The organism is Mesorhizobium sp. B2-4-17 (assembly GCF_006441275.1).
In the GTDB taxonomy this organism is placed as follows: Bacteria; Pseudomonadota; Alphaproteobacteria; order Rhizobiales; family Rhizobiaceae; genus Mesorhizobium.
The window spans coordinates 1-57091 of sequence record NZ_VFUX01000039.1; the positions used below are offsets into that span (position 1 = coordinate 1).

General features: G+C 63.9%; 51 protein-coding genes and 1 pseudogene (1 of these 52 cut by a window edge). 27 read left to right on the forward strand and 25 right to left on the reverse strand.

Annotation, left to right across the window (positions count from 1 at the left end; genetic code table 11):
• Window positions 1-182 precede the first annotated feature (182 nt).
• The gene (locus FJ548_RS25500) at window positions 183-1559 is read left to right on the forward strand and encodes an MFS transporter (protein ID WP_140697847.1); all 1377 of its coding nucleotides are present in this window, start codon (window positions 183-185) and stop codon (window positions 1557-1559) included.
• Between the two features lie 138 nt (window positions 1560-1697).
• On the opposite strand, the gene purH is transcribed toward FJ548_RS25500, so the two are convergent.
• The 4 genes from purH to htpX form a co-directional block, all read right to left on the reverse strand.
• The gene (gene purH / locus FJ548_RS25505; RefSeq protein WP_140779324.1) at window positions 1698-3314 is read right to left on the reverse strand and encodes a bifunctional phosphoribosylaminoimidazolecarboxamide formyltransferase/IMP cyclohydrolase; all 1617 of its coding nucleotides are present in this window, start codon (window positions 3312-3314) and stop codon (window positions 1698-1700) included.
• Window positions 3315-3406: 92 nt separating this feature from the next.
• Window positions 3407-5131, reverse strand: a complete 1725-nt coding sequence (locus FJ548_RS25510) for a heparinase II/III family protein (protein ID WP_140779325.1) — start codon at window positions 5129-5131, stop codon at window positions 3407-3409.
• Window positions 5132-5265: 134 nt separating this feature from the next.
• A complete protein-coding gene (locus tag FJ548_RS25515; protein ID WP_140779326.1) occupies window positions 5266-6690 on the reverse strand; it encodes an RsmB/NOP family class I SAM-dependent RNA methyltransferase in 1425 nt (474 codons plus the stop codon).
• Window positions 6648-7664, reverse strand: coding sequence for a zinc metalloprotease HtpX (htpX, locus tag FJ548_RS25520; RefSeq protein WP_140697859.1), 1017 nt, complete (start codon window positions 7662-7664; stop codon window positions 6648-6650). Before htpX ends, FJ548_RS25515 begins: the two co-directional genes overlap by 43 nt.
• A 105-nt stretch (window positions 7665-7769) precedes the next feature.
• Between htpX and FJ548_RS25525 the strand changes: the two genes are divergently transcribed.
• The gene (locus FJ548_RS25525; RefSeq protein WP_140612188.1) at window positions 7770-7994 is read left to right on the forward strand and encodes a DUF1674 domain-containing protein; all 225 of its coding nucleotides are present in this window, start codon (window positions 7770-7772) and stop codon (window positions 7992-7994) included.
• An 8-nt stretch (window positions 7995-8002) separates the two neighbouring features.
• Here the strand turns inward: FJ548_RS25525 and FJ548_RS25530 are convergent, their stop codons facing one another.
• A complete protein-coding gene (locus FJ548_RS25530) occupies window positions 8003-8668 on the reverse strand; it encodes an HAD-IA family hydrolase (protein ID WP_140697862.1) in 666 nt (221 codons plus the stop codon).
• A gap of 167 nt (window positions 8669-8835) precedes the next feature.
• Here FJ548_RS25530 and FJ548_RS25535 point away from each other — a divergent pair, with 167 nt between their 5' ends.
• Together FJ548_RS25535 and FJ548_RS25540 are read left to right on the forward strand one after the other, a co-directional pair.
• Entirely contained in the window at window positions 8836-9705 is an 870-nt protein-coding gene (locus FJ548_RS25535; protein WP_140779327.1) for a transglutaminase family protein, read from the forward strand.
• Between the two features lie 583 nt (window positions 9706-10288).
• Window positions 10289-11557 (forward strand): cyclopropane-fatty-acyl-phospholipid synthase family protein, encoded by a 1269-nt coding sequence (locus tag FJ548_RS25540; RefSeq protein ID WP_140779328.1) that lies wholly within the window; start codon window positions 10289-10291, stop codon window positions 11555-11557.
• Window positions 11558-11585: 28 nt separating this feature from the next.
• Here the strand turns inward: FJ548_RS25540 and FJ548_RS25545 are convergent, their stop codons facing one another.
• The 3 genes from FJ548_RS25545 to acs all read right to left on the reverse strand — a co-directional run bounded on the left by FJ548_RS25545 (window position 11586) and on the right by acs (window position 15259).
• A complete protein-coding gene (locus tag FJ548_RS25545; protein WP_140697871.1) occupies window positions 11586-12404 on the reverse strand; it encodes a sugar phosphate isomerase/epimerase family protein in 819 nt (272 codons plus the stop codon).
• Between the two features lie 150 nt (window positions 12405-12554).
• Window positions 12555-13295: an MOSC domain-containing protein gene (locus FJ548_RS25550; RefSeq protein ID WP_140779329.1), complete on the reverse strand. Its 741-nt coding sequence runs from the start codon at window positions 13293-13295 to the stop codon at window positions 12555-12557.
• Window positions 13296-13303: 8 nt separating this feature from the next.
• Window positions 13304-15259 carry an acetate--CoA ligase gene (acs, locus tag FJ548_RS25555; RefSeq protein ID WP_140779330.1) on the reverse strand — a complete coding sequence of 652 codons (1956 nt, stop codon included), beginning with the start codon at window positions 15257-15259 and terminating at the stop codon, window positions 13304-13306.
• A gap of 304 nt (window positions 15260-15563) precedes the next feature.
• On the opposite strand from acs, the gene FJ548_RS25560 reads away from it, so the two are divergent.
• On the forward strand, window positions 15564-15836 hold the full coding sequence (locus FJ548_RS25560) for an usg protein (RefSeq protein ID WP_140697878.1): 273 nt from the start codon (window positions 15564-15566) through the stop codon (window positions 15834-15836).
• Window positions 15837-16029: 193 nt separating this feature from the next.
• Here the strand turns inward: FJ548_RS25560 and FJ548_RS25565 are convergent, their stop codons facing one another.
• Together FJ548_RS25565 and FJ548_RS25570 are read right to left on the reverse strand one after the other, a co-directional pair.
• Window positions 16030-17064, reverse strand: a complete 1035-nt coding sequence (locus tag FJ548_RS25565) for an aldo/keto reductase (RefSeq protein WP_140779331.1) — start codon at window positions 17062-17064, stop codon at window positions 16030-16032.
• 57 nt (window positions 17065-17121) lie between these two features.
• A complete protein-coding gene (locus FJ548_RS25570) occupies window positions 17122-18300 on the reverse strand; it encodes an MFS transporter (RefSeq protein ID WP_140779332.1) in 1179 nt (392 codons plus the stop codon).
• 125 nt (window positions 18301-18425) lie between these two features.
• On the opposite strand from FJ548_RS25570, the gene FJ548_RS25575 reads away from it, so the two are divergent.
• Window positions 18426-19334, forward strand: coding sequence for a LysR family transcriptional regulator (locus tag FJ548_RS25575; protein WP_140779333.1), 909 nt, complete (start codon window positions 18426-18428; stop codon window positions 19332-19334).
• Between the two features lie 48 nt (window positions 19335-19382).
• Here the strand turns inward: FJ548_RS25575 and FJ548_RS25580 are convergent, their stop codons facing one another.
• The 3 genes from FJ548_RS25580 to FJ548_RS25590 form a co-directional block, all read right to left on the reverse strand.
• Complete coding sequence (locus FJ548_RS25580; protein ID WP_140779334.1) at window positions 19383-20432, reverse strand: aldo/keto reductase; 1050 nt, start codon at window positions 20430-20432, stop codon at window positions 19383-19385.
• A gap of 156 nt (window positions 20433-20588) precedes the next feature.
• The gene (locus FJ548_RS25585; protein WP_140779335.1) at window positions 20589-20843 is read right to left on the reverse strand and encodes a type II toxin-antitoxin system Phd/YefM family antitoxin; all 255 of its coding nucleotides are present in this window, start codon (window positions 20841-20843) and stop codon (window positions 20589-20591) included.
• A gap of 88 nt (window positions 20844-20931) precedes the next feature.
• On the reverse strand, window positions 20932-21594 hold the full coding sequence (locus FJ548_RS25590; protein ID WP_140779336.1) for a YggS family pyridoxal phosphate-dependent enzyme: 663 nt from the start codon (window positions 21592-21594) through the stop codon (window positions 20932-20934).
• Window positions 21595-21743: 149 nt separating this feature from the next.
• Here FJ548_RS25590 and leuS point away from each other — a divergent pair, with 149 nt between their 5' ends.
• The 3 genes from leuS (at window position 21744) to FJ548_RS25605 (ending at window position 27880) form a co-directional block, all read left to right on the forward strand.
• Window positions 21744-24368, forward strand: coding sequence for a leucine--tRNA ligase (leuS, locus tag FJ548_RS25595; RefSeq protein ID WP_140779337.1), 2625 nt, complete (start codon window positions 21744-21746; stop codon window positions 24366-24368).
• Window positions 24355-24933, forward strand: coding sequence for an LPS assembly lipoprotein LptE (lptE, locus tag FJ548_RS25600; protein ID WP_140779338.1), 579 nt, complete (start codon window positions 24355-24357; stop codon window positions 24931-24933). Before leuS ends, lptE begins: the two co-directional genes overlap by 14 nt.
• Before the next feature lie 334 nt (window positions 24934-25267).
• Window positions 25268-27880 (forward strand): DNA translocase FtsK, encoded by a 2613-nt coding sequence (locus FJ548_RS25605; protein ID WP_140779353.1) that lies wholly within the window; start codon window positions 25268-25270, stop codon window positions 27878-27880.
• Between the two features lie 178 nt (window positions 27881-28058).
• Here FJ548_RS25605 and fsa read toward each other — a convergent pair whose 3' ends face one another.
• Window positions 28059-28715, reverse strand: a complete 657-nt coding sequence (gene fsa, locus FJ548_RS25610; RefSeq protein WP_140697902.1) for a fructose-6-phosphate aldolase — start codon at window positions 28713-28715, stop codon at window positions 28059-28061.
• A gap of 91 nt (window positions 28716-28806) precedes the next feature.
• On the opposite strand from fsa, the gene FJ548_RS25615 reads away from it, so the two are divergent.
• Window positions 28807-30990 carry a primosomal protein N' gene (locus FJ548_RS25615; protein ID WP_140779339.1) on the forward strand — a complete coding sequence of 728 codons (2184 nt, stop codon included), beginning with the start codon at window positions 28807-28809 and terminating at the stop codon, window positions 30988-30990.
• A 7-nt stretch (window positions 30991-30997) separates the two neighbouring features.
• On the opposite strand, the gene FJ548_RS25620 is transcribed toward FJ548_RS25615, so the two are convergent.
• Together FJ548_RS25620 and FJ548_RS25625 are read right to left on the reverse strand one after the other, a co-directional pair.
• Entirely contained in the window at window positions 30998-31453 is a 456-nt protein-coding gene (locus FJ548_RS25620; protein WP_140779340.1) for a type II toxin-antitoxin system VapC family toxin, read from the reverse strand.
• Window positions 31450-31692: a type II toxin-antitoxin system Phd/YefM family antitoxin gene (locus FJ548_RS25625; protein ID WP_140697911.1), complete on the reverse strand. Its 243-nt coding sequence runs from the start codon at window positions 31690-31692 to the stop codon at window positions 31450-31452. Before FJ548_RS25625 ends, FJ548_RS25620 begins: the two co-directional genes overlap by 4 nt.
• Window positions 31693-31757: 65 nt before the next feature.
• On the opposite strand from FJ548_RS25625, the gene FJ548_RS25630 reads away from it, so the two are divergent.
• The 7 genes from FJ548_RS25630 (at window position 31758) to FJ548_RS25660 (ending at window position 38379) form a co-directional block, all read left to right on the forward strand.
• Window positions 31758-32453, forward strand: coding sequence for an aspartate/glutamate racemase family protein (locus tag FJ548_RS25630; protein WP_140779341.1), 696 nt, complete (start codon window positions 31758-31760; stop codon window positions 32451-32453).
• Window positions 32454-32547: 94 nt separating this feature from the next.
• Complete coding sequence (locus FJ548_RS25635; protein ID WP_140612232.1) at window positions 32548-32943, forward strand: DUF4345 family protein; 396 nt, start codon at window positions 32548-32550, stop codon at window positions 32941-32943.
• A gap of 246 nt (window positions 32944-33189) precedes the next feature.
• Entirely contained in the window at window positions 33190-33750 is a 561-nt protein-coding gene (locus tag FJ548_RS25640; RefSeq protein WP_140779342.1) for a F0F1 ATP synthase subunit delta, read from the forward strand.
• Window positions 33750-35279 (forward strand): F0F1 ATP synthase subunit alpha, encoded by a 1530-nt coding sequence (atpA, locus tag FJ548_RS25645; RefSeq protein ID WP_140697920.1) that lies wholly within the window; start codon window positions 33750-33752, stop codon window positions 35277-35279. The genes FJ548_RS25640 and atpA overlap by 1 nt, the downstream gene beginning before the upstream one ends.
• 46 nt (window positions 35280-35325) lie before the next feature.
• On the forward strand, window positions 35326-36213 hold the full coding sequence (locus FJ548_RS25650) for a F0F1 ATP synthase subunit gamma (protein WP_140779343.1): 888 nt from the start codon (window positions 35326-35328) through the stop codon (window positions 36211-36213).
• Window positions 36214-36283: 70 nt separating this feature from the next.
• Entirely contained in the window at window positions 36284-37861 is a 1578-nt protein-coding gene (atpD, locus tag FJ548_RS25655; RefSeq protein WP_181168908.1) for a F0F1 ATP synthase subunit beta, read from the forward strand.
• 110 nt (window positions 37862-37971) lie between these two features.
• Window positions 37972-38379 carry a F0F1 ATP synthase subunit epsilon gene (locus FJ548_RS25660; RefSeq protein ID WP_140612239.1) on the forward strand — a complete coding sequence of 136 codons (408 nt, stop codon included), beginning with the start codon at window positions 37972-37974 and terminating at the stop codon, window positions 38377-38379.
• A gap of 52 nt (window positions 38380-38431) precedes the next feature.
• Here the strand turns inward: FJ548_RS25660 and FJ548_RS25665 are convergent, their stop codons facing one another.
• The gene (locus FJ548_RS25665; protein ID WP_140779344.1) at window positions 38432-39952 is read right to left on the reverse strand and encodes a mannitol dehydrogenase family protein; all 1521 of its coding nucleotides are present in this window, start codon (window positions 39950-39952) and stop codon (window positions 38432-38434) included.
• A gap of 140 nt (window positions 39953-40092) precedes the next feature.
• On the opposite strand from FJ548_RS25665, the gene uxaC reads away from it, so the two are divergent.
• From uxaC to FJ548_RS25705, 8 genes are all read left to right on the forward strand, one after another.
• On the forward strand, window positions 40093-41505 hold the full coding sequence (gene uxaC / locus FJ548_RS25670; RefSeq protein WP_140779345.1) for a glucuronate isomerase: 1413 nt from the start codon (window positions 40093-40095) through the stop codon (window positions 41503-41505).
• A 32-nt stretch (window positions 41506-41537) separates the two neighbouring features.
• A complete protein-coding gene (locus FJ548_RS25675; RefSeq protein ID WP_140612245.1) occupies window positions 41538-42515 on the forward strand; it encodes a TRAP transporter substrate-binding protein in 978 nt (325 codons plus the stop codon).
• 2 nt (window positions 42516-42517) lie between these two features.
• A complete protein-coding gene (locus FJ548_RS25680) occupies window positions 42518-43102 on the forward strand; it encodes a TRAP transporter small permease (RefSeq protein ID WP_181165712.1) in 585 nt (194 codons plus the stop codon).
• Between the two features lie 3 nt (window positions 43103-43105).
• On the forward strand, window positions 43106-44386 hold the full coding sequence (locus FJ548_RS25685; RefSeq protein WP_140697932.1) for a TRAP transporter large permease: 1281 nt from the start codon (window positions 43106-43108) through the stop codon (window positions 44384-44386).
• A gap of 113 nt (window positions 44387-44499) precedes the next feature.
• Window positions 44500-45273, forward strand: a complete 774-nt coding sequence (locus FJ548_RS25690) for a FadR/GntR family transcriptional regulator (protein ID WP_140697934.1) — start codon at window positions 44500-44502, stop codon at window positions 45271-45273.
• 21 nt (window positions 45274-45294) lie between these two features.
• Entirely contained in the window at window positions 45295-46146 is an 852-nt protein-coding gene (gene kduI / locus FJ548_RS25695) for a 5-dehydro-4-deoxy-D-glucuronate isomerase (protein ID WP_140697936.1), read from the forward strand.
• Window positions 46143-46907 (forward strand): 2-dehydro-3-deoxy-D-gluconate 5-dehydrogenase KduD, encoded by a 765-nt coding sequence (gene kduD / locus FJ548_RS25700; RefSeq protein WP_140697938.1) that lies wholly within the window; start codon window positions 46143-46145, stop codon window positions 46905-46907. The genes kduI and kduD overlap by 4 nt, the downstream gene beginning before the upstream one ends.
• A gap of 10 nt (window positions 46908-46917) precedes the next feature.
• Window positions 46918-47256: a cupin domain-containing protein gene (locus FJ548_RS25705; RefSeq protein WP_140697941.1), complete on the forward strand. Its 339-nt coding sequence runs from the start codon at window positions 46918-46920 to the stop codon at window positions 47254-47256.
• A gap of 183 nt (window positions 47257-47439) precedes the next feature.
• On the opposite strand, the gene FJ548_RS25710 is transcribed toward FJ548_RS25705, so the two are convergent.
• Both FJ548_RS25710 and FJ548_RS25715 read right to left on the reverse strand, forming a co-directional pair.
• On the reverse strand, window positions 47440-48156 hold the full coding sequence (locus tag FJ548_RS25710; RefSeq protein ID WP_140779346.1) for a glycosyltransferase family 9 protein: 717 nt from the start codon (window positions 48154-48156) through the stop codon (window positions 47440-47442).
• A 477-nt stretch (window positions 48157-48633) separates the two neighbouring features.
• Window positions 48634-50048: pseudogene (locus tag FJ548_RS25715) on the reverse strand (aldehyde dehydrogenase family protein).
• A gap of 302 nt (window positions 50049-50350) precedes the next feature.
• Here FJ548_RS25715 and recQ point away from each other — a divergent pair.
• A complete protein-coding gene (recQ, locus tag FJ548_RS25720) occupies window positions 50351-52180 on the forward strand; it encodes a DNA helicase RecQ (RefSeq protein ID WP_140779347.1) in 1830 nt (609 codons plus the stop codon).
• Window positions 52181-52201: 21 nt separating this feature from the next.
• Window positions 52202-52378, forward strand: a complete 177-nt coding sequence (locus tag FJ548_RS30045; RefSeq protein WP_181168909.1) for a hypothetical protein — start codon at window positions 52202-52204, stop codon at window positions 52376-52378.
• A 49-nt stretch (window positions 52379-52427) separates the two neighbouring features.
• Here the strand turns inward: FJ548_RS30045 and FJ548_RS25725 are convergent, their stop codons facing one another.
• The 6 genes from FJ548_RS25725 to FJ548_RS25750 all read right to left on the reverse strand — a co-directional run.
• Window positions 52428-52682 carry an exopolysaccharide production repressor protein gene (locus tag FJ548_RS25725; protein ID WP_140779348.1) on the reverse strand — a complete coding sequence of 85 codons (255 nt, stop codon included), beginning with the start codon at window positions 52680-52682 and terminating at the stop codon, window positions 52428-52430.
• 150 nt (window positions 52683-52832) lie between these two features.
• Window positions 52833-53579: a GGDEF domain-containing protein gene (locus FJ548_RS25730; RefSeq protein ID WP_226890437.1), complete on the reverse strand. Its 747-nt coding sequence runs from the start codon at window positions 53577-53579 to the stop codon at window positions 52833-52835.
• 151 nt (window positions 53580-53730) lie between these two features.
• A complete protein-coding gene (locus tag FJ548_RS25735) occupies window positions 53731-54420 on the reverse strand; it encodes a thermonuclease family protein (RefSeq protein WP_140779349.1) in 690 nt (229 codons plus the stop codon).
• A 15-nt stretch (window positions 54421-54435) separates the two neighbouring features.
• Window positions 54436-55635 (reverse strand): ABC transporter substrate-binding protein, encoded by a 1200-nt coding sequence (locus FJ548_RS25740; RefSeq protein ID WP_140779350.1) that lies wholly within the window; start codon window positions 55633-55635, stop codon window positions 54436-54438.
• A gap of 324 nt (window positions 55636-55959) precedes the next feature.
• Window positions 55960-56331 (reverse strand): hypothetical protein, encoded by a 372-nt coding sequence (locus tag FJ548_RS25745; protein ID WP_140779351.1) that lies wholly within the window; start codon window positions 56329-56331, stop codon window positions 55960-55962.
• Between the two features lie 257 nt (window positions 56332-56588).
• Window positions 56589-57091: part of a type I secretion C-terminal target domain-containing protein coding region (locus FJ548_RS25750; RefSeq protein WP_140779352.1), annotated on the reverse strand (this coding region is incomplete at its 5' end). 834 nt of the annotated region lie beyond the right edge of the window; the window shows 503 of its 1337 annotated nt.

Here is a 57091-nt window from a genome sequence, read left to right on the forward strand (position 1 = left end):
GCGGCGAACCCATCATGAGGGAGAAAACTGTTACCTATCTATCCGGTTCAAAGTGTTACCCATCTATCGGCTGGACATGGCAGGGCGATGAGGGGCAGCGCGACGCTTGTCATTTGCATGAGCATCGGAAACATGCAGACATGGCGCCCGACACGGGCCGAGCGGGTGCCAGGGGAGTCAGGATGGCGGTAGAGACAATGCAGCGGGCGTCCGGGCGCGGCATCTGGGGATGGATGTTCTTCGACTGGGCGGCGCAGCCGTTCTTCACGGTCGTCACCACCTTCATCTTCGGTCCCTATTTCGTCTCGCGCATGGCTGCCGACCCCAACACCGGCCAGGCGGTCTGGGGCTACGGCATCGCCGCGGCCGGGCTGGTGATCGCGGTTCTATCGCCCATTCTTGGTTCTATCGCCGACCAGACAGGGCCGCGTAAACCGTGGATCGCGTTCTTCGCCGCCGTCAAGATCACCAGCCTTAGCTTGCTCTGGTTCGCCGCGCCCGGCTCGAACCTGTTCCTGATCGTGGCACTGTTCTCGCTGGCGTCGGTCGCGGCGGAATTCTCCACCGTGTTCAATGATTCGATGATGCCGCGGCTGGTGCCGAAGAGCGAGATCGGCCGCATCTCCAACACGGCCTGGGGCCTCGGCTATCTGGGCGGCATGATCGCGCTGATCTTCGTGGTGACATGCCTGGCTGGTTCGCCCGAGACCGGCAAGACCATCATCGGCCTCACCCCGCTGTTCGGGCTCGATCCGCATCTGGGCGAAGATGCCCGCGCCACCGGGCCGCTGTCGGCCGGCTGGTATTTCCTGTTCATCCTGCCGATGTTCTTCTTCACGCCGGACGCCATCAAGGGCATCCCCATCGGGCCGGCGGTGCGCGAGGGCCTGTCGGAGCTGAAATCGACGCTGGCCGAGGTGCGCCGGCGCGGCGGCATCTTCCGTTTTCTCGTCGCACGGATGATCTATCAGGACGGCGTCAATGCGCTGCTGGCGCTCGGCGGCACGTTCGCTGCGGGCATGTTCCACTGGTCGATCACCGAGATCGGCATGTTCGGCATCATCCTCAATATCGTCGCCATTTTCGGCTGCTGGATCGCGGCGCGGCTGGACACCGCGCTCGGCTCCAAGGCGGTGGTGATGATCGCGCTGGTGATGCTGTCGGTCGCCACCATCGGTATCATCTCGACGGGGCCGGGCTTCACCCTGCTCGGCCTGATACCGCTCTCGACAACCGATTCAGGCGGCCTGTTCGGCACGGCGGCTGAAAAAGCCTATATCCTGTACGGCCTGTTGATCGGCCTGGCTTTCGGACCGGTGCAGGCGTCGTCGCGTTCCTACATGGCGCGCAGCGTCACGGCGGCGGAATCCGGCCGCTATTTCGGCATTTACGCGCTGGCCGGCCGGGCGACCAGTTTCCTGGCGCCGTTTCTGGTGGCGACCATCACCGCGCTCAGCGGTTCGGCGCGGCTCGGCATGGCGGTGATCATCCTGTTCCTCGGCATCGGAATGGCGATCCTGGTGAGGACGCCGTATCCGGCGGACCGGCCGGCGGGGTGAGTTTACCCTCCCCCTTGTGGGGAGGGTCGATCCGCGAAGCGGAGCGGGATGGGGGTCGGCGCTGCCCCACCCCGTCTCACGAGTTTTGCTTCGCAAAATCGTTCGCCGACCCTCCCCACAAGGGGAAGGGCAAGGCGCTCAATGCCTGAAATGCCGCACGCCCGTAAACACCATGGCGATGCCGTGTTCGTCGGCGGCGGCGATGACGTCATCATCGCGCATCGAGCCGCCGGGCTGGATGACGGCGGTGGCGCCGGCTTCGATCGCCGACAGCAAGCCGTCGGCGAAGGGAAAGAACGCGTCCGAAGCGACGACCGAGCCCCTGGTCAGCGGCTCCGAAAGACCAGCCGTTTCCGCCGCGTCGAGCGCCTTGCGGGCGGCGATGCGTGAAGAATCGACCCGGCTCATCTGGCCGGCGCCGATGCCGACGGTGGCGCCGTCCCTGGCATAGACAATGGCGTTCGACTTGACGTGCTTGGCGACGCGGAAGGCGAATTTGAGGTCGGCCATTTCGGCCGGGGTCGGCGCGCGCCTAGTCACCACCTTCAGCTCGAGGTCGTCGACCACGGCATTGTCGCGGCCCTGGACGAGCAGTCCGCCGGCTACGGATTTGACCATCGTGCCCGCCGTGCGCGGATCCGGCAGGCCGCCGGTGACCAGCAGGCGCAGGTTCTTCTTCGCCGCGACGATCGCCGCCGCCTCGTCGGTCGCATCGGGCGCTATGATCACCTCGGTGAAGGTTTTCACGATCTCCTCGGCGGCTTCGGCATCGAGGGTGCGATTCATGGCGACGATGCCGCCAAAGGCGGAGACCGGATCGCAGGCCAGCGCCTTGGCATAGGCTGCCCTCAGCGACGCGCTCTCCGCGACACCGCAGGGGTTGGCATGCTTGATGATCGCCACCGCGGCGGACCGTGCCGGGTCGAATTCGCCGGCCAGTTCGAAGGCCGCGTCGGTGTCGTTGATGTTGTTGTAGGAGAGCTGCTTGCCCTGCAGCTGGCGCGCCGTGGCGACGCCCGGCCGCTTGTCGCCATTGAGATAGAAGCCGGCGACCTGGTGCGGGTTCTCGCCGTAGCGCATCACCTCGGCCAGCCTGCCGCCGAAGGCGCGCCATGTCGGATGCTCGATGACCAGTGCCTCGGCGAACCAGCCGGAGATCGCCGCGTCATAGCTGGCGGTGCGGGCAAAGGCCTTGGCCGCCAGCTTCTTGCGGAAATCCAGCGACAGCGAGCCGATGTTCATCTCCAGCGCGTTCAGCACCGAGGCATAATCGCTGGGATCAGTGACGATAGCGACATAGGCGTGGTTCTTGGCCGAGGCGCGGATCATCGCCGGGCCGCCAATGTCGACGTTCTCGACGATCGCGGCATAGTCGGCACCCGAGCGGCGGACCTCCTCGAACGGATAGAGATTGGAGACGACGAGGTCGATCGGCTCGATGCCGTATTTGCGCATCGCCGCGGCATGTTCGGGATCGTCGCGCACGCCGAGCAGCGCGCCGTGCACGGAAGGATGCAGCGTCTTGACACGGCCGTCCATGATCTCGGGAAAGCCGGTGAGTTCGGAGACGTCGCGCACCGTCATGCCGGCCTCGGCGATCGCCTTGGCGGTGCCGCCGGTCGAGACCAGCTCGACACCGGCCGCCGCCAATGCCCTGGCGAAATCGATCAGGCCGGTCTTGTCGAAAACGGAGAGCAAAGCGCGCCGGACGGGAACGAGGTCCGGCGCGGGGATGTTCTTGGCGGCGATGGCCATGGGCGCGGCCTTTCACGGCTGGAGGGGCAAGCCCGCGCCGTAGCATATGACATCAGGAAATCAAGCGCCAAGCTCAGTGGCGGCCAGCCCGGTCAGTTGTTTTCGGCGTAGCCGGCGATGCGGGTGCGCGTCAGCTGCCAGTGGATCTCGGACACATCCGAGGCCTTGAAGGCGAGCACGATCTGCCGGCTTCGGCGCGGCCCGCCAAGGCCGGCGAAATAGATCGATTCCTCGACTTCGGGCACCACCTCGCTTGACGTGAACACCCAAGTGTCGGCCTGGTCGGCGGCCAGCACCAGGCGGTCGTGCTCGTCCTGCAGCAGGTTGATGTCGGGATGGACATGGAAGCGCACGGTGATGAAGTCACGGCCATTGTTGCGGATCGCGGCATTGCCGGGCCGCTGGAACCGATCCCTGCCAGACAGCACATCGCCGTTCGACGACAGCTTCAGCTCGCGCTCATGCAGGAAGCCGAAACGCTGGACATAGCCGTCATGGCGGGCGATGAAGCCATGAACGCCCTTCTGGTCGGTGCGCTTGCATTGCACAAGCTGCGGGCCGCCAATCAGCGGCGAACCGAGCAGGTCGTTCACCCGCAGCGAATGGCTGAAGCGAGCCGACGAGGTGTCGTTGATGGTGGCGGTGGAGTGCGCGGCGGTGGCGCGCGCCAAAGGCCGGAACTCGGCGGCGCCATAGGTATCGATGCCGGCATTGACGATGAAGTGCTGGCGGCCGGACGACAATTCGAAGGCAAGACAGCCGGCGTGTGCCGCGTTGGACACGTCGACCGGCGGCGGCAGGCCAGTGTCGGCAATGACGGTGGTGCCGCCCATCGACAGGCGCTCATAGCCCGAATGCGGTGCATGCAGCAGCGGCGCGCCGGCGGTGTCGTCGTGACGAAGGATGGTGGCGATGCGGTCGTGGATGGTGGCGCCCATGCCGTTGAAGCGGGCGAGGCTGCCATCCTGATGGCGGAAGAAGCGCAGCGCCGGCAGCATGCGGTCGATGGCACCGATCAGCGCCTGCGGCGGCGCTTCCGCCTGGTTGGCGTAGGTCTGGCGCAGCGGCAAGAGATCGGCGAGGATTTCCAGCACCGTCATCGGATTGCGTGAGATATGGCCGCCATCGGCGAGAATCTGACGGTTGAGTTCCTCGGCCAGGTTGCGGGTGGCGCCGCGCAGCGCCGAGGCCGGCGCCGGCAGCGAGAGTGCCGCGAAGGCCAATGCGATGCGGGCACGCAGCCGATCCTTGCCGTCGGGCATTTCGCGCGCCATCGACCTGAGATAGCGGATCTGCATGGCCAGCGATTTCAGGAAGGCGCGATAGAAGGGAAACTCGGCACCCTGCAGCACGACGGAAGAATGTTGCAGCCAGGCGATGATGCGCTTGGCCGCCGTCCCGGGCTCCCAGGCAACGCCGGCAATATGGCTGCCATGCATGGCGATCCAGTCGGAAACCAGGGCGCGGGCATTGGCGGCGGCAAGCTCGGTGCCGGCGGCCCGCATGTGGCGCAGCCAGCGAAAGCCATGCAAAGTCTTCTGCCAGCCGTGGTTGGGCACGTTGATCTGGAACGGCGACTTGCCGCTGGTCTCGACCAGATGCCCGGACAAGGGATAGCGGCCGTAATATATCTCGAGCGCGATCTGCGGGTCGGCGAGGCGCAGGTCCGGTGGCGCGATCAGAACACGTTCCGGCGTGCGGCCGGAATAGCGCCAGCGATAGACCGGCCCGGCGCGCAGGCGTCGACGCGTCTTGCGCCAGAACTCCTTCGCGACCAGCGTCCACAGACGCGTCGTGTTGCCGGCAGCAAGTGCCAAAAGCCCTCCTGGTCGTCCTCAACCCCAAGCACGAGTTTACATGATTGAACGAGACGTGCGAAGGCGAATTCCCGGGAACGGCTGCGGTTCACCCGGTTTTACCCAGGCTCTCCCTAAAAAGTCAGCAAAATGCATTAGCCGGCTCTACGCATGCGCGCGGCGAAGAAACCATCCAGGCCCGAGCGCTCCGGCGCGCCGAGGTCGAGATCGGCGGGCGTTGTGCGCAACGTGCCTTGCGCCGTCAGGAACGAATCGATGCCGGCGATCTCGCCCTGCCGCAGCGGATCGTCGACGACCGTCGGCGTCTCTCTGAGGAAAGCGCGATAGAGCTCCTCGCCTTCGAGCGGGTCGAGCGAACAGTTGGAAAAGACGATCCTGCCGCCCGGTTTCACCAAGGTGACGGCGCGGGCGAGCAGCCTGCGCTGCAGGTCGGCGAGCTTTTCGACGTCGGCCGTGGTCTTGGTCCAGGGCACGTCGGGATGCCGGCGTACCGTACCGGTCGAGGAGCATGGCGCGTCGAGCAGCACGGCGTCGAACAATTCCCTTGGCTCGTAGTTGAGCAGGTCAGCCTGGACAAGTTCCGCGGTGAGCCCGAGACGATCGAGATTCTGCGCCAGCCGCGCCAGCCGGTTCTTCGAGGTGTCGACAGCGGTGACCCTGGCGCCGGCCAGGATCAACTGCGCGGTCTTGCCGCCGGGCGCGGCGCAGAGGTCGGCGACGCTGAGGCCGGTGACATCACCGAACAGCCGCGCGGGCAGGCTGGCGGCGGCATCCTGAACCCACCATGCGCCTGCTTCAAAGCCGGGCAGTTCGGTGACGGATGCGCTGAGTTTTTCCACCCGCACCGTGCCGGTCGGCAGGACGATACCGCCGAGCTTTTCGGCCCAGGGTTCGGGCTCGGCCTTGACCGTGAAATCGACGGGCGCCTCGTAGCGGTGGGCCGCGAGGATCTGCCTGGCCTTGTCCACGCCATAGGCGGCCTTCAGACGGTCGGAAAACCATTTCGGTGCTTCGTCGGTGGCGGCGAGAGCGGCCGGCAATTCGGTTTCCTTGGCGCGCGCCAGGGTACGCAGAACGCCATTCACCAGGCCGGAAAAGCGCTGTGTGCGCGGATCGGACTTGGCGTGCGTCACCGCGAGGTCGACGGCTGCGCTGTCGGGAATATCGAGGAACAGGATCTGCGCCGCCGCCACATGCAGTATGTGCGATAGCACCGTTGCGTTTGGCGGCAGCGGCTTCTCCAGGCGGCGCGCCAGCAGTCCTGATATGGTCATGCGATAGCGCAGCGCCGTGACAAGGATAGCGCGCACCAGGCCCCGGTCACGCAAATCGAGCGCCTTGTATTGCGGGTGGCCGTTCTCGTGATCGGTCAGCCCGTCAAGCGGCGTCCTGGCGTCGATGACGGCGGCAAGCAGCCGCGCCGCCGCCTTGCGCGCGGCGAGGCCGGCAACGAATTCGCCGCCGGCATTGTGTTCCTGATCGCCTGAAACGGTGCGTCGAGGTCTGCCGGCCACGCTCACGACCACCGGCCCTTGGGCCCGGTCGGATTGCGACCCCATGGATTGGATTTCCCCGGGCTTGGCTCCGTAGCCGGTTCTGGCGTGGCCCGCTTGCCCCACGGTCCGGCTTGCTGCTGCTCGTCGGCCTGCGCCGGCGCCTGGCGCTCTGTGGCCTGGGATGCGCCGTCGCCCATTTCGCGCGCCATGGCCTGCAAGGCGGCGATGCGGTTCTCGGTGCTCGGGTGGGTGGAGAACAGACTGTCCATGCGCTCGCCATGCAGGGGGTTGATGATGAAGAGATGCGCCATCGCCGGGTTGCGCTCGGCATCGGAGTTGGGAATGCGCTCGGCCCCGCGGGCGATCTTGTCAAGCGCGGAGGCCAGCCACAGCGGGTGTCCACAGATTTCGGCGCCGCGCCGGTCGGCTTCGTATTCGCGGGTGCGGCTCACCGCCATCTGCACGATCATGGCCGCGAAGGGCGCCACGATCATCGCCGCCAGGACGCCGACAAAGCCGAAAGGATTGTTGTTGTCGCGATTGCCGCCGAGGAAGAAGGCGAAATTGCCCAGCATCGAGATGGCGCCTGCAAACGTCGCTACGATGGTCATGGTCAGCGTGTCGCGATGCTGGACATGGGCGAGTTCGTGCGCCATCACGGCGGCGATCTCTTCGTGGGTCAGCCGCTCCAGCAGGCCGGTGGAGGCCGCGACCGCCGCGTTCTGCGGGTTGCGGCCGGTGGCAAACGCATTCGGCTGCGGGCTATCGATCAGATAGGTCCTGGGCATCGGCAGGCCGGCCTGCTTGGCCAGGGCCTGGACAATGGCGTAATATTCCGGCGCGTTCTTCTCGTCGACCTCGACGGCATGGTTCATCGACAGCACCATCTTGTCGGCATTCCAATAGCTGAACAGATTGGTGCCGGCGGCGATCAGCAAAGCGATCATCATGCCGCCCGAACCGCCGATCAGGAAGCCGACTCCCATGAACAGGGCCGTCATGGCGGCCAGAAGCATCGCGGTGCGCAAAGTGTTCATCGTCTGCTCCTGTCTGGCTGGTGATGAAAGGGGGTCGATAGTCCTAGGCTCATCGCTATATGATGGGAAACGCCTGCCCCTGTTTCAATCCGCTTGGAAATATCCATGAACGACGAGACCAGTAAAACGCCGGCCGCCGGCTCGGATGACGGCGCGCTGCCAAAGGAGTTGACGCCCGCCGCCCGCCGCGCGCTGGCCGAAGCCGAGGCGCGGCGTCAGGATTATCGCAAGAAGGAAGCCGCCATGCCGAAGGAGATCGGCGGCCGCGGCGGCAAGGAACCTGGCCGCTACGGCGACTGGGAGGTCAAGGGCCTGACCAGCGACTTCTAGAAACCGGCCTAGGCGGCGCTGCGCTGCGCCTCAAGTGCGATCCAGCCGCGTTCGTCGATGGTGATGCCGATCGTGTCGTAGCCTGCGATCGACGCGTGCCGCGTTGCCATGGGATGCCGGTGCGTGGCGTTGATCACCATGACCGCGGCATCCGCAGCCTCGGCCGCCGCGATGCCGGCCGGAGCATCCTCGAACACAAGGCAGTCGCGCGCATCGACGCCGAGCCGTTCGGCACCCAGCAGGAAGCAGTCCGGCGCCGGCTTGCCACGCGAAACATTTTCCGCGGCGACGAGGATGGCGGGAACCGGAATGCCGGCGGCCTTCATCCGCAGCAGCGCCAGTTCGCGTGGCGCGGAGGTCACGATCGCCCAGCTTTCGCGCGGTAGCAAATTGAGGAACGCCACTGCGCCGGCGATCGGGACAATGCCGTCCAGATCGGCGGCCTCGGCCTTCAGCAGCAGATCCGCCTCATGCGCCGGATCAATGCCTGGGAGGGCAAGGCCGGTGATGGTCTCGATCGCCCGCACGCCATGGATCGTCGGCAGGAAGGCGGTGACGTCGAGGCCCTGTCGGCGCGCCCAATCGCTCCACACCCGCTCCGCCGACGCAATGGAATTGATGAGTGTGCCGTCCATGTCGAAGAGGAAGGCGGCGAATTTTCTGCCAGCAAACATGATTTTCCTTGAAATCCGGGGGGCGTCGAGGGGAGGGCGCAACCGTAACGTCCAGGCGCGGACATGGAAAGGCGCACAGGCATATTTCGCGGCAATGCGGGGAACCACCGCCACCGTCCGACGTTGCAATCCCACATCCCCACCATGCGACCCAAGGGACGACGCCCATGCTGATCCGCCTCGGCTACGAGATCGCCATTGAATGCGCCGAGGCCACTCCCGTGATTTCATTGCTCGAGATCCACAAGGACAGGCAGGCCGACATCAAGCGGCAAACGCGCGTGCTGACCTCGCCCTCGGTGCCGACCAGGCTCTACCAGGATTTGCACGGCAATAACTGCCGCCGCTTCACCGCGCCTGCCGGTACTTTTCGCATCCTCTATGACGCCGTGATCGAGGACAACGGCGAGACGGACGAGGTCAACACGCTGGCCAGGGAAATGCCGGTGGCCGAATTGCCCGACGAGGTGCTCGGTTATCTCCTCGGCAGCCGCTACTGCGAGACCGATCATTTGAGCGATCTCGCCTGGCAACGGTTTGGCCATCTTCCACCCGGCTGGGCGCGGGTGCAGGCGATCGTCGACTATGTCCACAACCGTCTGTCGTTCGGCTATGGCTACGCGCGGTCGACCCGCACGGCGGCGCAGGCGCATGAGGAACGGGTCGGGGTGTGCCGCGACTTCGCCCATTTGGCTATCACGCTCTGCCGCTGCATGAATATTCCGGCGCGCTATGTGAACGGCTATCTCGGCGATATCGGCGTGCCAGCCGATCCGGCGCCGATGGACTTCTCGGCCTGGATGGAAGTGTTCCTCGACGGCAAGTGGTACACGTTCGATCCGCGCCACAATCGGCCCAGGATCGGCCGCGTCGTCATCGCGCGCGGGCGCGACGCCACGGACGTGCCTCTGCTGCACAGCTTCGGCCCGCACCGGCTGACCCTGTTCAAGGTCTGGACCTATGAACAGGAAGGCAGGCTGTTCAATCCGCCCAATCACCGCATCGACAGGACGGTCAGCGCGCAGATGCTGGCCTAAGGGGCGTCGATATTCAGGTGATGCCGGCCTGCAAACGGCAGCTTCCTGCGCCTCCGGTGCTCACGTACTTTAAGTACGCTCCGCTCCGGCGCGCTGACCAGATAGGACCAGGCGCGTCATCGAGACAAATGCCGGCGACAGGGCCCTTGCCATGCGAGTGTGCCGAACCGGGCAGCTTGTAACAGGCCCCAAAAGGAAAAGGCCGCCGCTTCGTGCGAAGCCGACGGCCTTCCGTGTTTCCGTCCGTGGCGCGGCCTGTGGCGGCAACCCATTCGGGTCACCCGCCGCGCATCTCGCGCCTTAACGGGAAGACTGCTTCCCGAAAGTGCAATCCGCTGAGGCCACGTTCTGGAAAACGAAATCACTCGACATCGGATCACCTCCTTTCGATTTGTTGAACACGCCCTAATGATGGGGTGCGTCGCAGCAAATGGCAAGGTGCCGCAACGGAATGGCCGAACCCCGCCCGGGAAATCGTCTGGCGCGATGTTTTTGCGCAACAGATAGGGATTGCAGTCCGCGGACCGATTGGACGACAGTGCAATTCGGGATCAGGGCGATATTCGATGCATGGGAGCTGGAGATGGACGCTGCCGACAGAGCCGCACGGATCGTGCGAAGTGTCGTCGAGACGCTGAAGCCTGGTTTCGCGGTCAGGCTGTGGACCGGTGAGCGGATCGGCCCGGCGACGGGGCCCGTGCTTGCCATCAACGACCAGGATATTGTCTGGCAGATGGTCCGGCGCCCCAGCTTTTCGACGCTGGTGGAGATGTGGATATCCAAGGCGGTCGACGTCGAGGATGGCTCGCTGTTCGACTTCTACGCCCTGCCTTCGCAAGGCAAGTTGAAGACAAAGCTCAGATCACTGCCGAAGCTGGCGATTCTGCGGGACCTGCCGGCCGTGCTGTTTTCGCGAAAGCAGATGACGGCGCGGACCGATTTGTCCGGTCGCAACCCTTATGTCAGCGGGTCGAACAAGGAGGCGATACAGCATCATTACGATATATCGAATGCTTTCTACCGGCTCTTCCTCGACGAGCGCATGGTCTACAGCTGCGGCTACTTCACGGATTTTGCCAACAGCATAGACCAGGCGCAGATCGACAAGCTCGATCATATCTGCCGCAAGCTCCGGCTGAAGCCGGGCGAAAGCCTGCTCGACATCGGTTGCGGCTGGGGGGCGATGCTGATCCACGCCGCAAAGCATTACGGCGTCATCGGCCATGGCGTGTCGCTGTCCGAAGAGCAGACGAAGCTGGCGCGCGAGCGCATCCGCGCCGAGGGGCTTGAGGACCGCATCACCATCGAGATCAAATCCTATGCCGAGCTCTCCGGCACTTTCGACAAGATATCGTCGATCGGCATGTTCGAGCATCTGGGCCTCGCCAACCATGCCGCCTATTTCTCGACCGTCCACCGCTTGTTGAAGCCGGGCGGTATCTACCTGCACCACGCCATCACGCGGCGCAGCAAGGGCAACCTGAAGAAGACCTTGCGCAAAGGGCCGGAATACAAGGCGCTGATCAAGTACATCTTCCCGGGCGGCGAGCTCGACACGATTGGCATGACGCTCGGCAATCTCGAAGCGCATAGCTTCCTCGTCTACGACGTCGAGAATCTGCGTGAGCACTACGCCCGCACCTGCAGGCTATGGGCCGAGCGCCTGCATGCGCGGTTCGATGAGGCCATTGCCGAGGTGGGGGAGGCCAGGGCAAGGCTTTGGCTGCTCTATCTCACCGGATGCTCCATCACCTTCGAGCGTGCCTCGGCGCAGATTTTCCAGACCGTCGCCACCAAGCGTGTACGCGGGCCGAGCGGCCTGCCGCCGACGCGGGCGGATCTTTATCGGTAACGGCGCCGCCTGGGCGCCCGCCGCCCTCTCACTCGGCGATGCCGAGCGAAGCGATATAGGCCGCCGACGCCGGGATCTTGGCCTTGTCCTTGATCTCGATGATGAGACGCGGATTGCTTTCGAGTTTCGCGAGCGCGGCGAACACCGAACGCCACTGGATCGTGCCCTCACCGAGGCTCCAGTGACGATCGGCGTAGCCGTCGGCGTCCTGCAGATGGACATGCTGCAGGCGGTTGCCGGCGGCGTGCACATAGTAGTCGACCGGCGGCGCACCTGTCGAACCATGGGCATAATAGGCGTGGCCGGTGTCGATCGACACGGCGACGGCAGGGGACTTGTAGCTTTCGGCCAAAGCAACCCGGATATGCGGATCCCTGTCCTCGATGTTCTCGAGAACCATGGTGCAGCCGATCTCTTCGGCCCGCCTGACGGCTTCGCTCAGCGTCAGGTGGCAATATTCGACGATCTTCTCGCGCTCGCCGGGATTGTTGTCGAGATTGTTGTAGGACCATGTCGTGTAGGGGCTGTGGACGACCATCTGCGTCGCGCCGATTTGGGCGCAGACATCAAGACCTTGCATCAGACGTTTGCTGACCACGGCGCGAATATCGGGATCCTGCGAGGCGATGACGAAGCCCCAGAAAGGCCCGTGAATCCCGAGCCGTCCCTGGTGGCCGTCGAGGAGCTTTTTGGCGCGGGCGGCGAGCGGTGCCCAGTCGCCGTTGAGAACATCGGCGTTGGTGAAGCTCTGCAATTCCAGGTCGCGCTGCTTTTCGAGAAGCCAGGCGCGATGGATTTCGAGGTCGTCCAGGGTCATGGCGGCGCCAAGGATGGGCAGGGAAGTCATCGGTACTCCGATCGGTGGGATTTGAAATTGGCGAAAGCGACAAGGTGGGGTCGCGCCGGGCCCTGTATGGCGCCGTTTTCTGTCACGCGTATTACAGGCTGCGCGACGAGATTTTCGACGGCGCAACGCCTGCGGAGACCATGCCGCCAGCTAGACGAACCGCATCGTCGCGCCGATCTCGACGCTGGCCGGCTGGTCGACCGTGCAGTAGACGCCCAGATTGTGGGCGTTGTGGCGGACCAGGTTGCGCAGGATGCCGGGATCGTTGTCGAAGCCATCCTGGGCAATGATGGTGAAGCCGCAACGGCGGCAGGGCTCGGAGATGGTCAAGAGCAGATCGCCGATCGCAAGCTTGCGGCCGATCCACTCCGTCTCCGGAAATGAGCCTTCGACCGCCGCCATGTCGACGACGATGTTGGGGCGGAAGCGGCGCGCATCTGGTGTTCCTTCCGGATGCAGCGCCTTCAGGCGCGCCAGCGAAGCCGTGGTCAAAAGATGGATGGGCGCCTTGTTGTAGCGCGCTTGCGTGAGCGGACCGGCGTAGGCGGGCGGCGCGTTCTGCGGGCCGAATGGCCGGATCGAGGCCGCGAAGCCGAGATAGGCCGAAACGGCAGCATCGCTTTCCGTGCCCGGTGCCGCCAGCCAGTCGCCGCCGGGAATCGCGATCTCGAGCTTGCGGTCACCCGTCAGCCGGGTGCGGATGCGCGGCACCTTGTGCCATTTCGCCTCGCGATCGGGCCGGGCGATCTCATTGTCGGCGGCGTCGACCAGACCGAACATGCGGTCGCCGTCGATGCTGTCGGTGCCGACCGCGATCGCTTGCAGGCGTTCGCCGGCGAGCGAACTCGCCGGATAGCGCCAGAGTTCGGCAACCCTGCCGATCGCGGCCATGGCTCGTCTCAGCCTTTCCTGTTCTGCCGGTTGGCGACGAGATCGTCGACGACGGCCGGATCGGCGAGCGTCGAGGTGTCGCCAAGGGCGGCAAAATCGTCCTCGGCGATCTTGCGCAGGATGCGGCGCATGATCTTGCCCGAGCGTGTCTTGGGCAAGCCCGGCGCGAACTGGATCTTGTCGGGCGAGGCGATGGCGCCGATCTCCTTGCGGACATGGGCGATGAGATCCTTGCGCAACTCTTCGGTAGGCTCAATGCCCTTCATCAAGGTGACGTAGCTGTAGATGCCCTGGCCCTTGATGTCGTGCGGGTAGCCGACGACGGCGGCCTCCGAGACCTTCTCATGGCTGACCAGCGCCGATTCGACCTCGGCGGTGCCCATGCGGTGACCGGAGACGTTGATGACGTCGTCGACGCGGCCGGTGATCCAGTAATAGCCGTCGGCGTCGCGGCGACAGCCGTCACCGGTGAAGTATTTTCCCTTGTAGGTGGAAAAATAGGTCTGCACGAAGCGGTCGTGGTCGCCGTAGACGGTGCGCATCTGGCCGGGCCAGGAATCGGTGATGCAGAGGTTGCCGTCGGCGGCTCCTTCCAGCACCTTGCCTTCGCCGTCGACCAGCTGCGGCTTGACGCCGAAGAAGGGCCGGGTCGCCGAGCCTGCCTTGAGGTCGGTGGCGCCGGGCAGCGGCGTGATCAGGATGCCGCCGGTCTCGGTCTGCCACCATGTATCGACGATCGGCACCTTGCCGTTGCCGACGACGTTGAAATACCACTCCCAGGCTTCCGGATTGATCGGCTCGCCGACCGAGCCAAGCACGCGCAGCGACTTGCGCGAGGTCTTCTTCACCGGGTCGTCGCCGGCGCCCATCAGCGCGCGCAATGCCGTCGGCGCGGTGTAGAAGATGTTGACCTTGTGCTTGTCGATGACTTCCCAGAAGCGCGACTGCGACGGATAGTTGGGCACGCCCTCGAACATCAGCGTGGTGGCGCCGTTGGCGAGCGGTCCATAGACGATGTAGCTGTGGCCGGTGACCCAACCGACATCGGCGGTGCACCAGTAGACATCGCCGTCATGGTAGTCGAAGACATATTGGTGCGTCATCGAGGCATAGACGAGATAGCCGGCGGTGGTGTGCAGCACGCCCTTCGGCTTGCCGGTCGAGCCGGAGGTGTAGAGGATGAACAGCGGATCCTCCGCCTTCATCTTTTCCGGCTTGCAGTCGGGCTTAACCGTCGCGATCTCGTCGTGATACCAGCGGTCGCGGCCCGGCGCCCAGCCGATCTTGCCGCCGGTGCGGCGCACGACGATTACGTTCTTCACCGTCACGTCGTGCTTGGCAGCGATGTCGATCGCCTTGTCGGTGTTCTCCTTCAACGGGATCGGCTTGCCGCCGCGCAGGCCCTCGTCGGCGGTGATGACGAAGGTCGATTCGCAGTCGACGATGCGGCCGGCCAGCGCGTCCGGCGAAAAGCCGCCGAAGACGATCGAATGGATGGCGCCCAGCCGGGTGCAGGCCAGCATCGCATAGGCCGCTTCCGGGATCATCGGCATGTAGATGGTGACGCGGTCGCCCTTCTTGACGCCGTGCTTCTTCATCACGTTGGCGAGCCGGCACACATGCTCGTAAAGCTCGTTGTAGGTGATCTTCTTGTCGTCGTAAGGGTTGTCGCCTTCCCAGATGATGGCGGTCTGATTGCCGCGCTTCTTCAGGTGGCGGTCGATGCAATTGTAGGAGACGTTGATCAACCCGTCCTCGAACCACTTGATCGAGACCTTGCCGTCGAAGGAGGTGTTCTTGACCTTGGTGAAGGGCTTGAACCAATCGATGCGCTTGCCGTGCTTGCCCCAGAACTTGTCCGGGTTCTTGACGCTGTCGGCATACCATTTGAGGTAGGTGTCGTTGTCGATCAGCGCGTTCTTCTTCCACGCCGGCTGCACGCGATGGATCTTTGCCTCGGACATGTCTTCGCTTTCCTCCCGAAACCAAACCGCTGGCTTGGCGGCCAGCGGGATCGCGGCGAAGCGGCCGCGAATTCGCGCGCATTATTAACAGTTCCGCGAAGACGGCAACATTAGACGTTGGATTCGCGTGGCGCGATGCCGCAGCGGCTGCGCAAAACGCTGTCAGCACTCCCGGAGCATCGCTGCTAAGCACATGCTTTCGTGGAGGAAAAGGCCGTCATGGTCTACGAAAATCAATAGACAGTTAAGCAACCACGCGCACAATTCAGCGTTGGGAGGAAGGAGAATCAACCTGAGGACCGCAATGCGCGACCATGGCGAAATGGACCTGATGCTCAAGGGCTACGGCCTGACCACGGCCAAGATTCTCTATCACTTCCCCGACCATCCGCATCTGTTGCAGAGCTTCATCTGGCAGGACTACGATATCGCTCCGCAGTTTCCGGTACTGATCAAGTTCATCGAGTTCTGGAGAGCGAGGCTCGACGGGCCGCTGCATTCGGTGGTCTACACGCACCAGAAGCTGATCGCGCCGAACGAATGGCGCAAGCTGGATGGTGAGTTCGTGCTGCATTGAGCGGCGGCACAGCTGATCTCCCCCCTTGCGGGGGAGATGCCCGGCAGGGCAAAGGGGGGTGCTGTCCCGCCAACATGCCATGAAGCCGCCCGCAGTTGGCGGTTCTGGTCATCGTCGCGTTTCTTCACACCCCCCTCTGGCCTGCCGGCCATCTCCCCCGCAAGGGTGGAGATTGGCAGTTCCGGCGCCGGCTTCACACCGTCGGCGGATTGAGCCGGGCAAATCCTTCCTGACGCCGGTAAGGGAAATACGGATAGGGTGCGGTGACCTCACTTGCCGCATCAAGCTTCTTCATCTGCTCCGGCGTCAGCGTCCAGCCGATGGCACCGAGGTTCTGGCGCAATTGCTCCTCGTTGCGGGCGCCGATGATGACGGATGACACGGTCGGGCGCTGCAGCAGCCAGTTGATGGCGATCTGCGGCACGGTCTTGCCGGTCTCCGCGGCAACGGCATCGAGCGCGTCGACCACTTTATACAGATGTTCATCCTCGACAGGCGGGCCGAAGCTCGCCGTATCGTGCAGCCGGCTCTTTTCCGGCAGAGGTTGGCCACGGCGGATCTTGCCTGTCAGGCGGCCCCAGCCGAGCGGGCTCCACACCAGTGCGCCGACGCCCTGGTCGAGGCCGAGCGGCATCAGTTCCCATTCATAGTCGCGGCCAAGCAGCGAATAATAGACCTGATGCGCGACGTAGCGCGGGTAGCCGTGCCTGTCGGCGAGCCCAACCGACTTCATCACTTGCCAGCCGGAGAAATTGGAGACGCCGACATAGCGCAGTTTGCCGGCGCGCACGAGGTCGTCGAGCGTCGACAGCACCTCCTCGATCGGCGTGCCTGCATCGAAAGCGTGCAGTTGCAACAGGTCGATGTAGTCGGTGGCGAGGCGCCTCAGCGCGGCGTCGACCGATCTGACCAGCCGCGAGCGCGAGGAGCCATAATCGGCCGGGCCGTCGCCCATCGGCAGCGAGGTCTTGGTCGAGATCAGCACCGCATCACGGCGGCCCTTGATGGCTTCGCCGAGCACTTGCTCCGACGCGCCGTTCGAATAGACGTCGGCGCTGTCGAACAGGTTGACGCCGGCGTCCAAGCAGATGTCGATAAGCCGCCGCGCTTCCCTGGCATCGCTGTTGCCCCAGGCGCCGAACAATGGCCCGGAGCCGCCAAAGGTTCCCGCGCCGAACGAAAGCGCGGGGACCTTCAGGCCCGATGCGCCAAGACGTCGATAGTCCATTTTCCTGCTCCTGGTGTTTTGTGAAAGGGTCGAAAGCGATTCGGGTGTCGGCGAGCGTCACGACCGGACTGTGGCCGGTGCGCCAAGCGTGGCGCGATCAAGACGTAGTGCCAATGCGGCCACGGCGAGGGCGCCAAGCGGCAGTAGCGCGGCCACCCAGGTGAGGGCACCGAGGCCAAGGCCGTGGGCGATGACCGCGCCGCCCAGCCAGGCGCCCAAGGCATTGCCGAGATTGAAGGCTGCGATGTTGAAGGAGGAGGCGAGGCTCTGGCCGGCGCCTTGCGCCTTCTCCAGCACCCACATTTGCAGCGGCGCCACGGTGGCGAAGGCGGCCGCACCGAGCAGGCCGACATAGATCACGGCCATGACCTGGCTGTGAATGGCGAAGCTCATTGTCGCCAGCACCAGCGCCAGCACCACAAGGCTGCCCAGCACGGCCGGCACCAGCAAACGGTCGGCGACTTTGCCGCCGACGAGATTTCCGGCGATGAGGCCGCCGCCGAAGACGAGCAGGATCGGCGACACCGCCGCTTCCTTGAAGCCGCTGATCTGCGTCAACAGCGGTGCGATGTAGGTGAAGACGGCGAAGACACCGGCATAGCCGAGCACCGTGGTGGCGAGGCCGAGCAGCACGGGCGTGCGCCGCAGCACGGCGAGGTCGGCACGAAGCTCGCTCTTTTCAGGTGCCTCCTGGCTGCGCGGCACCAGAGCCAAGATGACGGCGAAGGCGGCGAGGCCGACCGCGGTTACCGCCCAGAAGGTCGCACGCCAGCCAAAGGCCTGGCCGAGCCAGGTGCCGACGGGCACGCCGAGAATATTGGCGATGGTCAGGCCGGTGAACATCAGCGCGATCGCCGAGGCCTTCTTGTTGGGCGCGACGAGGCTGGTGGCGACCACCGAGCCGACGCCGAAGAAGGTGCCATGGGCAAAGGCGGTGATGATACGGGCGCCCATCAGCGTCCAGTAATCGGGCGCCAGCGCGCAGGCGAGATTGCCAAGCGTGAAGATGGCCATTAGCGCCAGGAGCACCGTCTTGCGGGGCCAGTTGCCGGTGGCGATGGTCAGCAAGGGCGCGCCGATGACGACGCCCAGCGCGTAGCCCGAAATGAGCTGGCCGGCGGCCGAGATCGAGACGCCAAGGTCTTTGCTGACGTCGATAAGCAGGCCCATGATGACGAATTCCGTGACGCCGATGCCGAAGGCACCGGCGGCGAGGGCGTAAAGAGCAAGAGGCATGGTGGTTTCCACTTCCAAGACGACGAGCGCCCTGTCCAATCCGCGCCCCTACCGGGAAGATCGTATCGGCCCGCACTGTGAACCAGACTTGCCCAAGACATGTTTTCTGTGAAATAGATTCACAGATGGCGAGACCCGACATCAACCGCTCCGGCGAGATCGAAGTGTTTGTGCGCGTCGTCGAGGCCGGCAGCTTCTCGGCGGCCGCCCGCGCATTGCGCATGACGCCATCGGCGGTCAGCAAGCTGATCGCGCGGCTGGAGGCCCGGCTAGGGGCCAGGCTGATCAGCCGCTCGACGCGCAAGCTGCTGCTGACGCCGGAAGGAGCGGCATTCCACGAGAGCGGGCAGCGCATCCTGGCCGACATGGCGGCGGCCGAGCGGGAGGCGGCGGCCGGTGCCGCGCCGCGCGGGCGGCTCCGCGTCAACACCTACGTGCCCTTCGGGGTGCACCGGCTGGTCCCGCTGCTGCCGCGCTTCCTTGAACGCTACCCCGAAATCTCGATCGATCTGGTGCTGACCGATAGCGTCATCGACCTGATGGCGGAGCGCGCCGACGTCGCCATCCGGGCCGGCCCGCTCGGCGAATCACGGCTGGTGGCGCGCAAGCTTGGGCAGAGCCCGGGGGTCGTCGTTGCGGCCCCATCCTATCTCGATGCGCACGGTACGCCGCTGACTCCAATCGATCTCGACAGCCACAATCGCATGGGCTTCGGCTTCGTCAGGCATATCGATGGCTGGCCATTCCTCGACGCCGCCGGCAACGCAGTCATGATCCCGATCACCGGCAACACGCTGGTCAGCGATGGCGAGGCGATGCGGCTGATGACGCTGGCCGGGGCGGGGATCTCTAGGCTGGCACGCTGGCATGTGGCGGCCGATATCGCCGCCGGCCGGGTGGTGCCGCTGCTGGAGGATTTCAATCCCGGAGACCAGGAGGCCACCCACGCCGTCTATGTCGGCCAGGGCCGGCACCTGCCGGCACGGGTGCGGGCTTTTCTCGATTTTCTCGGGGAGAGCGTCAGGTTGACCTGAAGCGATCTCGGAAGCCGATCGGCTCCCGAGACGTCTGCCCCAACTGCTTCATGCTTTCGGCGTGAACGGCGCCGGATGGCGGCCGACGCCTTGGCGCTCGAGCATCCAGCCGGGATATTCGGCGGGCAGCGCGCTGACTTCGTCAAGACGGGCGAGATCGTCGGCGTCAAGCTTCACCTCGGTCGCCGCAAGGTTTTGTTCGAGCTGGTCCATGCGGCTGGCGCCGATGATGACGCTCATCACGAAGGGCTTGGCCAGGACATAACCGAGCGCCACCGTGGCGACGCTGACGTCGTGCTTTTTGGCGATCTCGCGCATGACGGCGACCGCCGCCCAGGCGCGGTCCTCATTGACCGGCGGGAAATTGAACGAGGCGCGACGGCCCTCGCCATTGCCGGGCGCGCCGGGACCGTATTTGCCGGAGAGCAGGCCACCGGCCAACGGCGACCATACCATCAGACCGAGCTTCTCCTCATTGATGAGCGGTACGATCTCGCGCTCGAGATCGCGGCCGGCGATCGAGTAGTAGGACTGGATGGTCTCGAAGCGGGCAAAGCCCTTGCGGTCGGCGATGCCCAGCGCCTTGGCGATGCGCCACGCTGCCCAGTTGGAGACGCCGACATAGCGGACCTTGCCGCTGGAGACGAGATCGTCCAGTGCCCGCAGCGTCTCGTCGATCGGCGTCACCGCGTCGGTGCCATGCAATTGATAGAGATCGATATGGTCGAGCTGCAGCCGTTCGAGGCTGGCGTCGACCGAGTCCATGATGTGGCCGCGCGAGGAGCCGCGCTGGTTCGGGCCGTCGCCCATGGGGCCATGCACCTTGGTGGCGATGACCACGTTCTGCCTGGCGACGCCGAGATCGCGGAGGGACTGGCCGAGCAATTTTTCGGACTCGCCGAAGGAATAGACGTCGGCCGTGTCGAAGAAGTTGACGCCGGCGGCGAGCGAGCGGCCGACGATCTCGTTGACGCCCTTTTGGTCGAGACTGGCGATCAGGCCCCATTGGGCGTTGTGGCCGGCGGCGCCGAAGGTCATGGTGCCGAGGCACAATTCGGAGACGAATAGCCCGGTATTTCCAAGCTGGTTGTAGCGCATGGTGAAGGCTCCAGAGGAATCGAGGTGACGGAAAGCAAATAGGAACGGCACGTTTCGTTTCCAGTCTTGGTGTAATGGACCTCTCTGACTGGCCTAACGGGCTCAGATGCGTCGTCTGCCGTCTCGCTTTGTGCTACGCAGTTGCCCGGCAGAGCGTCAGATCTCTATATCCCGAACGGGATCCTTGGGGCGGCGATTGACCTCTTCGGCAAAGTCGTCGTCCCAGACGGGCCCAGAAAGAAGATGCTCAGTAAGCGAACGCCTCTTGCCCACCAGTCTCTCGTAATCCTCGACTGAGAGTACGACGACGGCAGGCCTACCCTGCAAAGAGATGGTTTGCGGTCCCTTTTTCCGCGCCAGTCCGATCAGTTTTGAAAGATTGTCCCGTGCGTCTTGGAGCTGCCAGCTCATAGGAACAACTCCTAACCAGCGTAGTCGGTCAGCGAGAATACCATGGCATAATCCCATTTGGACACCGGTCGGGTTTTGTTCCCGAGGCTTATCTACTGCCGAAGATGGCCGAACCCACACGAACGCTGGTGGCACCGAAGGCGATTGCCGTCTCGTAGTCGCCTGACATGCCCATCGACAGTTTGGCAACGCCTGCCTCCCGTGCCAGCTTTTCCAGCAAAGCAAAATGCGGGCCCGGGTTCTCGTCGGCCGGCGGGATGCACATCAGGCCTTCGATGGCGAGGACGTGCACATCGCGGCAGCGGGTCACAAAGGCGACAGCATCGCGCGGTTCGATGCCGGTCTTCTGCGGTTCGGAGCCGGTGTTGACCTGGACGTAGAGCCTTGGCGCGCGGCCTTGCCTGGCGATCTCCTTGGCGAGTTCGGCGGCGATCTTTTCGCGGTCGACCGTCTCGATGACGTCGAACAGGGCCACCGCCTCCTTCGCCTTGTTCGACTGCAACGGACCGATCAGGTGCAGTTCGATATCCGGGAAAGCCGCTTTCAGGTCAGGCCATTTGCCTTGCGCTTCCTGCACGCGGTTCTCACCGAACACGCGCTGGCCGGTCTCGAGAACGGGCTTTATATCGGCGGCGTCGAAGGTCTTCGAAACAGCCACCAGCGTCACCGCGCCGGCTTCGCGACCGGCTTCCTGCTCGGCGGCGGCGATCTTCGCCTTGACCGCGAAAAACTGCTGAACGGTGTCGCCCATATGCAAATCCCGCTGTTTTGACCCGCGTTTTTGTCAGCCGCGATGCCCATATGGTTGACGGGTTTGCCAAACCATGGTGAACACCCGGACCACATTCCATGAACCGCCGGGCTTCGGCGGTCCGCATGCTTTTAAGTGAAAAACGTCCCATGGCAACCGAACGATACAATCCGCGCGCGTCAGAACCCAAATGGCAGAAGGCCTGGGCCGAAAAGAAGCTGTTCGAAGCGCACAATGACGATCCGCGTCCGAAATATTATGTGCTGGAGATGTTCCCCTATCCGTCGGGGCGCATCCATATCGGCCATACCCGCAATTATACGATGGGCGACGTGGTGGCGCGCTACAAGCGGGCCAAGGGTTTCAACGTGCTGCACCCGATGGGCTGGGACGCTTTCGGGATGCCGGCCGAGAACGCGGCGATGCAGAACAAGGTCCACCCCAAGGAATGGACCTACCAGAACATCGCCACCATGCGTGAGCAGCTCAAGGTCATGGGCCTGTCGCTGGACTGGGCGCGCGAGTTCGCCACCTGCGATGTCGACTATTACCACCGCCAGCAGATGCTGTTCCTCGACTTCGTCGAGAAGGGGCTGGTGACGCGCAAATCGTCCAAGGTCAACTGGGATCCGGAGGACATGACCGTGCTCGCCAACGAGCAGGTCATCGACGGGCGCGGCTGGCGCTCGGGCGCGCTGGTCGAGCAGCGCGAGCTGACGCAGTGGTTCTTCAAGATCACCGACTTTGCGCAGGATCTGCTGGATTCGCTCGACGGCCTCGACGAATGGCCCGAAAAAGTGAAGCTGATGCAGCAGAACTGGATCGGCCGTTCGGAAGGCCTGCTAATCCGCTGGCCGCTGGCCTCGGACGCTGCGGGCGAGCATGAGCTGGAAGTCTACACGACAAGGCCCGACACCATTTTCGGCGCCTCCTTCATGGCGATCGCCGCCGATCATCCGCTGGCTAGGAAGGCCGCCGAGACCAATCCGGCGCTGGCCAAGTTCATCGAGGAAGTGCGCCATATGGGCACTTCGGTGGCGGCGCTGGAGACGGCGGAGAAGAAGGGCTTCGACACCGGCATCCGCGTCGTTCATCCGTTCGACGACAGTTGGACGCTGCCCGTCTATGTCGCCAATTTCGTGCTGATGGAATATGGCACCGGCGCCATTTTCGGCTGCCCCGCGCATGATCAGCGCGATCTCGACTTCGCCAACAAATACGGCCTGCCGGTGGTGCCGGTGGTGATGCCGGAGGGCGAGAACCCGTCCGCGTTCCAAATTATCGACGTTGCCTATGTCGATGACGGCGCGATGATCAATTCACGCTTCCTCGATGGGATGAAGCCGAGCCAGGCCTTCGATGAGGTGGCGAAGCTCTTGGAGCAGAAGACGATCGGCAACCGGCCGATGGCCGAGCGCAAGGTGAATTTCCGCCTGCGCGACTGGGGCATTTCGCGCCAGCGCTACTGGGGCTGCCCGATCCCGATGATCCATTGCGAGCATTGCGGCGTGGTGCCGGTGCCGAAGGCCGACCTGCCGGTCAAGCTGCCCGACGATGTCGATTTCGACCGGCCGGGCAATCCGCTCGACCGGCATCCGACATGGCGGCATGTGAAGTGCCCGCAATGCGGTGGGGATGCACGCCGCGAGACCGACACGATGGACACCTTCGTCGATTCATCCTGGTATTTCGCCCGTTTCACCGCGCCCTGGGCGCATGAGCCGACCGACCCCAGGGCGGCCAATGAGTGGCTGCCGGTCGACCAGTATATCGGCGGCATCGAGCACGCGATCCTGCATCTGCTCTATTCGCGCTTCTTCACCCGTGCCATGCGCGAGACCGGCCATGTCGATCTGGCCGAGCCGTTCAAGGGCCTGTTCACGCAAGGCATGGTGGTGCACGAAACCTATCGTGTCGGCACGGCATCGAATGGCCGCTGGCTGGCGCCGACCGAGGTGCGGCTGGAGGATGTCGACGGCAAGCGCCGCGCCATCGACATCGCCACCGGCGAGGCGGTGACCATCGGCCCGCTCGAAAAAATGTCGAAGTCGAAGAAGAACACGGTCAGCCCGGAAGACATCACCGATGGCTACGGCGCCGACACGGCGCGCTGGTTCATGCTGTCGGATTCGCCGCCCGAGCGCGACGTCGAATGGACAGACGATGGCGCGGCCGGCGCGCATCGCTTCATGCAGCGCATCTGGCGCCTGGTGTCGACGGCGGCCGAGACGCTGGCAGGGGTCAAGCCTGCCGCGGCTGCCGCCAGCGAGGCGGGAGCGGTCTCCAAGGCGACGCACAAAATCCTAAAGGCGGTCGGCGAGGATATCGAGAAGCTCGCCTTCAATCGTGCCATCGCCCGCATCTATGAACTGGCCAATGCACTGACCACGCCGCTCAACGACGTGGCGGACGGCAAAGCCGACCAAGCGCTGCAAGGCGCCTGCCGACAGGCGGTGGAGATCCTGGTGCATCTGATCGCGCCCGTCATGCCGCATCTGGCCGAGGAGTGCTGGGAGACGCTCGGCGGCGCCGAACTGGTTGCCGAACGGCCGTGGCCGGTCTTCGATCCGGCGCTGGTCGTCGACAATGAAGTGACCTATCCGGTGCAGGTCAACGGCAAGAAGCGGGGGGATTTGACAATTGCCCGCGACGCGGACCAAGGTGCGGTCGAAAAAGCGGTATTGGCTCTCGACTTCGTGCAGAAAACACTTGAGGGTAAGGCTCCGCGCAAGGTGATCATCGTGCCGCAGAGGATCGTCAATGTCGTTGCCTGATCGGGAGAAGACAGAGCTGGGCCGTTTGCTGCGCCGCATCGCGTTGGCCGGCCTTGTCGGCTCGCTCGCGCTGGTTTCGGCCTGCACGGTGCGGCCGCTCTATTCCAGCGCGCCGCTGTCGACTGGCTCGACCGCCAATGCTGAAATGGCGTCGATCGCCATCAAGCCGGTCAGGACGCGTTATGCCCAGCAGGTGCGCAACAATCTGATCTTCGTATTCGGGCGCGGCGCCGGCGAACCGGCCTCGCCGCTTTATTCGCTCGATCTCGGCGTGACCGAAGCCGTCGAATCCTCGGCTCTCGTGCAGGTCGGAACCGATGAGGACGAGCCGACCGCCGGTTCGGTGACGCTCACCGCCGGCTATACGCTGACCGATGCGAGAACCGGCGCCGTGATCGCTGTCGGCAAGCGGGCGATTACCTCGTCCTTCGACAAGCCGCGCCAGGAATTTGCCTCCTACCGGGCGCAGATCGATGCCGAGAATCGCGCCGCGCGCGAACTGGCCGAAGCCCTGCAATTGTCGATCGCCCAGGATCTGGCCCGGCACGGCAAGGCAGCTGGCTAGAGCTCTCTGTCTTTACGCAATTCCGGACGGAAAGCCGTTACGCACTTTTCCTGGAATTGCTCTGGCGCCAGTCTTCGTTTTCGGAAAAATACCGTCTCAATCCTGGTGCTCGGACCGCTCGCGACGGCCAAGAGCCGAACCCTTCCGTTCACCTTTTTTTGCCGGCGCGTATGTGCGAGTGGGTGATCGTGGATGGCGATCATTCGCTCGAATCCGGATCGTTCGACATCGTCGCGAAAGATACGTTTCGGACGCTCCAACGGCGCTGACGGGAAGCAACTGTTAACCACTCGCTCCCTATTGCTCAGCAGACGTTTCAGAGTGAGTCTTGAGCATGGAATCCAAGCGTTTTCCTCGGGTCAATTTATCGAAGTCCGCTTCGCCCGATGATCCCGAGGGTGAGCGTTTCAACGGCATGAGCGACAAGGGGAACGGCCAGCGTTCCGGCGCGGCCAGGGTCGGTTCTCCGCCGCCGCCTGTTGATCTCGGCGGCAACGAAAGCCCGGCATGGCAGGAGTATTTCTTCCTGGCCCCCAATGTGCGCTTTACGCGCACGCCGGACTATGAGGCCAGTCCACGCCATCCGCCGCTCGACCAGGCTGCCACCATGCAAAACGAACGGCTGGGGCAACCGGCGCCGCCAACCATGGCGCGATCCGCCTCGGCGCTCCAGGCAGCCTCGTCCTTGTCATCGCCGATGAAAAACCGGAGCCCCGCTCCAGACGCTGCCCGGGCGCCCGCCGGCAACAGAGCCTTGATCCATGAAAGGCAGCCTGCCCCGCCCGTGGCATCCGTTTCACCAGGGCGTGCCGGCGATAAGGCGCGGGTTGTCGCACCGACGGGTCCGCGGACGGCCGCAATGGCACGTGCATCCGGATCAGCAGCTTCTGCTCCGGGAACGACGGCGGCACCGGTCAAGACAACAAGGCGCGAGACTGTCCGCTGGCCCTATCTGTCGGATCACGTCTTCTTCGAGCTCATGGCGCCTTACATGATCGAAGGCCCGGTGCCGGCGCCGCAGGCCGTCCCGGCTTCGCGCCCGCTAGCGCTGGCTGTCGCCGGCCGGGTGGACATTCGCCGCGCGCCGACGGCCGATCCCACCGCCTTATTCCGCGTCATCGAATGCCTGCCGGGCCTGCAAGCTCCACCCGCCTTGCCGGATGTCCGTCCGGCCAATTCGAACGAAGCCGCGGTTCAGTCGGTGGCGAACAGCGCCCCGCAGGAGGTTCAGGCGGCGGGTGCAATTCCGGTCGCTGCCAGCAAGGCCGTTCCGGCGCAGGTCGGGCAAGGGGCGGAGGAGGCCGTCTCGGCTCCAGCCATGCGCGGCTCTTCGCCGCTGCCCATGGTCGGCAAGATTGTGCCGGCCACCACTGGCGAAGCATACGAACTTCCCTCGGAAGAGCTGCTGCAGCAGCCACCGGAAGGGCAGGGCTTCTACATGTCGCAGGAGCGGCTCGAGCAGAATGCCGATCTTCCGGAAAGCGTACTCGAGGATTTCGGCGTGCGCGGCGAGATCATCCATGTCCGCCCCGGTCCGGTCGTTACCCTCTACGAGTTCGAGCCAGCGCCGGGCGTCAAATCCTCCCGCGTCATCGGTCTCGCCGACGATATCGCCCGTTCCATGTCGGCTGTTTCGGCGCGCGTCGCCGTCGTGCCCGGCCGCAACGTCATCGGCATCGAGCTTCCGAACGAGACGCGCGAAACCGTCTATTTCCGCGAGCTGATCGAATCCCAGGGTTTTCGCAAGACCAGCTGCAAGCTGGCGCTATGCCTGGGCAAGACCATCGGCGGCGAGCCGGTCATCGCCGAGCTGGCAAAGATGCCGCATTTGCTGGTCGCCGGCACCACCGGCTCCGGCAAGTCGGTTGCCATCAACACCATGATCCTGTCGCTGCTCTACCGGCTGAAGCCGGAAGAATGCCGGTTGATCATGGTCGATCCCAAGATGCTGGAGCTCTCCGTCTATGACGGCATCCCGCATCTTCTGACGCCTGTCGTCACCGATCCCAAGAAGGCCGTCACCGCGCTCAAATGGGCGGTGCGCGAGATGGAGGACCGCTATCGCAAGATGGCGCGGCTCGGGGTGCGCAACATCGATGGCTACAATGAGCGCGCCGCCGCTGCCCGCGACAAGGGCGAGACGGTCGTCATGACGATCCAGACGGGTTTCGAGAAGGGCACCGGACAGCCGCTCTTCGAGCAGCAGGAGATCGACCTGGCGCCGATGCCGTACATCGTCGTCATCGTCGATGAGATGGCCGACCTGATGATGGTCGCCGGCAAGGAGATCGAAGGCGCCATCCAGCGCCTGGCGCAGATGGCGCGCGCGGCCGGCATCCACCTGATCATGGCGACGCAGCGCCCGTCCGTCGATGTCATCACCGGCACCATCAAGGCCAACTTCCCGACCCGCATCTCTTTCCAGGTGACATCCAAGATCGACAGCCGCACGATCCTGGGCGAGCAGGGCGCCGAGCAGCTGCTCGGCCAGGGCGACATGCTGCACATGATGGGCGGTGGGCGTATTTCCCGCGTGCATGGCCCCTTTGTTTCCGACGCGGAAGTCGAACATGTCGTGGCGCATCTGAAGGCACAGGGCCGCCCCGAATATCTGGAAACCGTGACGGCCGACGAGGATGAAGAAGAGGACGAAGTCGACCAGGGAGCGGTCTTCGACAAGGGATCCGTTGTCGCCGAGGACGGCGATTCCAGCTATGACGAGGCGGTCAAGGTGGTGTTGCGCGACAAGAAGTGTTCGACGTCCTACATCCAGCGTCGGCTTGGCATCGGTTACAACCGCGCCGCTTCCTTGGTCGAGCGCATGGAGAAGGAAGGATTGGTCGGCGCGCCCAATCATGTCGGCAAGCGCGAGATCATCATGGGGCGGCGCCCGCCGGTGGCCGCGCCTGACGATGACGGCGCGGAGCAATCGGCAGGCTCGCCTTGATCCGCAGTTCATGAAAAAGGCCAGTTGCCCGGCCTTTTTCATGAAATCGAATGGCTTTGGAACAGTTTACGTTTCTCGGAAACGGCTAACCGCTCTCACTCTTTGTTTTGACGCAATTTCCAAGGGAAAGCGCTATGCGCTTTTCCCGGGAAAACCGTTTCACACTTTCTGGAATTGCTCAGCCGATCTTCTGGCCGGTCTTGGCCCAGTCGGCGAGGAAGGCGGCGAGGCCCTTGTCGGTCAGCGGATGGTTGACCAGCGCCTTCAGCGTCGCCGGCGGGGCGGTGATGACGTCGGCGCCGATCAGAGCCGCCTGCTTGACGTGGTTCACCGTGCGCACCGACGCGGTCAGGATCTCGGTCTGGTAATCATAATTGTCGTAGATCTGCCGGATCTCCTGGATCAGCTCCATGCCGTCCGAGCCGGTGTCATCGATGCGGCCGACGAAGGGCGAGATGAAGGACGCGCCAGCCTTGGCGGCGAGCAGTGCCTGATTGGCCGAGAAGCACAGCGTGACGTTGACCATGCGGTTCATCTCGGTGCGGATCGTCTTGCAGGCCTTCAGGCCATCGAGCGTCAACGGCACCTTGATGCAGACATTGGGCGCGATCTTGGCCAGAACCTCGGCCTCCGCCATCATGTCCTTGTATTCGGTCGCCACCACTTCGGCCGAAACCGGGCCTTCGACGATGTCGCAGATCTGCTTGGTGACGTCGGCGATCTTGCCGCCGGATTTGAGAATGAGAGACGGATTGGTGGTGACGCCGTCGAGCAGCCCCAGGTCGTTGAGCTCACGGATATCCTTGATGTCGGCGGTATCGACAAAAAATTTCATGGCGGTCTCCTGACGATTTCCTCGTGCTTGGGAAAGGCACGTTCAGCGTTACTCTTTGATCTAGACCAAAGTCGGGGCAAGGTCACGCCTCATGAGTGAAGATTCGCCCTTTGTCTCGGCCGCACCGGTGCTGGTGCCGATGCCGGCCGAACGCCCCTACACCTATGCCGTGCCGGCGGGCATGCGCGTCGTGCCGGGTTCGATCGTGCGCGTGCCGCTCGGGCCGCGCCAGGTCGCCGGCATCGTCTGGGATGGCGCGGTCGAGAAGGTCGATGCGAAAAAGCTGCGCCCGATCGAACAGGTTTTCGACTGCCCGCCGATCGACCGTGCCATGCGCCGTTTCGTCGACTGGGTGGCGCAATACACGCTGTCGGCGCCTGGCATGGTGGCGCGCATGCTGCTCAGGGCGCCGGAGGCTTTCGATCCCGAACCCTGGATCGAGGGGCTGCAGCGAACCACCGCCGTTCCCGACCGGATGACGGATGCGCGGTCGCGCGTGCTGGAGACGGCGGAGGGCGGTCTTGCCTGGACGCGTTCCGGGCTGGCGCATGCCGCCGGCGTATCGCCGACGGTGATCGAAGGGCTCAAGACGCAAGGCGTGTTCGAGACGGTGATGATCCCGCCGCGCCCGGTCGTGGCCGCGCCTGATCCGAACTATGCCGTGCCGGAGCTGATGCCGGACCAGAATGATGCCGCCTCGATGCTGCGCACCAATGTCGCGGCCGGTGCCTTCAATGTGGCGCTGCTCGACGGCGTCACCGGTTCGGGCAAGACGGAGGTTTATTTCGAGGCGGTGGCGGCGGCCCTCGACCAGGGCAAACAGGTGCTGATCCTGCTGCCGGAAATCGCGCTGACCCACGCGTTTCTGGAGCGCTTCCAGCGCCGCTTCGGCGCCAAGCCGGCCGAATGGCATTCGGACCTGCCGCCCAGGACGCGCGAAAAAGTCTGGCGGCAGGTGGCGGAAGGCCGCGTGCGCGTCGTTGCCGGCGCGCGCTCGGCGCTGTTCCTGCCGTTCAAGGAGCTTGGCCTGATCGTCGTCGACGAGGAGCACGACCCCGCCTACAAGCAGGAAGACCGCGTCTTCTACAATGCGCGCGACATGGCCGTGGTGCGCGGCCACATTGGTGGCTTTCCGGTGGTGCTGGCATCGGCCACGCCATCGGTCGAAAGCCGGGTCAACGCCAGCCAGGGCAAATACAACAGGGCTGTTCTTTCCGCCCGCTTCGCCGAGGCGGCATTGCCCGATCTCAAATCGATCGACATGCGCCGCGCGCCGCCGGCGCGTGGCGGCTTCCTGTCGCCGGTGCTGATCGAGCATATGCGCCGGACACTGGAGAAGAAGGAACAGTCGCTGCTGTTCCTCAACCGGCGCGGCTATGCGCCGCTGACGCTGTGCCGTGTCTGCGGTCACCGTTTCGGCTGCCCGGTCTGCTCGGCCTGGCTGGTCGAGCACCGCTTTCGCGGCCAGCTGGTCTGCCACCATTGCGGGCACAATGAGCGCCGCCCCGAGGCTTGCCCCGAATGCGGCACGCTCGATCATCTGGTCGCCTGCGGGCCGGGCGTCGAGCGCATCGCCGAGGAGGTCGTCACGCATTTCCCCGACGCGCGCACCATCGTCCTGTCGTCGGATCTGATGGGCGGCGTGCGGCGGCTGCGGTTGGAACTGGAGGCGATCGCCGATGGCGAGGCCGATATCGTCATCGGCACGCAGCTGGTCGCCAAGGGGCACAACTTCCCCAACATGACGCTGGTCGGCGTCGTCGACGCCGACCTCGGTCTCGCCAATGGCGATCCGCGCGCCGCCGAGCGCACCTTTCAACTGCTCAGCCAGGTGACCGGCCGCGCCGGCCGCACGGGCAAGAAGAGCCTCGGCCTGCTGCAGACCTTCCAGCCCGACCATCCGGTGATGCGGGCGATCGTCTCCGGCGATTCGGAAGCCTTTTACGAGCGCGAGATCGCCGAGCGCGAACGGGCTGCCTTGCCGCCCTTCGGACGGCTCGCCGGCGTCATCGTCAGCGCGGTGACGCGAGCGGAGGCCGAGGGCCATGCGCGCGGCCTGCGCCGGGCGGCGCCCGAAGCGTCGGACCTGTTCGTGCTCGGGCCGGCCGAAGCGCCGTTGTCCCTGCTCGGCGGCCGCCATCGCTTCCGGCTTTTGATCCAGGGCGAACGGCGGGCCGACATGCAAGGTTTCATCCGCGCCATGCTGGCCAATGGCCCGAAACAGCGCGGTTCGGTCCGGGTGCAGGTCGATATCGATCCGCAGAGCTTTTTGTGAGAATGGATCAGTCGGGGCCTGGCGGATCTTGCAGTATATTCCAGCACCCAACATCAAGCGCTTCAAAGTGCCTGACGTTTGCCGTAAGCACGGTAAGCTCATTGGCTGCCGCCGTAGCAGCGATCAGTATGTCCGCCAAGCCCGAGTTCTTGCCTTTCGCAGAGCCCGCTTCCTCCATTCGGCCCGCTCTTCGCGCTATGTCGGCATTGATCCCCAGAATTTGATCCGCGAATTCTTCAATGGTGTCATTGAGCCAGACAGCGAGGTTCTCGGCGCGCTTTGATGCCCCGGCACGATCGAGCTTGCGTATGCCTTTCTCGATTTCGGTGATAGCAATAACCGGTATGAAGAGCGTTTGCTGTTCACCTTGCGATACGATCCAATTGGCAATGTCTTTCGCAAGTGGCAGCCTGCCGGGCGCGAACGCCGATAAGATGGACGTGTCGAGAAGATAGCCGCTCAAAGATCGATATCCCGCGACGGTGACTCATTCCTTTCCAGCTCGATCCCTCCCGGGTAGCTCAGAAGAAACTCCCCGAAGTTTCGACGCTTGGCTGGATAAAGCTTTTGCAAGTCCTTGACCGAAACGACAGCCGCTGCTGGCTTACCGTGCTTTGTGATAATGGTGGGCTCGCCGCTCTCCGCGGCCTCGACGAGTGCCGAGAACCCTGCCTTGGCTTCCCGAACCTGCATTGTTTTCACGGCAATCTCCTTGTGGTCTCTTGTGGTCATAATATAGGAATTGCACGGTAAAGGAACAGCCCGTCATGAAAACCCTTGGCCTGCTCGGCGGCATGAGCTGGGAATCGACCGCCATCTACTACCGCCTGCTGAACGAGATCGTGCGCGAGCGCCTTGGCGGGCTGCATTCGGCGAAACTGCTGCTCTGGTCGTTCGATTTCGCCGAGATCGCCGAGCGGCAGCACCATGGCGACTGGGATGGCGCCGGCGTGCTTCTCGTCGAAGCGGCGCGCAAGCTGGAGGCCGGCGGCGCCGAAGGGCTGCTTTTGTGCACCAACACCATGCACAAGCTGGCCGACCAGGTGCAGGCGTCCATATCCATCCCGCTGATCCACATCGCCGATGCCACCGCGGTCGCGATCAAGCGCGCCGGCATGCAGCGCCCGGCGCTGCTGGCGACGCGGTTCACCATGGAGCAGGATTTCTACAAGCGCCGGCTCACCGACGAATATGGATTGCAGCCGCTGGTGCCGGACGCGGCCGGTCGCGACATGGTCCACCGCGTCATCTATGACGAGCTCTGCCAGGGCATCGTCACCGACGTTTCGAAGGCGGCCTATATCGCCGAGGTCGAGCGTCTGCGCCGGGAAGAGGCCGCCGACAGCCTCATCATGGGCTGCACCGAGATCACCATGCTGATTGGCCGCCGCGATTTCGACATTCCGGTCTTCGACACGACGCGCATCCATGCAGAGGCGGCAGTGCAATTCGCGCTCGGTTGATGCGCTTGGCCTAAAGTGCCTGGAGCCATCTGGCGCGGCGCTTTACCTCAGCTAGAATGTCAAAAATTTCAAAGCAGGCGTTTCGAGGGACAAGATGGATTTTGCGTTTCCATGGCCGACGAGCCAGGGCGAGTGGCTGGCCTGGTCGAGCGCCGTCGTCACAGTGCTGCTGGGCTTGCTGTTTTTCCTGGCGCCGGGCGTTGCCTTCCGCATCCTGCGCCTGCAGGCAAGGCCGGAGAAGGCAGCGGCAATCGCCGAGGGGCGCGGCAGGATGTCGGGCTTTTATCTCGGCGTCGGCCTGTGCTGCGTCCTGCTCGCGCAGCCATTGGTCTATATGGCGCTCGGCTTCTCGTGGCTGTTCACCGCCTTTGGCCGCCTGCTGTCGATGATGTCGGATGGCGCAAACACACCTTTCAATTGGGTTTCCATTGTGGTGGAATTAGCCTTGGCGGCATTGCCGCTCGCCTTTGCCTTCGGCTTTGTGCCCTGAATCCAGAGGGATCGCGGTGCCGGAGGCGTCGATCTTTCGCCGGATGCGACAATAGTGCCTGAAAACCATGCGGAACGACGCATTGCGGTCTTAAAATGCCTGTGCTAGACGGCAATCGACTTTCGGCCGGGGATAGCGGAAGCCGCGCCTCCGTGCTTGAAAAAATGAAGTAAGGTCAAAGATTTAGCCAGAGTTTTTACTCGCGCCAACAATCTGCGGCCTGTCAGACAAGAGAAAAGACGGTCCGTGGCTCAATCGTCATCGCCAATCTCAGGTGTCGCAGAACGCTATGCGGGTTCGCTGTTCGAGCTCGCGCTGCAGTCAAATTCCGTTGCCAAGGTCGAAGCCGACCTCAATAGTTTCGAAGCGATGCTCGCCGGTAGCGCCGACTTGGCGCGGCTGATCAACAGCCCGGTGTTTTCCAGTGAAGACCAGGCCAAGGCCATCGCGGCGATCGCCGACAAGGCGGAGATTACCGGGCTGACCGGCAATTTCCTGCGCGTCGTCGCCAAGAACCGCCGCCTGTTCGCGGTGCCGGGCATGATCAAGGCGTTCCGCCAGATCGCCGCCGAGCATCGTGGCGAGACGGCCGCCGAGGTGACGTCGGCGCACGCGTTGACCGCTGACCAGGAAGCCGAACTCAAGGCGGCGCTGAAGAGCGTTGCCGGCAAGGACGTTGCCATCTCCGTCACCGTCGATCCGTCGCTGCTTGGCGGGCTGGTGGTCAAGATGGGCTCGCGCCAGATCGATACGTCGCTCAAAACCAAACTCAATTCGCTCAAGCTTGCACTGAAAGAGGTCGGCTGATGGACATCCGCGCCGCGGAAATTTCCGCAATTCTGAAAGACCAGATCAAGAATTTCGGCAAGGAGGCCGAGGTCTCCGAAGTTGGACAGGTGCTGTCCGTCGGTGACGGTATCGCCCGCGTCTACGGCCTCGACAATGTCCAGGCCGGCGAAATGGTCGAATTCCCCGGCGGCATCCGCGGCATGGCGCTCAATCTCGAAGCCGACAATGTCGGCGTCGTCATCTTCGGCGCTGACCGCGACATCAAGGAAGGCGACACCGTCAAGCGCACCGGCGCCATTGTCGACGCGCCTGTCGGCCCCGGCCTGCTCGGCCGCGTCGTTGACGCGCTTGGCAACCCGATCGACGGCAAGGGCCCGATCAAGGCGACCGAGCGCAGGCGTGTCGACGTCAAGGCGCCCGGCATCATCCCGCGCAAGTCGGTGAACGAGCCGATGTCGACCGGCCTCAAGGCCATCGACGCGCTGATCCCGGTCGGTCGCGGCCAGCGCGAGCTGGTCATCGGCGACCGCCAGACCGGCAAGACCGCGATCATCCTCGACACGATGCTCAACCAGAAGTCGGTGCACGACAACGGCCCCGAGAAGGAAAAGCTCTACTGCGTCTACGTCGCCGTCGGCCAGAAGCGCTCGACCGTCGCGCAGTTCGTCAAGGTGCTGGAAGAGCGCGGCGCGCTTGAATATTCGATCATCGTCGCCGCCACCGCTTCCGATCCGGCGCCGATGCAGTTCCTGGCGCCGTTCACGGCCTGCACCATGGGCGAATTTTTCCGCGACAACGGCATGCATGCGCTGATCAGCTATGACGATCTGTCGAAGCAGGCCGTCGCCTACCGCCAGATGTCGCTGCTGCTGCGCCGCCCGCCGGGCCGCGAAGCCTATCCGGGCGACGTCTTCTACCTGCACTCGCGCCTGCTCGAGCGCGCCGCCAAGCTCAATGACGATCTCGGCGGTGGCTCGCTGACGGCCCTGCCGGTCATCGAGACGCAGGCCAACGACGTGTCGGCCTACATCCCGACCAACGTGATCTCGATCACCGACGGCCAGATCTTCCTCGAAACCAACCTGTTCTTCCAGGGCATCCGTCCGGCCGTCAACGTCGGCCTGTCGGTGTCGCGCGTCGGCTCCTCGGCGCAGATCAAGGCGATGAAGCAGGTCGCCGGCTCGATCAAGGGCGAGCTCGCGCAGTACCGCGAAATGGCGGCCTTCGCGCAGTTCGGCTCGGATCTCGACGCCGCCACGCAGCGCCTGCTCAACCGCGGATCGCGCCTGACCGAGCTCCTGAAGCAGCCGCAGTTCTCGCCGCTGAAGACGGAAGAACAGGTCGCGGTGATCTTCGCCGGCGTCAATGGCTATCTCGACAAGCTGCCGGTCAACCAGGTCGGCAAGTTCGAGCATGGCCTGCTCAGCCACATGCGCTCGGCCGGCAAGGACGTTCTCGACGCCATCCGCAACGAAAAGGCGCTGTCGGACGATCTGCGCGCCAAGCTCAAGGCCGAAATCGACGCTTTCGCCAAGACCTTCGCCTGAGCGAAGCGCCAATCCGGATGAGACAAGACGGGATCAGGTTTGAAGCATGCCTTCATTAAAAGACCTTCGTAACCGTATCGCCTCGGTCAAGGCGACGCAGAAGATCACCAAGGCGATGCAGATGGTCGCCGCGGCGAAGCTTCGCCGCGCGCAAGAGGCCGCGGAAGCGGCGCGCCCCTATTCGGAGCGCATGGGTTCCGTGCTGGCCAACATCACCCAGGCGGTCGGCGGCGGTGGCGATGCCCCGGCGCTGATGACCGGCACCGGCAAGGATGATGTGCATCTGCTCATCGTCTGCACGGCCGAGCGCGGCCTTTGCGGCGGCTTCAATTCGCAGATCGCCCGTCATGCCCGCGACCACATCCGCCGGCTGCTGGCCGACGGCAAGCAGGTCAAGATCATCTGCGTCGGCAAGAAGGGTTTCGACATACTGCGCCGCGACTATGCGTCGATGATTCTCGATCGTGTCGATCTGCGCGAGGTCAAGACGCTCGGCTTCGTCAATGCCGACGCGATAGCCCGCAAGGTCATCAATCTCTTCAACGAGGGCGCCTTCGACGTCTGCACCCTGTTCTACTCGCAGTTCAAGTCGGTGATCAGCCAGGTTCCGACCGCGCAGCAGATCATCCCGGCCGCCACCGCTTCTTCGGCCCAGGCCGAATCGGCGGATGGCGCCAGCGCCGTCTATGAATATGAGCCGGAGCCCGGTGAAATCCTGTCCGACCTCATCCCGCGCAACATCGCGGTGCAGATCTTCCGCGCGCTGCTCGAAAACGCGGCCGGCGAAATGGGCGCCAAGATGAGCGCCATGGACAATGCGACGCGCAACGCCGGCGAGATGATCAACAAACTGTCGATCACCTACAACCGTCAGCGGCAGGCGCAGATCACCAAGGAACTGATTGAAATCATTTCGGGCGCCGAGGCGCTCTAGGCGCGGTTCGCGGGTCATCGGCCCGCGACTGGACCGCGTGAAAAACAAAGGACGAAAAAGGGTAAAGACGATGGCGAAAGCAGCGACCCCCAAAACGGCGGCCCCGAAGGCCGCGGTTCCCGCCAAGGCGGCAAAGGTTCCGGCAGCAGCGAAGGCGGCTCCTGCCAGCACGGCGGCAGCACCGGCCATGGCAGGGACGGCCGGGAGTTCGGCAGTGGCGACCAAGGCCACGGGCGTAGTCGGCAAGGTCCGCCAGGTCATCGGCGCCGTCGTCGACGTTCAGTTCGGCGAGCATCTGCCGCCGATCCTGAACGCGCTGGAGACGACCAATGTCGGCAACCGGCTCGTGCTCGAAGTTGCCCAGCATCTTGGCGAGAACACCGTGCGCTGCATCGCCATGGACTCCACCGAAGGCCTGGTGCGCGGCCAGGAAGTGCGTGACACCGGCGGCCCGATCGCGGTTCCGGTCGGCCCCGGCATGCTCGGCCGCATCATCAACGTCATCGGCGAGCCGGTCGACGAAGCCGGCCCGGTCGACGCGGTCGAACTGCGTTCGATCCATCAGCCGGCTCCGGCCTATATCGACCAGTCGACGGAAGCGCAGATCCTGATCACCGGCATCAAGGTGCTCGACCTGCTCGCGCCTTACGCCAAGGGCGGCAAGATCGGCCTGTTCGGCGGCGCCGGCGTCGGCAAGACCGTGCTGATCCAGGAACTGATCAACAACATCGCCAAGGCCCATGGCGGCTATTCGGTGTTCGCCGGCGTCGGCGAGCGCACCCGCGAAGGCAACGACCTCTATCACGAGTTCATCGAGTCCGGCGTCAACAAGAAGGGCGGCGGCGAAGGCTCCAAGGCCGCACTGGTGTACGGCCAGATGAACGAGCCGCCGGGCGCGCGCGCCCGCGTCGGCCTGACCGGCCTGACGGTTGCCGAGTATTTCCGCGACCAGGGCCAGGACGTGCTGTTCTTCGTCGACAACATCTTCCGCTTCACGCAGGCGGGTTCGGAAGTGTCCGCGCTTCTGGGCCGTATCCCGTCGGCCGTGGGCTATCAGCCGACGCTCGCCACCGACATGGGCGCGCTGCAGGAACGCATCACCACCACCACCAAGGGCTCGATCACATCAGTGCAGGCGATCTACGTGCCGGCCGACGACTTGACCGATCCGGCGCCGGCGACCTCGTTCGCGCACCTTGACGCGACGACGACGCTCAACCGCGCCATCGCCGAAAAGGGCATCTACCCGGCGGTCGATCCGCTCGACTCGACCTCGCGCATGCTCGATCCGCTGGTCGTCGGCGACGAGCACTATGGCGTTGCCCGCCAGGTGCAGTCGATCCTCCAGCGCTACAAGTCGCTGCAGGACATCATCGCCATCCTGGGCATGGACGAGCTTTCCGAAGAGGACAAGCAGACGGTGGCGCGCGCCCGCAAGATCGAGCGCTTCCTGTCGCAGCCCTTCTTCGTCGCCGAAGTGTTCACCGGCGCGCCGGGCAAGCTGGTCGATCTCGCCGACACCATCAAGGGCTTCAAGGGCCTCTGCAACGGCGACTACGACCATCTTCCGGAAGCCGCCTTCTACATGGTCGGTGGCATCGAGGAAGCGGTCGAGAAGGCACAGCGCCTGGCGGCTGAAGCGGCGTAATCAAAGCAATAGGGAGTAGTCGGTAGTCGATAGTGAATAGCAGCTGGGCTAGGGGGGCAGTTGCCCTCTTCCCTACTTCCTACTCACCAGTCCCTACTCACTAAATTGACATGGCTGAAGCTTTCAAGTTCGAACTGGTCTCACCGGAGCGCCTGCTGGTTTCCGCCGAGGTCGAGTCGGTCGTCATTCCGGGCGCCGAGGGCGAGATGACCGTGATGGCGCATCACGCGCCGGTCATGACCACGATCAAGCCGGGTGTCGTCACGGTGAAGGCCACGTCCGGCGGCGAAGAGCGGTATGTCGTGTTCGGTGGCTTCGCCGACATCGTCCCGGCCGGCTGCACGCTGCTGGCGGAATCGGCGGTCGCGGTGAAGGATGTCGACCGCGCCGATCTCGCGCGCCGCATCCAGGAAGCCAAGGAAGATGCCGTGGACGCCAAGGACGACCAGGCGCGCAGCAAGGCGGAACAGTTCCTTAGCCAGCTCACCACGCTGGAAGGCGCCATTCTGCCGGCCTGAGATCGGCACCAGATCACCGACTGAAAAGCGGGGCCTCGCCTCGCTTTTTTGTTTAAAAGTCCAATGCAGCGATGGCCGCTGCCGGTCCGCCGCCGCGCACCTGTCCGAGACTGTCGGCGACAAGACCTATCAGTGTTTCGCGCGCCCGGTCGCCCATGGCAAAGCCGGCCACGTCGAACGCCGCCGCCACCGTTTCGTCCGCCGGCGACCGTCGGTCAAGAAGTGCCGTCAGCGGTCCATCGAGCGGATCGGTGAAATGCGCTTCCGGCAGCGACTTGCCGCGCGCTTCACAAGCCGCGATCCACGCAGCGACCACTAGCGCGAGATGCCTTGGCGCGGCACTTGCGTGGAGACGTTCGATCGCGCCAGCAACGATGCGCTGCGGCAGCTTCTGGCTGCCGTCATTGGCGATCTGCGCCGTGCGGTGGGCGAGCGCTGTGTTGGAGAACCGCTCGGCAAGTTCCGCCGTATAGGCGGATGTGTTGAGCCCGGCGTCCGTCGGCAATGTCGGGATGGCCTCGGCCCACAGCGCATCGACAAAGCTTCTTATCGCCGGATCGGCAAAGGCGCGATCGACGGTGGCGTGGCCGCTGAGCAGGCCGAGATAGGCGATGGCCGAATGCGCACCGTTGAGCAGCCTCAGCTTCATGTCCTCGAAGGGCCTGACATCATCGACCATGGTGACGCCGAATTTTTCCCAGGCAGGACGGCCCGACGGAAACTTGTCTTCGACCACCCATTGGCGGAAGGGCTCGGCCATCACGGGCCAGGCATCCTCGACACCGAGTTCGCCTGATATCCTTGCCCGGTCGGCATCCGTGGTCGCCGGGACGATGCGGTCGACCATGCTCGACGGAAATGCGACCCGGTCGGCAATGTGCGGAGCGAGGCTGGGTTCGCCCGTTGAGCCGAGCCCGGCATCGCGCAACGTTGCGAATTCGGTCAGCAGCCGGTGCAAGGTGGCGCCGTTGGCGGGCAGGTTGTCGCAACAGAGCACGGTGAAGGGCGGTGTGCCGGCGGCCCGCCTGCGGGCAAGCGCTTCGGCGAGAAAACCATGCGCCGTCCTAGGCGCCCCGGGATTGGCGAGATCGTGGACGATGTCGGGATGCGTGGTGTCCAGTCCGCCGCCGGCCGCCCTCAGATAAGCCTTCTCGGTGATGGTCAGCGTGACGATGCGGGTGTGCGGATCGGTCAGCGCCGCCAGCACCGCGTCCGGATCTTCCGGCGCGACCAGCATCGAACCGACGGAACCGATGACCTGAAGCCGCTCTCCGCCGCTGCCGCGGATTGCCAGCGTGTAGAGCCCATCCTGCGGCGCCAGCGCGTCGCGCGTGTCGGCGCTGCGCAAGGAGACGCCTGTTATGCCCCAGTCCGTCTCGCCCGCCGCCAGGCAGTCGTCGACATAGGCGGCCTGATGGGCCCGATGGAAAGCTCCGACGCCGAGATGCACGAGACCCGGGACAATACGGCTGCGGTCATAGGAGGGTGTCGCGACCGCTGCCGGTAACGCCTGAACGGTTTTGCCCGAGAGACGGTTATTCGTCGTGGCGCGGCTGGTCTGGTCGGACGGCATGAAATCGCCTCAGCACTGATCGGCAGACGGCGTAACATCCGATCTCCTGCCACACAATGAGAGAAGTCATCATACAACAATCTAATTTTTGTATGTTGACATTATTTCCCGCCGAACCTACCGATAGCGCCTTCGGGAGGATGACCGTGGCACTGATCAATGCGGATTTGCTGTTTCCCGCCGAGGCCCATCCGCGTTCGATCGCCCGGGGCCTTTATGCCGGGATCAAGGACCTGCCGATCGTCAGCCCGCACGGCCACACCGATCCGCGCTGGTATGCGCTCAACGAGCCGTTCCCGGATCCGGCGCAATTGCTCATCGTGCCCGACCACTACATTTTCCGCATGCTGTTCAGCCAGGGCGTGCGGCTGGAGGATCTCGGCGTGCCGACCGTGGACGGCGCGCCGGTCGAGACCGACGGCAGGACGATCTGGCGGCGCTTCGCCGAGCACTATCATCTGTTCCGGGGCACGCCTACGCGGCTGTGGTTCGACCATGTGCTGGAGCATCTGTTCGGCATCGACGAGCCGCTGAGTGCCGCGACGGCCGACCGTCACTACGACATGATCGCGACCTTGCTGCAGTGGGAGAATTTCCGCCCCCGCGCCCTGTTCGAGCGCTTCAACATCGAGGTCATCGCGACGACCGAAGGTGCACTGGACGATCTCAAGTGGCACAGCATGATCCGCGACAGTGGCTGGGATGGCCACGTCGTCACCGCCTATCGGCCGGACGCGGTTGTCGATCCCGATTTCGAGGGGTTCTCGGCCAATCTCGATCGGCTCGGCGAAATCACCGGCCGCGACACCGGCACCTGGGCCGGCTATCTCGACGCGCATCGCCAGCGCCGCGCCTTCTTCAAGGAGTTTGGCGCAACCTCGTCCGATCACGGCCATCCGACCGCCGAGACGGCCAATCTTTCCGATGCGGCGGCGCAAGAGCTGTTCAACCGCATCCGCGGCGGCTCGGAGGACGAACGCGAGCGAAAACTGTTCCGCGCCCAGATGCTGACCGAGATGGCCAAGATGAGCCGGGACGACGGGCTGGTGCTGCAGATCCACCCCGGCTCCTGGCGCAACCATTCGCCTGGCATCTTCCACAAGTTCGGCCGCGACAGGGGCTTCGATATCCCGACGCGGACCGATTATGTGACGGCGCTGAAACCACTGCTCGATTGCGTCGGGCTGGAACGCGACCTGACCGTCATCGTCTTCACGCTGGACGAAAGCAGCTATGCGCGCGAACTGGCGCCGCTTGCCGGCGTCTATCCGGCACTGAAGCTCGGGCCAGCCTGGTGGTTCCATGACAGTCCGGAAGGTATGCGCCGTTTCCGCGAGATGACGACGGAAACAGCGGGCTTCTACAACACCGTCGGTTTCAACGACGACACCCGTGCCTTTCCCTCGATCCCGGCTCGTCATGACGTGGCCCGGCGGGTCGACTGTGCGTTCCTCGCGCGCCTCGTCGCCGCGCACCGGCTGCGCGAGGACGAGGCGCATGAACTGGCCAGAGAGCTTGCCTACACGCTTGCCAAGAAGGCGTACCGGCTGTGAGCCGGGCGTTTTGATTTCAAAGGGAGGAAGTCATGTTGTTTTTATCGAAAGTGACGGCGGCCACATTCGCCTTCGGCTCGCTGCTGATCGGCATTGCCAACGCTGAAACCGTACTGCGATCGTCGGATACCCATCCGGACGGCTATCCGACGGTCGAGGCGGTGAAATACATGGGTGACCTGATCAAACAGCGCAGCAATGGCCGCTATTCGATCGAGGTCTATCATTCCGCGCAGCTTGGCGAGGAAAAGGACACGATCGAACAGACCCAGGCCGGCGTCATCGATCTCGACCGCGTCTCGATGGGTCCATTCAACGGCATCGTACCGGAAACCGCGGTGCCGTCGCTGCCCTACATGTTCCGCTCGGTCGAGCATATGCGCCATGTCATGGACGGTCCGATCGGCGATCAGATCCTGAAGGCCTTCGAGGCGCATGACCTCATCGGCCTGGCCTTCTACGATTCGGGCGCGCGTTCCTTCTACAACACCAAGAAGGACATCACCTCGATGGTCGACATGCAGGGCATGAAGTTCCGCGTCATCCAGTCGGACGTGTTCGTCGACATGGTCAATGCGCTCGGCGCCAATGCCACGCCAATGGCCTATGGCGAGGTGTATTCGGCACTGCAGACAGGCGTTATCGACGGTGCCGAGAACAACTGGCCGAGCTTCGAATCCGCCAAGCATTACGAAGTTGCCAAGCACTATACGATGGACGAACACCAGATCGTCCCGGAAGTGCTGGTGATGTCCAAGGCCAGCTGGGGCAAGCTGTCGCCGGAAGACCAGGCGATCGTGCGGCAAGCAGCCAAGGACAGCGTCGTCAAGATGCGCGAACTCTGGGACGCGCAGGAGAAGAAGTCGCGCGGCATAGTCGAGGCCGCCGGCGTGAAGGTTAGCGACATCGACAAGCAGCCGCTGATCGATGCGATGAAGCCTGTCTACGACAAGTATTTGTCGACGCCCGAGCTGAAAGACCTGGCCGCTCGGATACAGGCCGAGAAATGACGATGACGGGCAGCACGCCGGGCAGCGCGGAGACCCCCGCGCTGCCTTCCGGCCGGTCGGGCCAGACTGGGTTCTGGCTGCGGGCGGAGCGCCTTCTTTCCGGGCTTGCCCGGCTGGCCCTATGGGTCAGCGGAGCGGGATTGACGCTGATGACGATTATCATCTTCTGGCAGGTGTTCTCGCGCTACGTGCTCAACCGGTCGCCAAGCTGGACCGAATCCTTCTCGGTGCTTTTGATGGGATGGTTCATCTTCCTGGGCGCCGCGGTCGGTGTGCGCGAACGCACGCATCTTGGTTTCGATGTGCTGCTCTATGTGTTGCCCGCCTCGGCGAAGGCGGTGCTGCGCAGTATTTCCGACCTTGTCGTTCTGGCCTTCGGCGCCGGCATGATCATCTACGGCATACAACTGGCAAGGCTGACCTGGAATACCGTGATGCCCTCGCTCGCCCTGCCGGGCGGGGTCAGCTTCCTGCCGGTTATTCTGGGCGGTGCGCTGGTTTGCCTGTTTTCGCTGGAGCGCCTGGCCGGGCGTTTTGCCGGATTGCCGGTCGACGCCGACATTTATGCGACCGGCGAGGAGCCCTGAACCATGGCGCTGATCGTCCTGTTCGGAACCTTTGTGTTCCTGCTCGTTATCGGCACGCCGATCGCCTTCTGCCTCGGCGTTGCCAGCTTCGCGACGATCCTCATACTGGGCCTGCCGCCGGTGGTGGTGTTCCAGCGGCTCAATTCCGGGGTCAGCGTGTTCTCGCTGATGGCCATTCCCTTCTTCATCTTCGCCGGCGATCTGATGGTGCGCGGCGGGATCGCGGCGCGCCTGGTGGCGCTGGCCGGATCGCTGGTCGGCCATCTGCGCGGCGGCCTGGGCCAGGTGAACATCGCCGCCTCGACCATGTTCGGCGGCATTTCCGGATCGGCGGTGGCGGACGCCTCGGCGGTCGGCGGGCTGATGATCCCGCAGATGAAGGCGCGCGGCTACGGCGTCGACTATGCCGTCAACATCACCTCGGTCGGCGCCATCATCGCCTTGCTGATCCCGCCGTCGCACAACATGATCATCTATTCGATCTCGGCTGGCGGCCGCATCTCGATCGCCGACCTGTTCACGGCGGGCGTCATACCAGGCCTGCTCTTGGCGCTTTCGCTGATGATCACGGCCTATTGGGTCGCCAGCCGGCGCGGCTATCCCACCGAGCCCTTCGCCGGCTTCGGTCGCGCGATGCAACTTCTTGTCGCCGCTATTCCTGGCCTCGTGCTGATCGGCATCATCTTCGGCGGCGTCAGGTCGGGCGTCTTCACGGCGACGGAAAGCTCGTGCATCGCCATCGTCTACGCCTTCCTGGTGACGCTTGTCATCTACCGTTCGATGAGCTGGGGCGACTTCGTCGCCGCGACCACGGCGGCGGTGCGCACGACGGCGATGGTGCTGATGATCATCGGCTGCGCCGCCGCCTTTGGCTGGCTGCTCGCCTATCTCAGGGTTCCCGCCGCGCTGGTCGCCTTTCTACAGTCGGTATCCGACAACAAGCTGGTCATCCTGCTGTTGATCAACATCGTCCTGCTCATCCTCGGTACATTCATGGACATGTCGCCGCTGATCATCATCACCACCCCGATCTTCCTGCCCGTGGTCATGGCCTATGGCGTCGATCCCGTGCATTTCGGCGTCATCCTGATCCTCAATCTCGGCATCGGCCTGTGCACGCCGCCGGTGGGCGCCGTGCTCTTCGTCAGCTGCGCCATCGGCCGCATCCCGATCTGGACGGCGATGCGCTCGATCTGGCCGTTCTATGGCGCGGCCTTCGCCGTGCTGATGCTCGTCACCTACATACCGGAAATCTCGTTATGGCTGCCGAGCCTGTTCCACTAGAGCGGGCCAGCGACGGATAGAATCGCTGGCCCGCTCCAACTTTTTGTTTTTACGCAATTCCGGACGGAAGACGGCTACGCACTTTCCTGGAATTGCTTTAGGAGGTTCACCACGTGTCCGAAACAGTTGCCGACCTCCGGGTCGAGAGAAAACCCAAACTCTCGGAGACCGTCGTGGCGGCGATCCGCAAGCAGTTGCAGGCGGGCGAGATCCTGCCCGGCCACAAACTGCCGACCGAAGGCCAGCTGACCGAAACCTTCGGCGTCAGCCGCACCGTCATCCGCGAGGCCTTGGCCAAGCTTGCCGCCGACGGCCTGGTCGAGCCTCGCCAGGGGGCGGGCGTCTTCGTCATCGAGCACATCTCGACGATATTCGGCGCGCTGGCCGCCGACATGGGCACCAAGGATTCCATCGCGCTTAACGTGTTGGAGGTACGCCTGGCGATCGAGATCGAATCCGCCGGGCTCGCCGCCATCCGCTGCAATGCCGCGCAGGAAGCGGCGATCCAGGAAGCCTTCTTCGAGTTCGAACGACTGCTGCTCAACAGCGAGCCGACCGGGCCGGCCGATCTCGCCTTCCACCGCGCCATCGCCAGCGCCACCAACAATCCGTTCTATGTCGAAATGCTCGACGTGCTCGGCCGGCGCGCCATACCGTGCGACGTGACCTCGCCCTGGTCGACGGAACTTGTGCAATCCGACAGCTACCAGCGCGGTCTGCAGGAGGAGCATCTGGTGATCCTCAACGCGATCACGTCCGGCGATGCAGAAGCCGCGCGCGAGGCGATGCGCACGCACCTCACCGCCAGCCAGCAGCGCTACCGCGAACGCCTGCATGCTAGGCAGGTCTTCTATGCCAGTTCGGTCAAAGCCGCCGCCGGCGAGTGATTATTGGAAGTCAGGGCAGAGATGAACCAGAGCCATACCGACTACACATTGCGTTTCGCCATCGACCCCGTCGCCGCGGCGGCCATGGGCGCCGACGAACTGCGCCATAACTTCCATATCGAAGACCTGTTTCAGCTCGACCGCATCCGCCTGACCTACACCCACTACGACCGGATGATCGTCGGCGGCGCCGTGCCGGCCGGCAGTCCGCTTCGGCTGGAAGCGATCAAGCCGACAGGAACAAAGGGCTTTCTCGATCGCCGCGAGCTGATCGCCGTCAACATCGGCGGTGCGGGCACGATCGAAGCCGGTGGCCAGCTGTTCACGCTCCTGGCGCGCGACATGTTCTATCTCGGCATGGGCACCAGCGACGTCTTGTTCGCGTCGGCGAATGCCGATGAGCCGGCTAAGTTCTACCTGTTGAGCGCGCCGGCGCATCAAGCTCATCCCAATCGGCTGATCCGCATCGGCGACGCCAGGCGCGTCGATCTCGGCAGCAAGGACGCCTGCAACGAGCGCTCGATCTTCCAGTTCATCCACGCCGATGGCGCGAAAACCTGCCAGCTCGTCGTCGGCATGACGCAGCTCGCACCCGGCTCTGTCTGGAACACCATGCCATGCCATGTGCATGACCGGCGCATGGAGGCCTATCTCTATTTCGATCTGGCGGACACGGCGCGGGTCTTCCATTTCATGGGCGAACCCGACGAGACGCGCCATATCGTGATGCGCAACGAGGAGGCTGTGCTGTCCCCCGGCTGGTCGATCCATTCGGGTGCCGGTACGTCGAACTACGCCTTCATCTGGGCAATGGCCGGCGACAATGTCGACTACACCGATGTCGATCCGGTGGCGATGGAAGAACTGCGGTGAGCGACCTCTCCGCTTTCAGTCTGGCCGGCAAACGCATCCTCGTTACCGGCGCCAATACCGGAATCGGCCAAGGCATAGCGGTGTCGATCGCGCGTGCGGGCGGCGCGGTCGTCGGCGTCGGCCGCTCATCGATGGACGAGACGGCGGCAAGGATCGCCGAGGTCGGCGGGCAGTTCGAAGCTGTTACCGCCGACCTTGCCGACACGGCGGCGGCCGGACCGATGCTGGACCGGGTCTGGGAAGAAAGCGGACCGCTCGACGGGCTGGTCAACAATGCCGGCATCATCCGGCGCGCCGATGCCGTCGATCTGAGCGAGGCTGAATGGAACGACGTGCTCGACGTCAACCTGAAGACGGTCTTCCTGCTCTGTCAGGTCTTCGCCAGGCGCGTCCTGGCCGGTGGGCGCAAGGGCAAGATCGTCAACATCGCCTCGGTGCTGAGCTTTCAGGGCGGCATCCGCGTCGCGTCCTACACCGCCTCCAAGCATGGCGTGCTTGGCATCACCCGGCTGCTCGCCTGCGAATGGGCGGCGAAAGGCATCAACGTCAACGGCATCGCGCCGGGCTATATCGAAACCAACAATACGCAGGCGCTGCGTGCCGACCCTGACAGAAGCGCTGCCATCCTGGCGCGCATTCCGGCGGGCCGCTGGGGCGAGCCGGGAGACATTGGCGATGCCGCCGTTTTCTTGCTGGCTCAGGCATCGAACTACATGCATGGCGCGGTGATGCCGGTGGATGGCGGCTGGCTGGCGCGGTGAGGAGGTGACGATGACGGAGCCGAAGATGTTCGCGCAAGCCGGCGAGGGTGCCTGGACGCCAACGCCGGACGGCAACAGGCGGCGCGTTCTGCTGCACACGGACGAATTGATGATGGTCGAGTTCGGTTTCGACAAGGGCGGCATCGGTGCATTGCACTCGCATCCGCATGTCCAGGCAAGCTACGTCGCCGAGGGCCGCTTCGAGGTGACCATAGACGGTCGGACCAAGGTCCTCGATGCCGGCGGCAGCTTCATCGTGCCGTCCGGTCTGGTGCATGGCGTCAAGGCGCTGGAAGCGGGGCGGCTGGTCGACAGTTTCACGCCGCGCCGGGCTGATTTTCTGATCTGACGGACGCCGCCAGTTTGCCGCGAGCCGGGCGGAGGATGCACGCTTGCGTTGATCCCTTGCGCAAATCAAAACCCGCGCCTCCGAAGAGGCGCGGGCGTTGCCTGGGCGCTTGTGGCGCCGCGGTACTCAAAACATCACCGCAGGATTGGGAACCTGCCGGATTGTGGTGAATATAAGCTTAACTTAATAGACTAAATCCGCGTGGTCACGGCGACCGGCGGCGAGCAAGCGGTGCGTGGCCTCGAGAATGGACTCGACCGGCGTGTCGGAGACGTTGGCTGTTCTGCCGCGCCTCGGCGCCGTCACCACTTCGACCCGGTTCGACAGCGGCCGCCACCGCTCGAGATTGGCGCCATTGTTGACGATCACCGTCGGCGTCATGACGGTGGCGAACAGGTGCCCCAGCCCGCCTTCCATGCCCACATAGGCGGCAGCCATCTCGCCAAGCGCCAGCAGGAGGTCGCCGAACGCCTCGACACCGAGCTCGCGTTCCGGACCGACCACCGAAAGACGGCTCTCCCTGGCGAGAAGGGCCTGCGGCGTCGGTCCGTCGCCGGGGGTCACCAGATACAGAACCTCATAGCCGGCATCGATGAGATTGCTGGCCATGGCGGCGACCTGGGCCTCGCTCATGAACTTGTTGCCCCTGGCATTGCCGCCAAGCAGGACCAGCGGCCGGTCGCCGCTTCCGCGAAGCCGGCGCGCCTGGGTCCGGGCGGCCTGCGGGACATCGAGCCGATGGTCGAATGGCAAGTGCCGGCCGGCGAGGCGCTCGATCAGCCGGTGGTAGCGCCAGGCATTGTGTTCGGGCCGCAAGGTCCATCTTGTGCCCCACCGCAGCGACAGGAGATGACCGGCAAAATTGGCTCGTAGCGGACGCCGCGGCCGACAAGCTGCAATGCTGTCACCATCAGCCCGGGCACGCCCGCCCGGAAGTCGACGACCGTCGTTTGTCCGCCGGGCCGGGCGAACTCAGCCAGAATGGCGGAAAGCGGCATAATCGTCCTGAAGTCGTCGACGAGGGGGCGGCATGCTTGTGCAATATGCCCGTAAGCGAGGACTTGCCCTGGCTGCCATAGACGATATGGCTTCGCGGGAAGGCCGTTCTTGCCGCCCGCAACGCCGGTATCCTCAGCAACCCGTCGCCGAGGGCGTCGTTGCGGACGTAGAAGATAAGCAGCGGCGCGGGCAGATCCATGGCCAGGCGGATCCGTTAGCTATGAGATCGGGAATAAGTCGGAAAAGATCGTGCAAAAAGACAGCAAATTCCGGCCGAATCCAGAGGGAATATGTGCCAAACGCAATAATAGGGGGCGGTATCAACCGCTATCATCGCCGGTGCGCTGGTCATTCCGGCACTAAAACGCCCGGCGTTGGTCAGCTGATATGCCTGAGCAGGCTGAAAAGCCGCTCGAACGTCTTGCCGTAGGGCGGGCGTAGAAGTCCTCCCGCACTCAGTCTGGACTGCAGGAAAACCGGCTTGTCCTTGCTGAAGGTGCGGAACCCCCATTCGCCGTGATAGGCGCCCATGCCGCTGGCGCCGACACCGCCGAAAGGCTGGTTCTCCTGTACCAGATGCAGCATGCAGTCGTTGATCGTGACGCCGCCGGCGAGGGTCTCATGCAGGATGCGTTGGCGGTTGCGGCTGTCGTGGCCGAACCAGTAGAGCGCCAGCGGCCGGTCGGCCCGGTTCACATGGTCGATCGCATCGTCGACGGTGTCATATTCGACGATCGGCAGCACCGGGCCGAAAATCTCTTCGCGCATCAGCCGCAGGTCCGGACCGGCATTCCTGACCAAGGTCGGCGGCAGCTTTCGGTTCGCAGTGCCGAGCTCTTCGCCGGCCGGATTGATTTCGACGACATCGGCGCCGGCGTGGCGGGCTTCCGCGATCATGGCGCGCAGGCGCTGGTAATGCCGGTCGCTGATGATGGCGGTGTAGTCGGGGTTGTCGCGCAGGGTGGGGTAGAGCCGCGCCACCGCCGTGGCGAGCTTCGCGGCGACCGTGCCTGCCTGTCCCCTGGGCACCAGCAGATAATCCGGCGCGATGCAGGTCTGCCCGGCATTGAGCAGCTTGCCATAAGCAATGTAGCCGCATCGAGATCGCATGAGGGATCGAGGATCGCCGGCGACTTGCCGCCGAGTTCGAGCGTGACCGGGGTCAGATTGGCGGCAGCGGCGATAGCGACCTGGCGGCCGACCGCGGTCGAGCCGGTGAACAGGAGATGATCAAAGGGCATCGATACGAAGGCCTTGCCCATTTCGGCGTCGCCGGTGATCACGCTCAACTCGTCGGGGGCAAAGTGCTCGCTGGCCAGTCTGGCGAGCAACGCCGAGAAAGCAGGCGTCAGTTCGGAAGGCTTGACCAGCACGCGGTTACCGGCGGCCAGGGCTGCCGTGACCGGTGCGATGGCGAGCTGGAAGGGGTAGTTCCAGGGCGAGACGATGCCGACGACGCCAAGCGGCTGCGGCAGCAGGCGATTTCGGCCGGGCAGGAACGGCAAGGTGGTGGCGACACGACGCTTCCGCATCCAGCCGCGAAGATGGGAAAGCGTGTGGCGGATGCCGGCGCGCACGACGAACAGTTCGGCAAGGCGGGTCTCATGCGCCGAGCGGCCGCCGAAGTCGGCGTCGATCGCCGCGCAGATTTCCGCCTCATGCTTTTCGGTGAGCGCCAGCAGGCGTTTCAGGCGCTCCTTTCGTACGCCAAGGTCCGGAAAGGGCTGTGCCTGGAAGGCCGCACGCTGCCGTTTGAACCGGTCGCCGAGCGTGTCCTGTCTGACCTGCAGCATCGCGTCCTCCCCCTGTCGTAGGGGCTGAGCTTACATCCCGGTCCCTGCAGGAATCCAGTCGGCCCGCGGCTCCCGCAAGGAAAGGTGCCAAGCCAGTGCGGCGCAGCCAGCCCTTCAGGTGCTCCCGTTTCGGGTCCGATTCTTAAAGTGTGGGAGCCAACCTATACACCCTATGCGGGAATCTGCAGACCGACGCGGCCTTAGATGAATTGCTAGCTCGGACTTTACGAATGAGTTCCCGGTGGCATTCCCGCGCGCTTCGCTTTAGGACCATGGTTCGGCCAAAGAGGAACCATCTCTCCATGCACGGATCGGCGGACAAGCCGGATGCCAAGCGGCGCGTCCTGAAGGACGTGTTCGGCTTCGATGACTTCCGCCCCGGCCAGGCCGACGTCATGGACGCGCTGCTCAGCGGACGACACGTGCTGGCCGTGATGCCGACGGGCGCCGGCAAGTCGCTCTGCTACCAGGTTCCGGCGTTGGTCCTGGGCGGGCTCACTATCGTCGTCTCGCCGCTGGTCGCGCTGATGCAGGATCAGGTCGCCGCCTTGCGCCTTGCCGGCGTGGCGGCCGACACGATCAACTCCTCGCTCGACCGCGAGGCCAATGTCGCGGCCTGGCGCCGTATCGCTTCCGGCCAGACGCGGCTGCTCTATCTGGCGCCGGAGCGGCTGATGACCGAGCGCATGCTCGAGGCGCTTTCGCGGCTCGACGTCAGCCTGATCGCCATCGACGAGGCGCATTGCATCTCGCAATGGGGGCCGGCGTTCCGGCCTGAGTATGAGGACTTGTCGCGGCTGCGCGGCATCTTCCCCAACGTGCCGATCATCGCGGTGACGGCAACGGCGGACGAGAGCACACGCACCGACATCGAATCCCGGCTGTTCGCCGAGCGGGTCGAAACCCTGGTGCTGGGTTTCGACCGGCCAAACATCAAGCTGGCGATCGAATCCAAGCAGGACAGCAAGCGGCAATTGCTGCGTTTCATCGAGCGCCACGCCGGCAAGAGCGGCATCGTCTATTGCCTGTCGCGCAAGAAGACCGAGGAGATGGCAGCCTTCCTCGAGAAGAACGGCGTCACCGCGCTCACCTATCATGCCGGGATGAGCAAGGAGACGCGTGAGGCCAATCAAAACGCCTTCATGACGCTCTCCGGCGTCGTCATGGTGGCGACCATCGCCTTCGGCATGGGCATCGACAAGCCCGATGTCGCCTATGTCTTCCATACCGACATGCCGGGCAGCCTGGAGGCCTATTATCAGGAGATCGGCCGCGCCGGCCGCGATGGGCGCAAGGCCGAGGCGCATATGCTTTACGGCCTTGGCGATATCCGCATGCGCCGGCTGTTCATCGACGACGAGGACGCGTCCACCGAGCACAAGCGGAGGGCGCATCGCCGGCTCGACACGCTGATCGGCTATTGCGAGACGGCGCAGTGCCGCCGCCAGGTGTTGCTCGGCTATTTCGGCGAGGAGGCGCAGCCTTGCGGCAATTGCGACAACTGCCTCGACCAGGTGCCGCGCGCGGACGGCGTCGCCGAGGCATGTGTCATCCTGGCGGCGGTGGCGCAGAGTGGCGAGCGCTTCGGCGCCACCCATGTCACCGACATCCTGCTCGGCCACGAGACCGAGAAGGTCCTGGCCAGGGGCCATGAGCGGCTGGCGAGCTTCGGCAGCGGCGTGGCGCACAAGAAGGATTTCTTCATATCGTTGATCCGGCAGCTCGTCGCCGGAAGCTTCCTGGAGCCGGACCCGAGCGGCCATGGCGGCCTTGCCATTGCCGACAAAGGCCATGCGCTTGGCCGGGGCGAGGTGCCGTTCCACTACCGCGTCGAGATGCACGGCCGCGCCTTGCGCAAGATGCGGGCGGCCGAAGGCGCCGCGAACGCCGAAGGCGTGGATGCATCGCTGCTCGCCACGCTCAAATCGCTGCGGCTGCGTCTTGCCAGGGAGCGTCAGGTGCCGGCCTATGTCGTGTTCTCCGATCGCACGCTGATCGACATGGCCGAACGCCGCCCGCGCGATCTCGACGCCTTCGCCGGGGTGAATGGCGTGGGCGGGGCGAAGCTCAAGGAGTTCGGCCAGGTTTTTCTCGCCGCGATCGCCGCGCACCAGGCGGGCGGATCGGCCTGAGGAGGCGATCCGGCGCTATCCGTGGATGTCCGGCGGCCAAGTGCCGGTTGGGGCGATCTGCTTCACCGCGGCAATGGCGTGCATTCGCTGGCGCTTGCCGGCGGCGTCGCGCTGCACACGATCAATGTCGACCGCCATCCTGCCTTCGACAAGGAGAGGGGACCGACAGGTTTGGCCGGCCTTTGCCCTGCCTGTTAGAGCGTTCCATCATTTCGCGGAAATGCAGAACCGCCCTATCTCTTTGCTTTTAGGCGACGCCGTCATGTTCAAAGGGCGCAGGCAAGTCGGCATCACTGTCGGCAAAATCCTCGGAGTCCATTTTCCGGGATGCGCCCCCAATGACCAGCATCATCACGGCGACGAAATACCCAATCTGCAAAACTATCGCGGCGACCGCGGTCCAGCCAAGCGCATGCCATAAGGAACCCGTTGCCGCAAAGATCCAGACAGCCACGAAGCCCAGCGTGCCGAACATACCTATCAGAAACTGCGGAAAATACATTTTTGCCAGAACGTTCTAACTGTCACCAGTCTCGAAACGTCTCCCTAACTGGAACGCCACATCCCGGTTTGAAGGTTTTTCATTATTTTAGCAATTGCGCAAGTACCGGCGGTGAAGAGACCGGCCGTCTTCGCGGCTGGTCAACTGCGGCTAGGCGTGAAGATGCGACAAGTCGAAACCGCCGTCCGGTCGAGGCGCCGACAAGCGCTCTGCCGCAGACCGGAACATGTCCTCGAACTCCAGTTCCTGCTCAAACACCACACCTCCGAGTTTCACGGCCAGGACTTCTTCGCCTCCTTGGGGCGCGAAATAGACTTGCGAGACGCCGGCACGAATACGCTCGCCAATCTTTCTGGCGTCGGCTTCGCTTGCTCCGGGCAGAAACACTCCGAACATCGAAGCGCCGATGCGGCCAATCACATCCTCCGAGCGAACGGAGGATCGGATGGCCGAGGCTATGAGGCGCAGGGCTTCATCGCCCCAGCCAAGGCCGAAGCGCAGGTTGATGGCGCGCAGATGCTCGGGGTGAATCACCAGGAAGGCGCCCGATCGCGAGCCCGGCGCCGAGGGTTTTACCGCTCTGCGTTCGACGAGTGATGCGAAAACGGTCCCGTTCAGGCAGCCGGTCAACCCGTCATAGCTTGCCGCCTTGTTGAGTTCCCGTCGATAGTGGCGGATATCGGCCAACTTCAGACCTATGAACACAAACAGTGGCAGGCAAATCACCAGAGGCAGGACCGCTGCGGTGATCACGCCACGGCCGAACGGGGTCAAGGCATCGATGAACAGAAGCAGATAATTCAAGCCAAAGGAAACGCACAGGCTGGCGATGGTTCCCAAGAGGGCTAAACGCATGACATCCTGCCATGCGTTGGTCCCCGTCGATGCTTTCGTCACGGCCAATCTCCTGTTTGGTCGGCAAGCATATGGCCGGCAAGTTACGATTTTAGTCTCCAGGAACAATACAATTTGACGGATCGAAGTTGATAATCTTGCGCAGCCGCCCTTAGAGCGGTTCAGCGTTTGATGGTATCGTTGGCCGAAGCGCCTACACAGGTGGGCCGAAGATTCCCATTTCCGCGGCTCTGGCTGTCGCCTCGGCCTTGCCATAGATGCTATCAGGCAAAGCCAGGGCCCAGCCGTTGGATACGAGCCAGGCGCCGACATCCTGCTGTCCCAGCCGGCACGGCGCGGCGATCGGGAAACGGTCAATTTCCGGTGGCACGAAACATTTCAACGCCCGTCCGCGAAGCCAGCGGTTGAAAGCAGCGCGTGCCCTTTGCCCGCAAGGCCAGGAGATATCGCCAAACAGGCAAGTCCTGTCTATCTCGACGCCCTGCACGCCGCTGATCGTCACTTTTCGGCCCATGGATTCGAAGCCGGCTGACGACGTGGCCTGCGGGCCGTACAGCAGCATCTCCCGCCAATCCTGCGGCATCGGTGTTTTCGGAGGGGACGCGAGGCCGAGTTCGCCGAGCGGCGAACGTGGCTCCGCTCGCTCGATGCGCGTCGCGTCGATCTGCGGCGGTGCGATGAGGTCCTGAGCGATCGTGCGTGCCGAACTGGAAAGGAAGCGAACCGGGCGCCGGAGGTCCTTGTGCCCGGCTTCGGGGGCCGAGGCGACAATTGGCGGATCGACCCGGAACAGGTGCGCTGCCCGGACAATCAACAAAATTCCGATCAAGAGCTCAAGGCTTCCGATCGCGATCATGATGCGGACGCGTTGTGCTTTGCCCATCGGGTCTACGCCCAGTCAGAAACCCGACGTCGATTTGGCAACCAGTTTGAGCGCCCCTTTTTCAATTCGATAGAAAGGCATCGACCGTTCGCTGGATCCGTCGGCGCGAAACCGGAACAAACCGGTCGACCCGCGAAACCCGCTCGGACTCTCGAAGACTTTTCTGCTGAAACTGGCAGGTCCAAGTGCGCTTGCGATCCCGGCTGTCAGGGCGACCGTATCATAGGCATAAGCGACATTGACGTCAGGCTCGTATTTGAAAGTCGCCTTGAAACGATCCGCAATGGGACCCGTCTCGCGTGGATCGAGCGTTGCGATATAGGCGCCTTCGAAAAGCGGATCGATCGGGCGATCCAGCCAGCGATTTGTGCCGACCACGGAGGTCGACTTTCCCGGAATACCTTTTGCTTTCAAAGCGATGAGGATCGGCGACGGGCTGCCGTCACCGCTGGCAACAACGACGGCATCAGGCATCTCCACAAGCGAACCCATATCGGCAACCGCCTTGGCGCCATTGTCGGCGGCCGAATAGGGTATGGTGACCGCAAGTGTGGCTCCGTATACGCTGAGGCTGTTGGCAACCCGCTTCTCGACTATGCCGGCATTCGACCCTGCCGGGACAAGCAGGACGAATTTCTTGCCGCCCTTGGCCGCGATGGCGCCGGCACCCGCCGCGGCGCTGTCTGCTTCAGTGAGGCACACGGCGTAGACGCCTGGACCGCCGGCGAAATTGTCGGCAAGAGCCAGAACCGGCGGCCGGTTCGACCCCGACAGTTGAGCGACATGCTGTGCCGCGGGCAATTCGGTCGGGCCGATGACAATTTTCGCCCCCGACGTTATGGCCTTGATCGCCAATTGCTGGGAATAACCCACGTCGCCTCGCGTGTCCTCGACGGTCACCGTAAGCAGCGGATTGCCAAGATCGGTCATCGCGAGTTTTGCGGCGTCGAGCATCTTCCTGCCACTTTCCCCCGCCGTTCCCGGCGCGGAGAGGGGCAGCAGCATGGCAACCTTCGTGGGGCCAGTGCCGAGAGACTGCGTCGCCTGGCTTGCGCTGGCGGCAGCGACAACAGCCGGTTGATTGCCGGCCTGGATGGCGGCCGGATCGAGTGCGTCGGACACGCTGCCTTTCGACTGACAACCCAGCAACGATCCCGCCAGCACGGAGGCCGCCGCCAACGTTCGCAGACGGTGTACCTGTCGGCCAAATCCCATGCTTGCTCCCACCCGATACGCCGCCAGATTGTGTGACCTTGCCCTTCCCGGTCTCATCTTCAAAATATGTTACGGCGGATTTGCGCCGTTCTCGCCGAGGTCCTCGGCTGCGGAAGGACTGCGTTCTTCTGCTTGGTCACCTCCAGCCCTTGTCCTGGCGCAGGCTGGCAGTGGCGGATGGAAGTGGAAGCTCGCTCGCCGGCCTGCTCCCTCGAACCGGCCGGCGTGACCCACGGCAAGAGGGCGACCAATGCGGTCGCTCCCGCGATCGCAGCGAACGACATGGGATCGCCAATCATCGGCCCGACGTTCCCGCCTGCCTGGTCAGTTCATGTACTCGACCATGCGCTCGTGAAAACACTCGCATTTGTCGAGTGTATCCTCGTCGCGATAATTCGTCTTCAGGTAGCCGTAAGCCATGCCGCAGGCGACCTTGGCTTCCGACGCCCAGACGAAAACCGGCCTGGATGAATTGATCCATTCCGGGCTGTTGGCGACGGCGACCGACTCGTCCATCAGCCTTACCACCTGGCTCTTCAAATCGACGATGTTGTCGGTCCGCACCAGGTCCGAGTTGCCGGCGACACGGCAATAGTCAGCCGTCGAGCCGCCGATGATGTCGGCGGCGTAGCCCGCCGATCCGGCCGTCAACAACAGGGCCGCCGCCGAAACCAGTAGCTTTGCAACAGTCTTCATGATGAGCTCCCCTCTATTCCCCAATTCAATGGTTCTCTGATGCATAACATGCGGGCGCGGCAATGTACTGTGCTACTTGGGCCACAGTCGCTGTCGTAAAGGACGGTGCTCGCATCTGCCTGGGTCGCCTGTCCCATCGTCTACTCTAGCCAAACGTCCTGGAAATGAGAAAGGCAGTTTCGGCCTCCTCACACTAGGATTCGCCAAAGGGATATTCGTTTCCCTCCGGCGAAGCTAATTAATCGCCGAGCATGTAGTTACGGCACATTCACAGTCGTTGCGTGATGCGCGTCGTCATACACGATGTTGATCGTATGGGAGATGCCCGCATTGGCCGTCAAAGTCGCCACTTCGACATTCGAGCCGCCGTGGGTAACGTTGATGTGGACATTTGTCCCATCATTGGTCGCGCTGACGCTGCTGGACGTATCCGCCAGCGTCTGGCTGCCGCCAAAAACGGCATCCAGAACTTTGCTCAGATCGACAGTGTCACCCTCACCGGGGTGATAGTCGGCGATCAGGTCATGGATGCTGCCATGGCTGGTCCAGGTAGCGGCGTTGATAACGAAGGTATCGGCGCCGGCACCGCCGGTCATTGTCTCATTGCCTGAACCGCCGACCAGCACATCGTCACCCAAAGTGCCCAGCAGCGTGCTTCCACCGTCGATGTGAAGGGTCAGCGCGCTCGTTGCCGTATCTCCATCGTGGTCGGTTGCTGTGACGTTGAAGGAGAGATCCTGGGAAACGTTGCTGACTGAGG

What these genes read in the sequence shown, in the direction of transcription:
- FJ548_RS25500 (WP_140697847.1), top strand. Translation starts at nt 183, where the DNA reads ATGGCGGTAGAGACAATGCAGCGGGCGTCCGGGCGCGGCATCTGGGGA.
- purH (WP_140779324.1), bottom strand. Translation starts at nt 3,314, where the DNA reads ATGGCCATCGCCGCCAAGAACATCCCCGCGCCGGACCTCGTTCCCGTC.
- FJ548_RS25515 (WP_140779326.1), bottom strand. Translation starts at nt 6,690, where the DNA reads ATGGGGTCGCAATCCGACCGGGCCCAAGGGCCGGTGGTCGTGAGCGTG.
- htpX (WP_140697859.1), bottom strand. Translation starts at nt 7,664, where the DNA reads ATGAACACTTTGCGCACCGCGATGCTTCTGGCCGCCATGACGGCCCTG.
- FJ548_RS25525 (WP_140612188.1), top strand. Translation starts at nt 7,770, where the DNA reads ATGAACGACGAGACCAGTAAAACGCCGGCCGCCGGCTCGGATGACGGC.
- FJ548_RS25530 (WP_140697862.1), bottom strand. Translation starts at nt 8,668, where the DNA reads ATGTTTGCTGGCAGAAAATTCGCCGCCTTCCTCTTCGACATGGACGGC.
- FJ548_RS25535 (WP_140779327.1), top strand. Translation starts at nt 8,836, where the DNA reads ATGCTGATCCGCCTCGGCTACGAGATCGCCATTGAATGCGCCGAGGCC.
- FJ548_RS25540 (WP_140779328.1), top strand. Translation starts at nt 10,289, where the DNA reads ATGGACGCTGCCGACAGAGCCGCACGGATCGTGCGAAGTGTCGTCGAG.
- FJ548_RS25545 (WP_140697871.1), bottom strand. Translation starts at nt 12,404, where the DNA reads ATGACTTCCCTGCCCATCCTTGGCGCCGCCATGACCCTGGACGACCTC.
- FJ548_RS25550 (WP_140779329.1), bottom strand. Translation starts at nt 13,295, where the DNA reads ATGGCCGCGATCGGCAGGGTTGCCGAACTCTGGCGCTATCCGGCGAGT.
- acs (WP_140779330.1), bottom strand. Translation starts at nt 15,259, where the DNA reads ATGTCCGAGGCAAAGATCCATCGCGTGCAGCCGGCGTGGAAGAAGAAC.
- FJ548_RS25560 (WP_140697878.1), top strand. Translation starts at nt 15,564, where the DNA reads ATGCGCGACCATGGCGAAATGGACCTGATGCTCAAGGGCTACGGCCTG.
- FJ548_RS25565 (WP_140779331.1), bottom strand. Translation starts at nt 17,064, where the DNA reads ATGGACTATCGACGTCTTGGCGCATCGGGCCTGAAGGTCCCCGCGCTT.
- FJ548_RS25570 (WP_140779332.1), bottom strand. Translation starts at nt 18,300, where the DNA reads ATGCCTCTTGCTCTTTACGCCCTCGCCGCCGGTGCCTTCGGCATCGGC.
- FJ548_RS25575 (WP_140779333.1), top strand. Translation starts at nt 18,426, where the DNA reads ATGGCGAGACCCGACATCAACCGCTCCGGCGAGATCGAAGTGTTTGTG.
- FJ548_RS25580 (WP_140779334.1), bottom strand. Translation starts at nt 20,432, where the DNA reads ATGCGCTACAACCAGCTTGGAAATACCGGGCTATTCGTCTCCGAATTG.
- FJ548_RS25585 (WP_140779335.1), bottom strand. Translation starts at nt 20,843, where the DNA reads ATGAGCTGGCAGCTCCAAGACGCACGGGACAATCTTTCAAAACTGATC.
- FJ548_RS25590 (WP_140779336.1), bottom strand. Translation starts at nt 21,594, where the DNA reads ATGGGCGACACCGTTCAGCAGTTTTTCGCGGTCAAGGCGAAGATCGCC.
- leuS (WP_140779337.1), top strand. Translation starts at nt 21,744, where the DNA reads ATGGCAACCGAACGATACAATCCGCGCGCGTCAGAACCCAAATGGCAG.
- lptE (WP_140779338.1), top strand. Translation starts at nt 24,355, where the DNA reads ATGTCGTTGCCTGATCGGGAGAAGACAGAGCTGGGCCGTTTGCTGCGC.
- FJ548_RS25605 (WP_140779353.1), top strand. Translation starts at nt 25,268, where the DNA reads ATGGAATCCAAGCGTTTTCCTCGGGTCAATTTATCGAAGTCCGCTTCG.
- fsa (WP_140697902.1), bottom strand. Translation starts at nt 28,715, where the DNA reads ATGAAATTTTTTGTCGATACCGCCGACATCAAGGATATCCGTGAGCTC.
- FJ548_RS25615 (WP_140779339.1), top strand. Translation starts at nt 28,807, where the DNA reads ATGAGTGAAGATTCGCCCTTTGTCTCGGCCGCACCGGTGCTGGTGCCG.
- FJ548_RS25630 (WP_140779341.1), top strand. Translation starts at nt 31,758, where the DNA reads ATGAAAACCCTTGGCCTGCTCGGCGGCATGAGCTGGGAATCGACCGCC.
- FJ548_RS25635 (WP_140612232.1), top strand. Translation starts at nt 32,548, where the DNA reads ATGGATTTTGCGTTTCCATGGCCGACGAGCCAGGGCGAGTGGCTGGCC.
- atpA (WP_140697920.1), top strand. Translation starts at nt 33,750, where the DNA reads ATGGACATCCGCGCCGCGGAAATTTCCGCAATTCTGAAAGACCAGATC.
- FJ548_RS25650 (WP_140779343.1), top strand. Translation starts at nt 35,326, where the DNA reads ATGCCTTCATTAAAAGACCTTCGTAACCGTATCGCCTCGGTCAAGGCG.
- atpD (WP_181168908.1), top strand. Translation starts at nt 36,284, where the DNA reads ATGGCGAAAGCAGCGACCCCCAAAACGGCGGCCCCGAAGGCCGCGGTT.
- FJ548_RS25660 (WP_140612239.1), top strand. Translation starts at nt 37,972, where the DNA reads ATGGCTGAAGCTTTCAAGTTCGAACTGGTCTCACCGGAGCGCCTGCTG.
- FJ548_RS25665 (WP_140779344.1), bottom strand. Translation starts at nt 39,952, where the DNA reads ATGCCGTCCGACCAGACCAGCCGCGCCACGACGAATAACCGTCTCTCG.
- uxaC (WP_140779345.1), top strand. Translation starts at nt 40,093, where the DNA reads ATGACCGTGGCACTGATCAATGCGGATTTGCTGTTTCCCGCCGAGGCC.
- FJ548_RS25675 (WP_140612245.1), top strand. Translation starts at nt 41,538, where the DNA reads ATGTTGTTTTTATCGAAAGTGACGGCGGCCACATTCGCCTTCGGCTCG.
- FJ548_RS25680 (WP_181165712.1), top strand. Translation starts at nt 42,518, where the DNA reads ATGACGGGCAGCACGCCGGGCAGCGCGGAGACCCCCGCGCTGCCTTCC.
- FJ548_RS25685 (WP_140697932.1), top strand. Translation starts at nt 43,106, where the DNA reads ATGGCGCTGATCGTCCTGTTCGGAACCTTTGTGTTCCTGCTCGTTATC.
- kduI (WP_140697936.1), top strand. Translation starts at nt 45,295, where the DNA reads ATGAACCAGAGCCATACCGACTACACATTGCGTTTCGCCATCGACCCC.
- FJ548_RS25705 (WP_140697941.1), top strand. Translation starts at nt 46,918, where the DNA reads ATGACGGAGCCGAAGATGTTCGCGCAAGCCGGCGAGGGTGCCTGGACG.
- recQ (WP_140779347.1), top strand. Translation starts at nt 50,351, where the DNA reads ATGCACGGATCGGCGGACAAGCCGGATGCCAAGCGGCGCGTCCTGAAG.
- FJ548_RS25725 (WP_140779348.1), bottom strand. Translation starts at nt 52,682, where the DNA reads ATGTATTTTCCGCAGTTTCTGATAGGTATGTTCGGCACGCTGGGCTTC.
- FJ548_RS25735 (WP_140779349.1), bottom strand. Translation starts at nt 54,420, where the DNA reads ATGGGCAAAGCACAACGCGTCCGCATCATGATCGCGATCGGAAGCCTT.
- FJ548_RS25740 (WP_140779350.1), bottom strand. Translation starts at nt 55,635, where the DNA reads ATGGGATTTGGCCGACAGGTACACCGTCTGCGAACGTTGGCGGCGGCC.
- FJ548_RS25745 (WP_140779351.1), bottom strand. Translation starts at nt 56,331, where the DNA reads ATGAAGACTGTTGCAAAGCTACTGGTTTCGGCGGCGGCCCTGTTGTTG.